This is a genomic window from Streptomyces cellostaticus (genome assembly GCF_023630175.1).
Classification (GTDB): Bacteria; Actinomycetota; Actinomycetes; order Streptomycetales; family Streptomycetaceae; genus Streptomyces; species Streptomyces cellostaticus_A.
This window is the reverse complement of record NZ_JALLIN010000021.1, coordinates 57672-115082: the sequence shown is the minus strand read 5'-3', so window position 1 is coordinate 115082 and position 57411 is coordinate 57672. Positions and strand designations below refer to the sequence as shown.

Genomic DNA, 57411 nt, shown 5'->3' with positions numbered 1-57411 from the left:
CTCGTTCGGGGTGCCGTCGTCCTGGAGGCCGCCGACGACCGTCTCGTAGGCGAGGACGGGCGTGCCGGAGCCGGCCCAGACGACCTTGCGCACGCTGTCCGCGGCCGACCTGGTGCCGCCGAGGGTCCTGGCCCGCTGCACGGCCTGCTGCTCGGCCGCGGCCTTCGACACGGCCGGGGTGAGGTCCGCGATCCTCAGTGTGGCCCGGTTGGCCTTGACGACCGACTTCGTGGCACCGGACCCGGCGGTCTCGACGACGAGGTCGCCGCCGAGGACGGGCAGTCCGGCGTAGGTGCGCTCGTAGCGGGTGTGCAGGGTCCCGTCGGCGTCCTTGACGACGTCCTTGACGACCAGCTTCTCCTTGGCGCCCAGGCCGATCGCCCTGGCCGTCGCGGCCCGCTGGGCGTCGGCGTGCCGGATCAGCTCGGCGCGCTGCGGCGGTGTGAGCCCGAGGGCCACATGGGCGGGATCGACCTTGCCCGGCCGCGGCGCGGCGGGGGCGGCGGCCGCGGCTCCGGACTGGACGGCCGCGGCGATCAGGGCGGCGACGCCCGCGAGGGCGACGGTGGCGGTGCGGTGGTGCCCGGTGTGGGAGGTGCGTCTGCGAGAGGTGCTGCTCACACTGACTCCTTCTGCATGACCGCGGGTCGCGCGGCCAGGGGAGACCGGACGGTGGGTTGGGGCGTCCGGGCAGAACAGGCTGTTACGCGGAACCACGTGCAGGTGCACGGCGGGCTCACCCGGTGCGTGCGAAGTTGTGGGTTCGCTGTGAGCCGACCGTTGTCGAGCGTGACAGGGAATCACGCCACCTGTCAGGACCACGTCACGAACTTGGCCGGAAATCGAACGTAGTTCGGATATTGGTGTTCGGTATACGAACCGTTGGCCGCGGCGCGGGACACCGTCCGTCCGCGCCCGGCCGGATCAGCCCGCCGTGCCGTCCCCGTGCCAGGTCCGCCACAGCGAGGCGTACGCCCCGTCGGCCCGCACCAGTTCCTCGTGCGTGCCCAGCTCGGTGAGCCGGCCGTCCTCCATCACGGCCACCCGGTCCGCGTCGTGCGCGGTGTGCAGGCGGTGGGCGATGGCGATGACGGTACGGGACTTGAGGACCGCGGCCAGGGCGCGTTCGGCGTGGCGGGCCGTGGTGGGGTCGAGCAGGGCCGTGGCCTCGTCGAGGATCAGGGTGTGGGGGTCGGCCAGCACCACGCGGGCCAGGGCCAGTTGCTGGGCCTGGGAACCGTCGGTGGAGTGGCCGTTCGGGCCGAGCACGGTGTCGAGCGAGGAGGGCAGGGCGCGCACCCAGTCGGCGGCGCCCACCGCCGTCAGCGCCGCCCACAGCGCGTCGTCCGTGGCGGCCGGCCCGGCGATCAGCAGGTTGTCGCGGACCGTGCCGAGGAACACGTGGTGCTCCTGCGTGACCAGGACGACCTGGCGGCGCAGCAGTTCCGGTTCCAGCGACGCGACGGGCACCCCGCCGACCGTCACCGAGCCCGCCCCGGGGGTGTCGATGCCCGCGAGGAGCCTGCTGAGGGTCGTCTTCCCGGCGCCGGACGGGCCCACCACGGCCAGCCGTTCGCCCGGACGCACGGTCAGGTCCACCCCGCGCAGCACCTCGTCGCCGCGCTCGTAGGCGTAGCGCACCCCGCGCACGTCGATCCGGTCGTCCTCCGGGGCCGGGCAGGCGCCCTGCGGACCCGTACGGGGAGCCCGTGCCAGACCCTCCACCCGGGCGAACGAGGCCCCGCTGCTCTGCAGTTCCTCGACCCGCATCAGGATCTGGTCCAGCGGCTCCGTGAACTGCCGCAGGTACAGGGCCGCCGCCACCACCGCGCCGACCCCCACCGCACCGCGCTGGTGCAGCCAGCCACCGAGCAGCAGCACGGCCACCACGGGGACGGTGTACGTCACCTCGACCGCCGGGAAGAAGACGGTCCGCAGGTGGAGGGTGTGGAAGCGGGTCCGGCGGGACCGCTCCAGCGCGTCCCGGCTCGCGGTGATCCGCCGCCCGCGCAGCCGGAACGCCTCGACCGTGCGCGCCCCCGCCGCCGTCGACGCCACGATCTCGGCCACCTCGGAGTTGGCCGCGCCCTCGGCGAGGTACCCGTCCCGGGCCCGGCGCAGATACCAGCGCAGCGCCACCCAGATGGGCGTCAGGCACACCACGCCGATCAGGCCCAGCAGCGGATCGAGCGCGAACACCGCGCCGAGCACGAACAGCGCCTGCACGGTGCTGACGAGCAGTTCCGGTCCGACGTCCCGCAGGGTGGTGCCGACCGTCGCCACATCGGCGGTGCCGCGCGCGGTCAGATCCCCGGTGCCGGCCCGCTCCACCGCGGACGAGGGCAGGGCCAGCACTCGCTCGACGTACTCCTCGCGCACCCGGGCCAGCGTCCGCTCCCCGAACCGGTGCCCCACGTACCGCGCCCAGCGCGCCAGCAGCAGCTGGGCGAGCGCGCAGAGCAGGATCAGCAGCGCCGGCCCGTCCACCGCCTCGACCCCGTGTCCGGCCCGCACCTCGTCGATGATCCGCCCGACCAGCCACGGCCCGGCCAGTCCCGCCCCGGCCGCCAGCGCGTTGAGCACCAGCGCGGCGGCGAACGCCCGCCCGTCGGCCCGTACCAGCCGTACGGTCGCCCGCCGTACCCCGGCCCGGTCCGCGACCGGAAGCAGCCCCTCGCCCGCCGTCACCGTACGGCCTCCTCGGTGTCCTTGGTGTCCTTGGTGTCCTCGGTGTCCTCGGTGGTCCCACCGTCCTCGACGTCGCGTGCCACCAGCGCCCGGTAGCCCGGCTCCTCGGCCAGCAGGCGCCGGTGCGGGCCGCTCGCCGCCACCTTGCCGTCGACCAGGAACAGCACCGTGTCGGCGCGGTCCAGCACCAGCGGCGAGGTGCTCGTCAGCACCGTCGTGCGGCCCTCGCGCGCCTCCCGCAGCCGCTCGGCGACCGTGGCCTCCGTGTGCGCGTCCAGTGCCGAGGTCGGCTCCACGGCGAGCAGCACCTCGGGGTCGGCCAGCAGCGCCCGCACCAGCCGGATCCGCTGCCGCTGGCCGCCGGAGAGGCTGCGGCCCTGACCGGCGACCGCCGAGTCCGGACCCTCCGGCAGCCCCCGTACGACGTCCTCGGCGGCGGCCGCGTACACGGCCCGGCGCAGCGCGGCCCCGCCGGCCGGCTCCGCCGCGGCCACCATCTCCCTGAGCGGCCCGGCGAACAGGTCCGCCTCGTTGTCGGCGACCAGGATCCGCGACCGCACCTCGGCCAGCGGCACCGCGTCCAGCCGCACCCCGCCCCAGGTGGCGTCGGTCGCCCCGTACCGGCCGAGACGGTCCACCACCGCCGCCGTCTCGGCGGGACGCGCGGCGGTCAGCGCGACCAGCCGGCCGGCCGGCACCCGCACCCCGGACGCCGGGTCGCGCAATTCGGCCGGCCCGTCCGGCGCGGGCAGCGAGCCCTCGTCCGGCTCCGGCTCCAGCCGCAGCAGTGCCACCACCCGGCGGGCCGCCACCACGCCCCGGTTCAACTGGTAGGTCAGCTCGATGAAGAACGCCACCGGCACGATCAGCACCGCGACATAGCCGTAGACCGACACCAGCTCACCGATGCTGATGCCACCCTCCGCCGCCTGCCGCGCCGCGAGCCAGGTGACCACCGCCAGGAACAGCGTCGGCACGCCCATGCCCAGCGCCTGCACCCAGCTCGCCACCGCCCCCACCCGGTACCCCTGGGCGCGCAGCCGCTGCGAGTCCCGGCGGAAGGCGTCGGCGAACAGCCCCTTGCCACCGAAGCCGTTGAGGACCCGCAGCCCGCCCGCGAGATCCCCGATGCGGGCCGCCAGCACGCCCTGGCGCTCCCGGTACTCGCTCTCCGCGCCCTGCAGCCGCACGGTCAGCGGCCCGGTGAGCAGCCCGATCACCGGCACCCCGAGCAGCACCACGGCGGCTATCGGCGCCGAGATGGACAGCAGCACGCCGGCCACCACCACGTAGACCACCAGCGAGCCCACCCCGGGACCGACCACGGTCAGCGCCGTCGCGATGGTCTGCACGTCACCGACTCCGATGGTGACGACCTCCCCGGCGCCCGCCCGGCGCGGCAGCGCCGCCCCCAGCCGGGCCGCGTGCTCCACGACCAGCTTCACCGTGCGGAAGTTGGCGTCCATGCGGACCCGGGTCATGGTGCGGTGCCGCATGATGCTCACCCAGGCGTTCAGCGCGCCGACCACCAGCATCACACCGGCCCACCCGGCCAGCACCCCCGTCCGGCCCGGCAGCAGACCGTCGTCCACCGCCCGTGCCATCAGATACGGCTGGGCCGCCATCAGCACCATCCAGGTGCTGCCCAGCAGTGCGCCCACCAGCGACCGTGCCTGCTGGCGCAGCACCAGCCAGCCCAGGTAGTGCCAGCCGCCGCGGACGTCGGGCGTGCCCGGATCCTCGTACGCGTCGATCAACCTGCCGCCCCCGTCCTGTCCGTCGCGCTACGCGAGACTGTCCCGCCACGCCCTGTGCAGATCCGCGAACCTGCCGGTGCCCGCGATGAGTTCGTCCGGGCTGCCGTCCTCGACGATCCGGCCGTGCTCCATCACCAGCACCCGGTCGGCGATCTCCACGGTCGACAGCCGGTGCGCGATCACCACGGCGGTACGGCCGCGCAGCACGGTGGCCATGGCCCGTTGCACGGCACGCTCACCCGGGACGTCCAGGGAACTGGTCGCCTCGTCCAGGATCAGCACCGCAGGATCGGCCAGGAGGGCGCGGGCGAACGCGACGAGCTGGCGCTGCCCCGCCGAGATGCGGCCACCGCGCTTGCGGACGTCCGTGTCGTAGCCGTCGGGCAGCGCGTCGATGAACTCGTGCGCGCCGATCGCCTTCGCGGCCCGCTCGATGTCCTCCCGCGTGGCATCGGGCCGGCCGATCGCGATGTTGTCCGCCACCGTCCCGGAGAACAGGAACGCCTCCTGCGTCACCATGACCACCCCGCTCCGCAGCTCGGCCGTGCCCAGCTCGCGCAGGTCGACGCCGTCGAGCAGCACCCGCCCGCCGGACGGGTCGTAGAACCGGGCGAGCAGCTTGGCCAGCGTCGACTTGCCGGCGCCCGTGGAGCCGACGACCGCCACGGTCTGCCCGGCCGGGAGCGTCAGGTCGAAGCGGGGCAGCACCTCCCCGCCGGTGCGGTAGGCGAAGCGGACGCCGTCGAAGACCACCTCGCGGCCCGGGAACCCATCGTCGGACGAGGGCAGTTCGCGCGGCACCGACGGCTCCGGCACCGACGGCGTCTGCGCCAGCAGCCCGGCGATCTTCTCCAGGGAGGCGGCCGCCGACTGGTAGGAGTTCAGGAACATGCCGAGCCGGTCGATCGGGTCGTACAGCCGCCGCAGGTACAGCACGGCCGCCGCCAGCACTCCCAGCTCCAGCGTGCCGGACGCCACCCGGTAGGCACCCCACAGCACGATCCCGGCGACCGCCGTGTTGGCCACCAGACGGGAGCCCACCACGTACCGGGCCATCTCCAGCAGGGTGTCGCCGTTGGTGCGCTCGTGCCGCTGGTTCAGCACGGCGAACTCGGCGTCGTTCGCGGCCTCCCGGCGGAAGGCGCGCACCGGCCGGATGCCGTTCATCGTCTCCACGAACTTCACGATCACCGCGGCGATCGCCGTGGACCGGGCCCGGTACACCCGTCCCGCGCGCCGCTGGTACCTCCGCACCAGCAGGTACAGCGGCACGAAGGAGGCCACCGCGACCGCGCCCAGGCCGAGATCCAGCCACAGCAGCATCGCCGAGATGTAGACGAAGGAGAGCACCACGGTCACCAGCTCCTGCAGCCCCTCGTCGAGGAGCTCGCGCAGCGATTCGACGTCCGTGGTGGAGCGGGAGATCAGGCGACCGCTCGTGTACCGCTCGTGGAAGTCGACGCTGAGGGCCTGCGCGTGCCGGAAGATCCGGCCCCGCAGATCCAGCAGCACGTTCTGGTTGACCCGCGCGGAGGCCTCGATGAACGCGAACTGCAGCCCGCCGGAGAGCAGCGCGCACAGCAGGTAGCCGGCGCCCACCGCGATCAGCGGCCCGTGGTCGTGGTCCCGGAACGCCGGCACGGCGTTGTCGATGGCGTACGCCACCAGCAGCGGACCGGTCTGCACGGCCGCCTGCTGGAGCAGCAGCAAAAGCGTGGTGACGGCGACCCGGGACCTCATGGGCGCGAGCAGGGAGCGCAGCAGCGCGGCCGTGGCACCGGGCGGGGTGGGCAGGGCGTCGTGGTCGAAGGGGTCCGGGCCCGAGGTGTCCCGGGACCGGGGCGGCCGGTCGCCGTCCTCCGTGGCCGGGGCGGCGGTCGTCGTACTGGTCATGCGTGGTCCTCCCGTTCCCCGGCCGCCGCCCCCGACATCAGGTGCGCGTACTCGGCGTTCGTGCGCAGCAGTTCCTGATGGGTGCCGACGGCGGCGATCCGGCCGCCCGACAGCAGGGCGACCCGGTCCGCGAGCAGCACCGTGGACGGCCGGTGGGCCACGATCAGCGCGGTGGTGTCGGCCAGCACCTGCCGCAGCGCGGCCTCCACGGCGGCCTCCGTGTGCACGTCCAGCGCGGACAGGGGGTCGTCCAGCACCAGGAACTCCGGCCGGCCGACCACCGCGCGGGCCAGGGCCAGCCGCTGGCGCTGCCCGCCGGACAGGCTCAGCCCCTGCTCGCCCACCCGGGTGCCGGTGCCCTCCGGCAGCCCGTGCGCGAAGTCGGCCCGGGCCACCGACAGCGCCCGGTCCAGATCCGCCTTCCCGGCACCGTCCGCCGCGCCCATCAGCACGTTCTCACCGACGGACGTCGAGAACAGCGTGGGTTCCTCGAAGGCCACGGCGACCCTGGCGCGCAGCTCCGCACGGGGCATGGCGGCGATGTCCACGCCGTTCAGGCTGATGCGTCCCGAGGTGACCTCGTGCAGCCGGGGGACGAGCGCGGTCAGGGTCGTCTTGCCGCTGCCGGTGGCCCCGACCAGGGCCATCGACTCGCCGGGACGGATGTGCAGGTCGACGCGGTCGAGCAGGGGCGGGGAGTCCGGGGGCGCGTCGGGGTAGCGGAACCGGACACCGTGGAAGCGCAGTCCGGGCTCGGCCCCGGCCCCGGCGCCGCCCGCGACCGTCCCGGAGCTCTCCGGCTCCTCGTCCATCACCTCGAAGTACCGTTCCGTTGCGCTCGCCGCCTCCTGGCTCATGGCCAGCAGGAAGCCGATGGAGTCCACCGGCCAGCGCAGGGCGAGCGCCGTGCTCAGGAACGCCACCAGCGTGCCCGCGGACAGCTCGCCGTCGGCCACCCGCAGAGCGCCGACCACCAGAGCGGCGCCGATCGCCGCCTCCGGGAGCGTCACGATGACGCCCCAGATGGTGGCCAGCAGCCGTGCCTTGCGCAGTTCCGTGCCGCGCAGCCGGCCCGACAGCTCGTGGAACGCCCGGGACTGGGCGCGGTGCCGGCCGAAGCCCTTGATGATGCGGATGCCGAGCACGCTCTCCTCGACGACCGTGGTCAGGTCGCCGACCTGGTCCTGGGCGCGCCGCGCCACCTCGGCGTAGCGCCGTTCGAAGACCACGCAGGTCCACAGCACCGGAACGGCGGGCCCGAGGACGACCAGGCCGAGCACCCAGTCCTGCATCAGCATGATCACCACACCGACGAGGATCGTCACACCGTTGACCAGCAGGAAGGTCAGCGGGAACGCCAGGAACATGCGCAGCAGCATCAGATCGGTCGTCGCCCGGGAGAGGAGCTGGCCGGACGCCCACCGGTCGTGGAAGGACACCGGCAGCCGTTGCAGCCGGCCGTACATGGCCGCCCGCAGCTCCGCCTCGACGTGCGACAGCGGCCGGGCCACCAGCCAGCGCCTCGTGCCGAACAGGACCGCCTCCGCGACGCCGAGCAGCAGCAGGCACAGCGCGCCCAGCCAGACGCCCGCCGGGGCCCGGTCGGCGACCGGGCCGTCGACCATCCACTTCAGCACCAGCGGGATCACCAGGCCCACGCAGGAGGCGACGATCGCGACGATCGCGGCCGTGAAGAGCCGAGCCCGCACGGGGCGCACGTACGGCCACAGGCGCAGCAGCGTACGGACGGCCGAGCGCTCGGGGCGGGCTTCTTCGGCGGTGGTTGCACGTGTCGTGGGCATCAGGAGCGAGCCTACGGATCGCCACTGACATCGCCCACCGAGTTTTGGCCGGAGCCGGCTCCGCCGCCGGAGCTGCGACCTGCGGTTGCGGGCGGCCGGACGAACGGGCGCCGCGCCGCCCGGCCAGGCACCGCCGGCCCGGCGGGCGCCGCGCCGGCCAGGCACCGCAGCGGCTCACCCCGCCCTGAGGAACAGCACCGACCGCGCGGGCACCGTGACCGCCGCGCCCGCCGGGTGGACCGTGCCGGGCGCCTCGGACTGCTCCTCGCGCGAGGTGTCGACCACCACCTCGTAGCGCTCCGCCCACGGCGGCCCCGGCAGCACGAAGGGAGTCGGCCGGTCGCCGGCGTGCAGGACCGCCAGGAAGCTGTCGTCCAGGACCGGTGCGCCCCGCTCGTCCCGTCCCGGGATGTCCCGACCGGACAGATACATGCCGAGCGTGGCGGCGGGGGCGTACCAGTCGCCCTCGGTCATCTCCTCGCCCCGCGGTGTGAACCAGGCCAGGTCGCGCAGCCCGGCCGCCGAGTGGGCGCGTCCGGAGAAGAAGGCACGGCGGCGCAGCACCGGATGCCGGTGGCGCAGGGCGATGAGCCGGGAGGTCAGCTCGAAGAGGGAGCGCCAGGACGGGTCGTCCCGCAGTGACCAGTCCAGCCAGCTGATCTCGTTGTCCTGGCAGTAGGCGTTGTTGTTGCCGCGCTGGGTGCGCCCCAGCTCGTCACCGGCGACCAGCATCGGCACGCCGGTGGACAGCAGCAGGGTCGTCATCAGGTTCCGCGACTGCCTGCGCCGCAGCGCCCGTACCCGCTCGTCGTCCGTCTCCCCCTCCGTCCCGCAGTTCCAGGAGCGGTTGTCGTCGGTGCCGTCCCGGTTGCCCTCCCCGTTGGCCGCGTTGTGCTTGCCGCCGTACGACACCAGGTCGCGCAGGGTGAAACCGTCGTGCGCGGTGACGAAGTTGACGGAGGCGTAGGGGCGCCGGCCGCCCCAGGCGTACAGGTCGCTCGAACCGGACAGGCGGTAGCCCATCTCCCGTACGTCGGGCAGCGCATGGCGCCAGAAGTCCCGCACGGTGTCCCGGTAGCGGTCGTTCCACTCGGTCCACAGCGGCGGGAAGGCGCCCACCTGGTAGCCGCCCGAACCGATGTCCCACGGCTCGGCGATCAGCTTCACGCGGCGCAGCACCGGGTCCTGGGCGATCACCGCCAGAAAGGGGGACAGCATGTCGACGTCGTGCATCGAGCGGGCGAGCGCCGCCGCGAGGTCGAAACGGAAGCCGTCCACGCCCATCTCGGTCACCCAGTAGCGCAGCGAGTCGGTGATCAGGCGCAGCACCTGGGGCTGGACCACGTGGAGGGTGTTGCCGCAGCCGGTGTAGTCGGCGTACCGGCGGGCGTCGTGCTGGAGCCGGTAGTAGCCCCGGTTGTCGATGCCCTTGAGGGAGAGCGTGGGACCCAGTTCGCCCGCCTCGGCGGTGTGGTTGTAGACCACGTCGAGGATGACCTCGATGCCGGCCGCGTGCAGCGCGCGGACCATCCGCTTGAACTCGCCGACCTGGCCGCCCGCCGTCCCCGAGGCCGCGTAGGCCGCGTGCGGGGCGAAGTAGCCGATGGAGTTGTAGCCCCAGTAGTTCCTGAGGCCCCGGCGCAGCAGATGGTCCTCGTGCGCGAAGTGGTGCACGGGGAGCAGTTCCACGGCCGTGACCCCCAGCCCGGTGAGGTGCTCGACCGCGGCCGGGTGCGCGAGCCCGGCGTAGGTGCCGCGCAGTTCCTCGGGGATGCCGGGGTGCAGCCGGGTGAAGCCGCGCACGTGCAGTTCGTAGATGACCGAGTCCGCCCACGGCGTCTTGGGCCGGCGGTCGTCGGACCAGTCGTCGTCGTCATGGACGACGACGCCCTTGGGGACGTGCGGCGCGGAGTCCCGGTCGTCCCGGACGGTGTCGGCGACATGCTGCTCCGGCCAGTCCCGGACGTGCCCGTAGACCTCCGGCGGCAGGCGGAACTCTCCGTCCACCGCGCGCGCGTACGGGTCGAGCAGCAGCTTCGCCGGGTTCCAGCGCGCGCCGGTCCAGGGGTCCCAGCGGCCCTGCACGCGGTAGCCGTAGCGCTGCCCGGGCATCACGCCGGGCACGAAGCCGTGCCAGATCTCGTGCGTCAGTTCGGTCAGCGGAACCTGGGTCTCCCGGCCCCGCTCGTCGAAGAGGCACAGCCGGACGGCCTCCGCCCCGGCCGCCCACAACGCGAAGTTGGTGCCCACGGCCCCGTCCGGGCCGGCCCGGAACCGCGCCCCCAGCGGGGTCGGCGCACCCGGCCACACGGGCGGCGCGGGCGGCACGCCGCGGCGGGCGCCGCTCACCGCGGCCGCCGGCCCTCTCCCGCCGGCCGGCTCCCCGGACCGTGCCCGCTGCTCGGCTGCGCTCGTCACCAGTCGGCCCCTCTTTCAGTGGCTCGCCCGCCGGGACGCGGCGCGCCGCGCCGAACGGCCGAGCGCGCGCGGAAGCGCACGCCCGGCCGTCCGGTGCGGCCGAGCCCCGGCGGCTCCGACGCGGGCTGGGAGGAGCCCTCCCCCGGCGGGGGAAGGCTCCCCTTCGTGCCGTCCTCCCCACTGTTCTGCCCAGCCCGGGGGTCGCACTCACGTTTCCCCGGAGCGTGCCCGCTCGTTGAGTCCCATGTGAGGCACGCACAAGGACGCGCACGGCGCGCGGGGGCCGCACTGGCCGCCGTACTGACATGGGTGGGACTGCTGGCCGGCTGCACCGCGGGCGGCTCCGGCGGTCTGGACATCGACCGGATGCTCGGCGGTCCGCCGGCCCCGAAGGACGCCATTCGGGTCACCCCGGAGGACGGCAGCACGGGCGTCCGGCCCGGGGAGCGGCTACGGGTCCGGGTGACCGACGGGCGCCTGGAGAAGGTGAGCGTCATGAGGTCCCAGGACGCACAGGACGCCCCGGTCCCCGGGCACATCACCGCCGACGGGCTGGGCTGGGAACCGGACGACGGACGGCTGGCGCTGGCCGCCAAGTACACCGTCGACGCGGTCGCCCTCGACTCCGGGGGCCACCGCTCGGCCCGGCACACCACGTTCACGACGCATGTGCCCGAGGAGCGGTTCATCGGCTACGTCACCCCCGAGAACCGGGCCACCGTCGGCATCGGGATGATCGTCTCCCTCTCCTTCAACCGGGAGATCACCGATCGCGCCGCCGTCGAGCGCGCCGTGCGCGTGACCGCGAACCCGCCGGTGGAGATCCGCCCGCACTGGTTCGGCAAGGACCGGCTCGACTTCCGTCCGGAGCGCTACTGGAAGCCCGGCACCGAGGTCACCGTCCACCTCGGGCTGAGGGACGTGGAGGGCGCGCGCGGCGTCTACGGGCTGCAGGACAAGACGTTCGCCTTCACCGTCGGCCGCGGCCAGGTCTCCCGGGTGGACGCGGCGCGGCACATGATGGAGGTGCGGCGCGACGGGCAGTTGCTGGCCACCGTGCCGATCACCGCGGGCGCCCCGAAGACCACCACGTACAACGGGAAGATGGTGGTGATGGAGATGCTCGAGGTGACCCGCATGAACAGCCGGACGGTCGGCTTCGGCGGCGAGTACGACATCCCCGACGTCCCGCACGCCATGCGGCTCACCGACTCCGGCACCTTCCTGCACGGCAACTACTGGTCCCCGGACGCCCCGGGGAGCGTGAACGTCAGCCACGGGTGCGTCGGGCTCAGGGACGTCAAGGGCGGCGGCTCGGACACGCCCGCGGGCTGGTTCTTCGACCGCAGCCTCATCGGTGACGTCGTGGAGGTCGTCAACAGCAAGGACAAAACGGTCGCTCCCGACAACGGGCTCGGTGGGTGGAACATGGCGTGGAAGCAGTGGAAAGCGGGCGGCGCCGTGAAGTGAGCCGAGCCGGCACGGGTTTCGGGTCGCACCGAGCGGTTGAAGTTGCGACGGAACGGTGACCTTCGGCCGGCTCCCCGCTCGAAATCCTGCGGTTAACATGCGCACACCAAGTGCAGTGGGGAGCGGGCCTGACCTGGTCCGGCGAGGGGAGTGCAAGGTGAACGTGCGGCCGATATCGGGGGCGTCGGCGGGGGGCCGAGGGGTGGGCCGTAAGGGGCTGGTGCTGATATCCGGCGCTCTGCTCGTGGCCGTCACCGCGTGCGGCGGGAGCGGCGAACCGGAGTCCGGGTCCGCGTCGGCGAACGCGAAGGGCCAGGACTCCGGCACCCGGCGGGGCGGGCAGTCGACCGCCGCCGTCAGCATCTCGCCCAAGTCCGGTGCCACCGGCGTCGACACCAGCGGCGCGCTCAAGGTGAGCGTCACCGGGGGCAGGCTGACCGAGGTCACCGTCAAGGACGCCAAGGGCGCGAAGGTCGACGGCGCCGTCACCGGGGACGGCGCCGCCTGGGAGCCGTCGACCCATCTCGCCGCCGGTACCCGGTACAGCGTGCACGCGGTCGCCAAGGACTCCGCGGGCCGCGAGGCCGCCGAGGACTCCAGCTTCACCACCCTCACCCCCCGCGACACCTTCGTCGGCTACTTCACCCCCGAGGACGGTTCGACCGTCGGGGTGGGCATGCCGTTCTCCCTCCGCTTCACCCGGGGCATCACCAGCCCGGCGGACGTCGAGAAGGCCATCAGCATCAAGACCGAGCCGGCCGTCGACGTCGAGGGGCACTGGTTCGGCAACGACCGCCTGGACTTCCGCCCGGAGGAGTACTGGAAGGAGGGCACCGAGGTCACCGTCGACCTCAACCTCGACGGGGTGGAGGGCCGCGACGGCGTCTACGGCAAGCAGCACAAGACCGTGAAGTTCACCATCGGCCGCAACCAGGTGTCCGTCGTGGACGCCAAGAAGCACACGATGAAGGTCACCCAGGACGGAAAGGTCGTCAAGACCCTCCCGGTGACCACCGGCAAGCCCGGCTACGAGACCTGGAACGGCCGGATGGTCATGAGCGAGAAGCTCACCGTGACCCGCATGAACGGCGAGACCGTCGGCTACGGCGGCGAGTACGACATCAAGGACGTCCCGCACGCCATCCGCCTCACCGACTCCGGCACCTTCGTGCACGGCAACTACTGGGGTGGCGGCGCCTTCGGCAACTACAACGCCAGCCACGGCTGCGTCGGCCTGCGCGACGTACGCGGTGGCTACGACCAGGGCGTGCCGGCGGCCTGGTTCTTCAACCACTCGATGATCGGCGACGTGGTCGTCGTGAAGCACTCCCACGACCGGACGGTGGCCCCGGACAACGGGCTCAACGGCTGGAACATGTCGTGGGAGGAGTGGAAGAAGTGAGCGACGGCTCCCCGTCGCGGTGAGGGTCCGGGAGCACCGGCCCGCTCCCGGTCGCGCGGTTCCCCGCGCCCTTCGCGGCACCCGGGGACCAACGGCACCGGGTCAGGTGCCGTTGGTCCCCGTGCTGTGCCTGCCCGGGGGGCGACCCCCGGACCCCCGGCCGGTTGTGACGGACGGCACCGGGCCAGGTGCCGTTGGTCCCCGTGCTGTGCCTGCCCGGGGGGCGACCCCCGGACCCCCGGCCGGTTGTGACGGACGGCACCGGGTCAGGTGCCGTTAGTCCCCGTTAACCTGCTCGGCATGACCGTGAATCTCGAAGTCGCCGAAGGTGTCGGAACCATCCGCCTGGACCGGCCGCCGATGAACGCGCTGGACGTGGCCACGCAGGACCGGCTGAAGGAGCTCGCCGAGGAGGCCACGCGCCGCGCGGACGTGCGCGCCGTGGTGATCTACGGCGGCGAGCGGGTGTTCGCGGCGGGCGCGGACATCAAGGAGATGCAGGACATGGACCACACCGCGATGGTCCTGCGCGCCCGCGCCCTGCAGGACTCCTTCACCGCCGTCGCCCGCATCCCCAAACCCGTCGTCGCGGCCATCACCGGCTACGCGCTGGGCGGTGGCTGCGAACTGGCCCTCTGCGCGGACTTCCGCATCGCCGCGGACAACGCCAAGCTCGGCCAGCCCGAGATTCTGCTCGGCCTGATCCCGGGCGCCGGCGGCACCCAGCGCCTGCCCCGGCTGGTCGGTCCCTCCAAGGCGAAGGACCTGATCTTCACCGGCCGTCAGGTGAAGGCCGACGAGGCGCTCGCCATCGGCCTGGTGGACCGGGTCGTCCCCGCCGCCGAGGTGTACGAGCAGGCGCACGCCTGGGCGGCGAGGCTCGCGCAGGGGCCCGCGATCGCCCTGCGCGCGGCCAAGGAGTCCGTCGACACCGGTCTGGAGACCGACATCGACACGGGTCTCGCCGTCGAACGCAACTGGTTCGCCGGCCTGTTCGCCACCGAGGACCGCGAGCGCGGCATGCGCAGCTTCGTGGCGGAGGGGCCTGGCAAGGCGAAGTTCCTGTGACCCTCGGAAGTATGAACTCCCTTACATACACTTGTCATTGACGCGTACTCCGGTCCGGGTCCCTCGATGGGGCGGTTCATGGGAGCCTTGACTCCACCTTGAGCCTGCCTCGTCGAGGGAGCCTGACGATTGCCCGGAAGTGAGTCGTCTCCGCAGGTCGGACCGGCTGCCGCTGATCCTGTAGTGCCTCCGGCATATGCCGGGGGGCTGGTGGCGGACGGGAGCGCGCGGGGGGCGTATTCCTCGGGAACGCCCACGGAGAGGCTTCCGGGCGGCCATCATGGGGGCATGGCGGGGCTGGAGGGCATCGGACAGCCGCGGGGACACGGCCGTGCTGCCGCGGCGCGCTGGTCGCCCGCGGTGGAGGACGAACGGGCGCTCAAGGCGCTCGAGCTGTTCGGCAATCCGACGGACGCGGAGGTACCCCTGCCGTCCCGCCCGGAGTCCGCGGCCACCGCCCGCCGGCTCGTCCAGGTCGTCGTCCTGCGGCACTGGGGGCTCACCCCCAAGATGGCCGAGGACGCGGTCCTGCTCGTCTCCGAACTCGTCGGCAACGCCGTACGGCACACCGGGGCCCGGGTCTTCGGTCTGCGGATGCGCCGGCGCCGCGGCTGGATCCGGGTGGAGGTACGGGATCCCTCCCGCGGGCTGCCCTGCCTGATGCCGGTCCAGGAGATGGACGTCAGCGGACGCGGCCTGTTCCTGGTGGACAGACTGGCCGACCGCTGGGGCGTGGACCTGCTGCCGCGTGGCAAGACCACCTGGTTCGAGATGCGCGTCGCCGAGCGCGAGACCGGCCGCTGAGGCCACCGCGGCCCTCCCCCTCCTCGCCGGGCGACCCGACCACGTCCTCCGATCGGACCAATCGGGCGTTTTCTTGCCCTTCACCCCTTAAATGGTGCGGGTGACCACGACCAACCGTCGCGCGGTGCTGCGTGCGGGCGCCGGGCTCGTCGCCGGGGGCGCGCTCGCCGCCGGTTGCGCGGGCACCCCGGCGGAACCGGGCGCGACCGCCTCCGCCGACCCGAGCCCCCGAGCCTCCGGCCACCCCGCCGCCACCCCCCGTACCGCCCCCGCCCCCCGTTCCTATCCCGGGCAGCCCGCCCAGATCACCCACGGCCCGCGCAGCCGCCCCCTGGTCGCCCTCACCTTCCACGGGCAGGGCGACCCGCGACTCGCCACGTCCCTGCTCGGCGCGGCCGAACGGCACGGTTCCCGGCTGACCGTGCTGGCCGTCGGCACCTGGCTGGACGAACACCCGGACCTCGCCCGCCGGATCCTCGACGGCGGCCACGACCTCGGCAACCACACCCAGCGGCACGTCGCCGTCAACGCCATGTCACCGGCGGCCGCCCGCAGGGAGATCACCGACTGCGCGGACCGGCTCGAGCGGCTCACCGGATCCATCGGCACCTGGTTCCGGCCCTCCCGGTCCCCGACCGCCTCCCCCGAGGTCGCCGCACTGGCCCGCGCCGCCGGCTACCCGCACGTGCTGTCGTACGAGGTCGACTCGCTCGACCACACCCGGCCCGGCGCCGACGCCGTCACCCGCAAGGTCGCCGCCGAGGTGCGACCCGGGTCGGTGGTGAGCCTGCACTTCGGCTATCCCGGCACGGTCACCGCCCTCCCCGCCGTACTCCACGAACTCGACCGCCGCGGACTGCGCGCGGTCACCACCACGGAGCTGCTCAGCTGATGCGAACCACGAAAGTTGCCCGCCTCCTGGCCGGCGGAGCCGCCCTGACCGCCCTGACCCTGCTGTCCGCGTGCGGCGGCTCCCCGCACCGCGACACCGAGGCCATCGGCAGCAGGGCGCCGGTTCCGCCCCGGGTGAGCAAGGCGCGGGTGGACGTGCTGCCGGGGATGCCGCCGGTCGAGGATCCCGGCGACCTCTACGCCGCCGACCGCCCGGGCAAACTCTCCCCGGTGGTGGAGGGCTTCCCCTCCCGGGTCTACGTCCCCAACACCAACTCCGACACCGTCACGGTCATCGACCCGAAGACGTACAAGATCATCGAGACGATCCCGGTCGGCCGCCAGCCGCAGCACGTCGTGCCCTCCTGGGACCTGAGGACGCTGTGGGTCAACAACGACCTCGGCAACTCCCTCACCCCCATCGACCCGAGCTCGGGCAGGGCCGGCAAGCCCGTCGACGTGCACGACCCGTACAACCTGTACTTCACGCCCGACGGCAGGTACGCCGTCGTCATGGCGTCCAAGGACCGCCGGCTGGTCTTCCGCGACGCGCACACCATGAAGCAGGTCAAGTCGGTCCCGGTCGACTGCGGTGGCGTCAACCACGCGGACTTCTCCATCGACGGCCGCTACTTCATCGTCTCCTGCGAGTTCAGCGGCGAACTGCTCAAGGTCGACACCGCGAGGATGGAGGTCGTCGGCCGGCAGAAGCTGGACCTGCACGGCGCCATGCCGCAGGACGTGAAGATCTCGCCCGACGGAAAGCGGTTCTACATCGCCGACATGGTGGCAGGCGGCATGTGGATCCTGGACGGCGACACCTTCGGCAAACCGGGCTTCCTCGCCACCGGCAAGGGCGCGCACGGCCTGTACGTCAGCCGAGACTCCCGGGAGATGTACGTCTCCAACCGCGGCGAAGGCTCCGTCTCCGTCTTCGACTTCACCCGGAACCGGCTCACCAAGAAGTGGCACCTGCCCGGTGGCGGCAGCCCCGACATGGGCGGTGTCTCGGCCGACGGCAAGGTGCTCTGGCTCTCCGGCCGGTACAACGCCGAGGTGTACGCCATCGACACCCGCACCGGCGCCGAACTCGCCCGCATCAAGGTCGGCAGCGGCCCGCACGGACTCGCCGTCTACCCGCAGCCGGGCCGCTACTCCCTCGGCCACACCGGCGTCTTCCGCTGAGCCGGAGCCCCTCAAGGGGCCCGCAGCAGTGCCTCCGCGCCCACCACGCGATAGCCGGCCGCCTGGAACGCCCGCATGCTGCGGGCGTTCCCCGGCGCCGCCTGCGCCCACAGCGGCTCCGCCGCCAGGTGCCGGGCCGCCGTCACCAGGGCCCGGCCCAGTCCCCGATGCCGCGCCCCCTCGTCCACCTCGACGCTCACCTCCAGGCGCCCGCCGACCCCGCGTCCCATGACCAGCACCCCGCCGTCCGCCGTCCACGCCCGCACCTCGTCGCGCCGGTGGCGGGCGTAGGCGATGCGCGGGTGGCCGGAGTCCTCGATCTCGGTCAGCGCGAGCGGCGGCGCTCCGGGCAGGGGCGATCCGAGCAGCAGCGCGTCGACCGTCTCGGCCCGGCGCCCGGTACGGGCGAGGAGGGCGGCCAGGAAGACGGGGTTCAGCGCGGCGGACAGCGGATCGCAGTCCACGGCGTCCAGTGTCTCGCGCACCCACCGGGGATCCTCGTCCGTGAAGACGACGCAGTGCGCGGTGAAGGCCAGTACCCCCGCGTCCCGCGCCGCGTGCTGCGGTACGACGGTCGTACTCCCGTCGGCCGGCGGGAACACCCCGCGCGCCACCGCGTCCAGTATCTCCCGCAGGGTGCGCAACCGACCGCTCCTTGAGTCTCCACCGACTGGAAGGCCCAGACTCGCAGACGTGATCGACGACGGCACCGGATTTCTCACCATCGGCGAGCTGGCGCGGGCCACCGGCCTCTCGGTTCGCACCATCCGCTACTGGTCCGACCAGGGCGTCCTGCCTCCTGCGGCCCGGTCGGCGGGCGGCTACCGCCTCTACGACGCCGCCTCGGCCGCCCGCCTCGACCTGATCCGCACCCTGCGCGAGCTGGGGCTCGGCCTTCAGGACGTGCACCGGGTACTGGCCGGGGAGCGGACCGTGGCCGAGGTGGCGGCCGCCCATGTGGCGGCCCTGGACGCGCAGATCCGGTCGCTGCGGGTGACCCGCGCGGTGCTGTCGTCCGTGGCGAGGCGCGGTTCGAGCGTGGAGGAGACGACCCTGATGAACAGACTGGCACGGCTGTCGGCGGCCGAGCGGAGACGGATCATGGCGGAGTTCGTGGAGGAGACGTTCCACGGGCTCGACACCGCGGACCCCGAGATCCGGGAGCGGATGCGGGACACCGCGCTGAACCTGCCGGACGACCCCACGCCGGAGCAGGTGGACGCCTGGGTGGAGCTGGCCGAGATGGTCCAGGACCCGGAGTTCCGGGCGCGGATGCGCGACGCCGCCGAGTTCAACGCCGCGGACCGGGGACAGGACACACCGGGCGGGGCGTCCATGTGGTTCTTCAGGCGGCTCGTCGAGCTGGTGGGGCGGGCGCGTGAGCGCGGTGTCGCCCCCGAGGCGCCGGAGGCCGGGCAGGTGCTGCGCGATCTGCTCGGCGACGCCGACCGGGCGGCCGTGCTCGAACGCATGCGGGCCTCCCACCATCCCCGGCTCGCCCGCTACCGGGAACTGCTCGGCCTGCTGAAGGGAGCGCCCGCCCCCGCCCACGAGGAGGACTTCGCCTGGGTGGTCGCCGCACTGGAGGCGCACACGGACCGTTAATCTGGCCAGCGTCAGCACGCCAGCACGGCATGAGCAACGCGAACGTAAGGGGCGGATCGGTGGCGGACATCGAGGAAGCACGCAAGCAGTTCCAGCGGATCGACGCGAACGGTGACGGTTACATCACCGCGGCGGAGTTCAAGTCCGCCCTCGCCCAGGGGGGTGACTGGAACGTCACCGACACGGTGGCGGAGGCCGTCATCCGGACCCGTGACCTCAACGGCGACAAGGTCCTTTCGTTCGACGAGTTCTGGACCTACCTGAACAAGTGACGTGCCGGAGGGGGGTGCCGTCCCGTCGTGGGACGCACCCCCTTCGCCATGGGCCCCACCTCCCACCTGCCCCGCGTACACCCATTCGCCGTACCGGCCGGAATAGCCCGGCGCGGTCCGGGGTTGTCGCCCAGGTCAGAAGCATGCACATGCATGGACCTGGGAGGTCTGTCATGAGGATCGGCATCATCGGCGCGGGCAACATCGGCGGGAACCTGACCCGGCGCCTCACCTCGCTCGGTCACGACGTGTCCGTGGCCAACTCCCGGGGACCGGAGACCCTGAAGGCGCTGGCCGAGGAGACCGGGGCGCGGGCGGTACGGGCGGAGGAGGCGGCCGAGGGCGCCGAGGTCGTCGTGGTCACCGTCCCCCTGAAGGCGGTCCCCGGCCTCCCCTCCGGCCTGCTGTCCGGCGCCGCCGAGGGCGTGGCCGTGATCGACACCGGCAACTACTACCCGCAGCAGCGGGACGGCCGGATCGCCGGTATCGAGGACGAGGGCCTGACCGAGAGCCGCTGGACCGAACGGCACCTCGGGCACCCCGTCGTCAAGGCGTTCAACGGCACCTACGCCCAGGACATCCTGGACCGTCCCCAGGCGGCCGGCACCCCCGGGCGGATGGCGCTTCCGGTCGCCGGTGACGACGAGGCCGCCAAGCGGATCGTCCGCGACCTCATCGACGAGCTGGGCTTCGACACGGTCGACGCGGGCGGCATCGACGACTCCTGGCGTCAGCAGCCGGACACTCCGGTCTACGGCCTGCGGGCGGGTGCCGAGGCGGTTCGCGCGGCCCTCGCGGAGGCGTCCCCGGAGCGTCCGGCGGCCTTCCGCGGCTGACCGGGCGACGGCGGCGTCAGGGCGTGGCCCACTTGCGCAGGGCGGCCTTGTCCGAGAAGGCGGCCACGTCCTTGTCGTGGGGCTCGCTGGTGTACTGGTGGAAGCGCCACCTGGCCTTGATGCGGGGGTGGCCCGCGCTCACGTAGTCGGCGATCCACAGGCCGTCACCGGCGTAGGAGGTGCGGTCCTTGTTCAGCCAGTAGTCCCGGTTGGTGTACAGCAGCACCCGGTGGTGCGGGCGCAGTTGCTTCACCGTCCGGATGAACAGGTCCTTCTCCGCGTTGCTGGCGTGACTGCCCTCGCCCGTGGTCTCCCAGTCGGCGGCGAGCAGTTCGCCCGCCTTCTCCGGGGCGTGCCGGACGAAGTACTCGGCCTGGGCGGTGATGTGTCCCGGCCACAGGAAGTGGTAGTAGCCGACGACCAGTCCCGCGGCACGGCCGTGTCTGGTCTGCGCGGAGAGCCGGGGGTTGACGTACGAACGCCCCTCCGTCGCCTTGATGAAGACGAAGGAGAGGCCGTCCGTGCCGTAGGACGAGGACTGGTACGCGCTCACGTCGATGCCGTGCAGCATGGGGGGACTCCCTGGGTGCCGTGGGGTGACAGGAGTTGACTCATGTATGCCCCGTCCGGCACGAGAGATCCGCCCCCGCGTTCCCGGCTGCCCTCGCCGGCCGCCCGGTCGGCGCCGGTCCGGGACGCACGGCTCGGGAGTGCCGGATCAGCCCCGGGTCGTCACCGAGCCCAGGACCGAGGCCGGCTTGGCGGCCCAGTCGGAGGTGATGACACTGGCGTGGTTCTCGGCCAGCAGGGCGAGCCGGGCGGCGACCTCGGCGTCCGTGGGGTTGGTCGAGGAGATCGCGGGGGACACCCCGTCGGCACCCGTGGTGATCAGGATGTAGTGGTTCGCGGAGTAGAACGAGGTGTCGTAGCCCCGGCTCACGTACGTCGCCGCGTTCCCGTCGAAGAACACGAACCAGGGCCGGATCGAGGCGTCGTACCGCCCGGTGCGCGGATCACCGTTCTCGGCGCCCAGTACCGCGGGGAACGCCTGGGCCCGGGAGATCTGCCCGGCCGCGGACAGGTTCCGCAGATGGTCGCCGTACTCCTCGTCGGTCCAGTAGTGGTCGAACGGGTTGGACTGCTCCACCGTGCCCGGGATCAGTTCGAACAGGAACTTGCCCCGCATGGCGTCCCGGGAGGGCCACGCGTTCGCCCTGGCGGCCGCGTCCAGGGTGGCGTGGGAGCCTCCCAGCAGGTCGGCCGGCCGGAACACGCTGTCGCCCAGCTTGCGTGACACCAGGGTGTCGAACTCGTCCGGGCCCATCCCGGCCCGGTCGTTGAAGCCGACCTTCATCTCCACCTTGAAGATGATCGGCGGGTGATCGGGGTGGAGCCGGTTCCAGGCCGCGATGTTGTCCAGGCAGCTGCCGAGGTCCTGGTTGCGGCTCTTGCCGTACAGCTCGTCCGGGCTCTTCGCGGCCTCGCAGTTGTTGTTGTTGCCGAGCGGGTTGCTGTGGCTGACCCGCCACCGGTGGGTCAGGCTGTCCACGTAGACGTCCAGTTCGAGCAGCGAGGCCCCCGAGTCCAGGGCCTGCGCGAAGTACGTGTACTTGCCCTTCTCGTACGCGTTGTGCGTCCCGATCGCCGTGACGTCGGAGAACCTGGGCGCCTGCGCCTCCGCGTTGCCCGCCCCCAGCGCCAGCACCGCGGCGGCCCCGGCGGTCGCCACCACCCGTCTCACTCCGCGCATCCGCCAACTCCCTTGTATCGCGGTCAAGTTGGCGGAAGCCTAGAAGCGTGCGGTTACCGCTGGGTAGCCCCTGGAGGAACATCATCGGCTCAGCAGGCCCAGGCGGGCGGCGGTGACTCCGGCCTCGAAGCGGCTGGAGGTGCCCAGTTTCTCCATGATCTGGTTCATCAGGCGGCGCAGCGTGCGGTCCGAGCAGGCCAGTCGCCGGGCGATGGTCTCGTCCCTGGCGCCGGTGGTCAGCAGTGCCGGCACCTCGCGTTCCTGGGCGGACAGTTCGCGGCCGGCGCGCCCGCGTCCGGGCGAGCGTCGGGTGTGCGGCCGGGCGAGGTCCCAGGTGTGGGTGAAGACCTTCCAGAAGCACCGCGCGACGGGCGTGCAGTGCAGGATGACGTCGCCGCCCTCCCCCTGCGGCCCCGGCCCCGTCCCGATGATGACGACCGACCGGTCCAGGATGTTCATGTGGAGAGGCGCCGTGGGGGCGACCCGCACCTCGGCCCCGGCGTCGGACAGCGCGCTCGGATAGCGGGCCGGCGCCTGCGGGCGGACGGCCTGCTGGGACGCCAGCATGCGCATCCGCACGCCGTTCGCCAGCATCTCCAGGTCCCCGGCGAGGCTGGAATCCAGAACCCGCGCGTCGGGGAAGGAGTTGCGCATCGCCAGGAACTCCTCCCGGCTGAGGGCGTCCAGTTCCCCCAGCCGCCGCCGGGTCCGCTCGCGGTCCGTGAAGTACTCGACCTCCACCGCCTCCCGGGCGTCGAACCGAGGGGCCGTCAGCAGGGACAGCACGTCGTCCAGGGCCTCGGCGTCCCGGCCGGCCGTCTCGGCCGCCTCCCGCAGCCGGCGACCCTGCTCGGAGACGATGTGCCGCAGGGCCCGGTCCGGAGTGCTCAGCCGCTCCGCGCCCGGTTCGAGCAGCCGCCGTTCGGCCAGCCACCCGGCCAACGCGGCGGAGATACCCCGGAGTTCCTCACGGCTCGGCGGTGGTGTCCCGGGCTCCCGACGCCGTGATCCGCTCGACCATGGCCAGGTAGGCGGCCCGCGCCTCGGCGGCGGCCGGCGGCCGGTCGTGCGAGGGGTTCTGCGCCGCATGCATGCGCGCACGATACGAGCCCCTCCCGGAGGAGGCCAGGGACGTGGCGCGGGCGGACGGGCCCGGCGGCCGCACTGGCCGGAAGTGGACGTGCCGGAAACGGACAGGAGCGGTCGGACCGTACGGCGGTTAGCCTCGCCGCCGCCGGCCCAACTCCTCGTGGCCCCCGGTGCGCCTCCCCGCCCCACCCCGTGCCGGGAGCTGTGGAGGAGTCGGGCCCCGGCCCCTGGATCCGGCCGGTTCCGCGCGGCGAGGCTTGACCCGGGCTTGGCATGCGCATGCTCCATACGGTGCGGGACCGCTCACCCGGATCCCCGCCCCACCCGCATCGGCCGGGAGGCGCGGCCCCACCACGCCCGCCTCCCGTTTCCTCCCACCCCACAAAGGAGACACGGTGCTTCGAAGAATCTCCCCGACCGGCCTGACCCTGACCGGTGTCACCCTGGCTGCCGCACTGGGCCTGGCGGCGCTCCCCGCGAGCGCCGCCGGGACCCACGAGGGCCCCCGCACCGCGACCGCTGCGGCGCCTCTCACCGCGGCCGCGCCGGACATCGACGTCACCAGGGTCCAGGCGCATCTGACCGAACTGAACGCCATAGCGAACCGCAACGGCGGCAACCGCAGATCGACCACGCAGGGCTACCGCGACTCGGTCGCCTACGTGAAGGGCAAGCTCCAGGCCGCCGGTTACACGGTGACCGAGCAGACCTGCACCTCCGGCTGCAGCAGCGGCGCCGGGCCCAACCTGATCGCCGAGTGGCCGCACGGCGACGCGTCGAATGTGTACATGTTCGGCTCGCACCTCGACAGCGTCTCCGCCGGACCCGGCATCAACGACAACGGCTCCGGCAGCGCCACCCTCCTCGAGGTCGCGCTGAAGCTCGCCGAGACCGACCCGTCGATGGCGGGGCGGGTGCGCTTCGGCTGGTGGACGGACGAGGAGCAGGGTCTCAACGGCTCCGACTTCTACGTCCGTTCACTGTCCTCCGCGCAGCGCTCGGCGATCAAGGCGTACTACAACTTCGACATGGTCGCCTCGCCCAACGGCGGCTACTTCATCAACCACATCACCTCGGCCGCCGCCGCTCCGATGAAGGCGTACTGGGACTCGCTGAACCTGCAGCCCGAGGAGAACACCGAGGGTGCGGGCCGCTCCGACGACTACTCCTTCGAGCGCTACGGCATCCCCACCTCCGGCTACGCCATGGGCGCCAGCGCCCGCAAGACCTCGGCGCAGGCGGCCAAGTGGGGCGGCACGGCGAACGCCGCGTACGACCGCTGCTACCACTCCTCCTGCGACACCACGAGCAACATCAACGCCACCGGGCTGAACCGCAGCGCCGACGGCGTCGCCCACACCCTGTGGACGCGGGCGGTCTCGGCCACCGTCCCGGCCGACGACTTCTCGCTCTCGGCGAGCCCCGCGACGGGCAGCACGGCCCCGGGCACCTCGCTGACCACCACCGTGTCCACCGCCACCACCAACGGCTCCGCCCAGACGGTCGGCCTGTCCGCCTCGGGCGCGCCCGCCGGGGTCACGGTCTCCTTCAGCCCGGCCTCGGTGACCTCCGGCGGCTCGTCCACGGCGACGGTCGCGGTCGGCTCCTCCGTGGCGCCGGGGACGTACGACCTCACCATCACCGGTACGGGTTCCACCACGCACACCGCGCAGTACACGCTGACCGTCACCGGCGCCGGCGGCTGCACGGCCTCGCAGGTGGTCTCCAACGGCGGCTTCGAGAGCGGCACTTCGCCGTGGACCGGGGACACCGGCGCGATCGGCGCGTTCAGCGGCCGGTCCCCGCACTCCGGCACCCGCTACGCGTGGCTGGCGGGTTACGGCCGCACGGCCACCGACACGATCAACCAGACGGTGACGATCCCGGCCGGCTGCACCAGGGCGACCCTGAAGTACTGGCTGCACATCGACACCGGCGAGTCGGGCTCCACGGTGTACGACACCTTCCAGGTCAAGGTCGACGGGACCGCGAAGCAGACGTACTCCAACGTCAACGCGGCCGCCGGGTACACCGAACGCACGGTTGACCTGAGCCAGTACACCGGCCGGCAGATCACGCTAACCTTCACGGCCTCAGAGGACGTCAGCCTCCAGACCAGCTTCGTCGTCGACGACGTCACGCTGACGACCGGCTGATCGGCCACCCGGGAGAACGGCGAGGGAGGCGGGCCCTCGGGGCGCCCGCCTCCTCCGTTACGCCCGGCCCGGGCGCACCGCGCGGGCCCGTCCGGTCAGCACTCGATGATGTTCACCGCGAGCCCGCCGCGGGCCGTCTCCTTGTACTTGACCGACATGTCCGCGCCCGTGTCCTTCATCGTCTTGATGACCTTGTCCAGGGACACCTTGTGCGAGCCGTCGCCGCGCATCGCCATCTTCGCCGCGGTGACCGCCTTCACCGCGGCCATGCCGTTGCGCTCGATGCACGGGATCTGGACCAGGCCGCCCACCGGGTCGCAGGTCAGGCCGAGGTTGTGCTCCATACCGATCTCGGCCGCGTTCTCGACCTGCTCGGGGCTGCCGCCGAGCACCTCGGCGAGGGCGCCGGCGGCCATGGAGCAGGCGGAGCCGACCTCGCCCTGGCAGCCGACCTCGGCGCCGGAGATGGAGGCGTTCTCCTTGAAGAGCATGCCGATCGCACCGGCGGCGAGCAGGAAGCGGACCACGCCGTCCTCGTCGGCGCCCGGCACGAAGTTGATGTAGTAGTGCAGGACCGCCGGGATGATGCCCGCCGCGCCGTTCGTCGGGGCGGTGACCACGCGGCCGCCGGCCGCGTTCTCCTCGTTCACCGCCATCGCGTAGAGCGTGATCCACTCCATCGCGTGTGCGAGCGGGTCGCCCTCGGCGCGAAGCTGGCGGGCCGAGACGGCCGCACGGCGGCGCACCTTCAGGCCGCCGGGCAGGATGCCCTCCCGGGTCATGCCCCGCTGGACGCACTCGCGCATGACCCGCCATATCTCCAGCAGGCCCGCCCGGATCTCGTCCTCGGTGCGCCAGGCGCGCTCGTTCTCCAGCATCAGGGAGGAGATCGACAGACCCGTCTCCCGGGTCAGGCGCAGCAGCTCGTCACCGGTGCGGAAGGGGTACTTCAGGACCGTGTCGTCCAGCACGATGCGGTCCGCGCCGACCGCGTCCTCGTCCACGACGAAGCCGCCGCCGACCGAGTAGTACGTCTTGGCGAGCAGCTCCGTGCCGGCCGCGTCGTACGCCCACACCGTCATGCCGTTGGCGTGGTAGGGCAGCGCCTCGCGGCGGTGCAGCACCAGGTCGTCGTCGAAGGAGAACGCGATCTCGTGCTCGCCGAGCAGCGAGAGGCGGCCCGACCGCCTGATCCCCTCCACCCGCTCGTCGGCCGACTCCACGTCCACCGTGCGCGGCGAGGCGCCCTCCAGACCGAGCAGCACCGCCTTCGGGGTGCCGTGGCCGTGGCCGGTCGCGCCGAGCGAGCCGTACAGCTCGCAGCGCACCGCGGCGACGGAGTCCAGCAGGTCCTCGTTGCGCAGCCTGCGGGCGAACATGCGCGCCGCGCGCATCGGGCCGACCGTGTGGGAGCTGGACGGGCCGATGCCGATCGAGAACAGGTCGAAGACCGAGATGGCCACGGAAACTCCTCAATACGGGGTGGTGCGGGTGCGGCACCGCGCACATGTTCCAGTGTGCGCGGTGCCCGGTGAAACGGACTTACTTGTTCAGACCCGGGTACAGCGGGTGCTTGTCGGCCAGGGCCTTCACCCGGGCCTTGAGACCCTCCACGTCGGCCCCCTCGAAGGGGGACGGCGCCTTGAGGGTCTCGGCGATCACGTCGGCGACCTCGGTGAAGTCGCCGGCGGTGAAGCCGCGGGTCGCCAGGGCCGGCGTACCGATGCGCAGGCCCGAGGTCACCATCGGGGGACGCGGGTCGTTCGGGACGGCGTTGCGGTTGACCGTGATGCCGACCGCGTGGAGCCGGTCCTCGGCCTGCTGCCCGTCCAGCTCGGACTCACGCAGGTCCACCAGGATCAGGTGCACGTCCGTACCGCCGGACAGCACGTTGACCCCGGCCGCGCGGGTGTCGGCGGCGGTCAGCCGCTCGGCGAGGATGCGCGCGCCTTCCACCGTACGGTGCTGGCGCTCCTTGAACTCCTCGGAGGCGGCGACCTTGAACGAGACCGCCTTGGCCGCGATCACGTGCTCCAGGGGACCGCCCTGGAAGCCCGGGAAGACGGACGAGTTCAGCTTCTTCGCGAACTCCTTCTTCGCCAGGATGATGCCGCCGCGCGGCCCGCCGAGGGTCTTGTGGGTGGTGGAGGTGACCACGTCCGCGTACGCGACCGGGTTCGGGTGCAGACCCGCCGCGACCAGGCCCGCGAAGTGCGCCATGTCGACCCACAGGTACGCCTCGACCTCGTCGGCGATCCGGCGGAACTCGGCGAAGTCGAGCTGCCGCGGGTACGCCGACCAGCCGGCGATGATCACCTTCGGGCGGTGCTCCTTGGCCAGCCGCTCGACCTCGGCCATGTCGACCAGGCCGGCCTCGTCGACGTGGTAGGCGACCACGTCGAACTGCTTGCCGGAGAAGTTCAGCCGCATCCCGTGGGTGAGGTGGCCGCCGTGCGCCAGGTCCAGGCCGAGGATGGTGTCCCCGGGCTGGGCGAGGGCGAACAGGGCCGCCTGGTTCGCGGAGGCGCCGGAGTGGGGCTGGACGTTGGCGTACTCGGCGCCGAACAGCTCCTTGATCCGGTCGATGGCGATCTGCTCGGCGACGTCCACGTGCTCGCAGCCGCCGTAGTAGCGGCGGCCCGGGTAGCCCTCCGCGTACTTGTTGGTCAGCACCGAGCCCTGGGCCTCCATCACCGCGAGCGGCGCGAAGTTCTCCGAGGCGATCATCTCCAGCGTCGACTGCTGGCGGTTCAGCTCGGCGTCGACCGCGGCGGCGATCTCCGGGTCCAGCTCGTGCAGGGACGTGTTCAGGACGGTCATGGGGCTGCGACTCCTCAGCCGGCGTTCTGGGCGGTGTACTCGTCGGAGGAGAGCAGGTCGGCCGGCTCCTCGGTGACGCGTACCTTGAACAGCCAGCCGCCCTCGAAGGGGGCCGAGTTCACCAGGGACGGATCGTTGACGACGTCCTCGTTGATCTCGGTGATCTCACCGGTGACCGGGGAGTACAGGTCCGAGACCGACTTGGTCGACTCCAGTTCGCCGCAGGTCTCGCCCGCGGACACCGTGGAACCGACCTCGGGGAGCTGGGCGTAGACCACGTCGCCGAGCGCGTTGGCCGCGAACTCGGTGATGCCGACCGTCGAGACGCCGTCCTCGGCGGCCGACAGCCACTCGTGCTCCTTGCTGTAGCGCAGCTGCTGGGGGTTGCTCATGGCCTGAATTCTCCTGTACGCGCGGGAGTGCTGATGAATGGGGGACTGCTGGACCTGCTGCTGGGCAGCGGGGATGTGCGCAGGGTCACGTCCGGTGGACGGACCGCGCCCAGTGTCTACTTCTGGCGCTTGTAGAAGGGGAGCGCCACGACCTCGTACGGCTCGTGGCTGCCCCGGATGTCCACGCCGACACCCTCGGTGCCCGGCGTCGCGTGCGCCGCGTCGACGTACGCCATCGCGATCGGCCTGCCCAGGGTGGGGGAGGGGGCCCCGGAGGTGACCTCGCCGATCACCGCGCCACCCGCGACGACGGGGTATCCGGCGCGCGGCACCCGGCGGCCCTCGGCGACCAGGCCGACGAGCACCCGCGGCGGGTTCTGCTCGGCCCCGGCGGCCGCCCCGGCCAGCGCCTCGCGGCCCACGAAGTCGCCCTCCTTCTCGAACTTCACCACTCGGCCGAGCCCGGCGTCGAAGGGCGTCAGGGAGGTGGTCAGCTCGTGTCCGTACAGCGGCATGCCCGCCTCGAGGCGCAGCGTGTCCCGGCAGGACAGGCCGCACGGCACCAGACCGGCGGCCTCGCCCGCCGCGGTCAGCGCCTGCCACAGCTCCACGGCGTGCTCCGGCTTCACGAACAGCTCGAAGCCGTCCTCGCCGGTGTAGCCCGTGCGCGCGATCAGCGCGGGGACGCCGGCCACCGTGCCGGGCAGGCCCGCGTAGTACTTCAGGCCGTCGAGGTCGGCGTCGGTCAGCGACTTCAGGATGCCGGGGGACTCGGGGCCCTGGACCGCGAGCAGCGCGTAGGCGTCCCGGTCGTCGCGCACCTCGGCGTCGAAGCCCGCGGCACGCTCGGTCAGCGCGTCCAGCACCACCTGGGCGTTGGAGGCGTTGGCGACGACCATGTACTCGTGTTCGGCCAGGCGGTAGACGATCAGGTCGTCCAGGATGCCGCCGTCGGCCCGGCAGATCATGGTGTACCGGGCGCGGCCGACACCGACGGAGGCGATGTTGCCCACCAGGGCGAAGTTCAGCAGGCCGGCCGCCTGCGGCCCGGTCACGGTGATCTCGCCCATGTGGGAGAGGTCGAAGAGACCGGCCTTGGTCCGCACGGCGAGGTGCTCGTCGCGCTCGGATCCGTAGCGCAGCGGCATGTCCCAGCCGGCGAAGTCGGTCATCGTCGCGCCGAGCGAGCGGTGCAGGGCGTCGAGCGCGGTACGGCGCGGTCCGGAGGGTTCGGTACTGCTCATCGGTCGGTCGTCTCCCAGGGCAGGTATGACAGGCGAGGAACGTTCCTCCCCATCTGTCATCGGAACCTGAGAGGTTCGCCGTGATCCTCGCGAGGAGTGGTCACGGCTTGCACCTTGGGTGGAGCCACTGTCGCAGCGGCCCGCTTTTCAGATGTGCCTCGCCCGCGCGGTAACGGGGCCTGAGAGATTCAAGGGAGGGACTTGCTCCTTCGGCGTCCCAGCGGAGCTGGCTGGGAACTCTCCCGCGCGGATTCAAGCGGCCGGTATGCAGTTGGCGCGCACATCATTGCACGCCGCGCCCCGCCCCGTCAGGGCCCGCATCCGTAACCGGGCCGTGGCGGAACGCGCATCCGACCCCTGGACCAGCGCATTACCTCCTCTTTACATTCGGTGGGCAAAGAGTGTTCCGAGTCCACAAGGGGAGGACGATGACGGTGAACAGGACCACGGCCTACGCCGCCACCACCGGTCTCGCGGTGCCGAAGCAGCCCTTTGCCCCGGCCCGCGAGCGCTGCGCCGAGCGTCCCGCCCCGGTCGTCCGCGACCTGCGCGAGCGCGCCGGGCGCAGCCCGCACGACCTGGTCTTCGGTCCTCGCGACCTGGTGGTGGTCACCGGGCTGCCCGGCAGCGGCAAGTCCACCCTGATGCACCGGGCCGTCCCCGGCCGCCGCGTCGACTCCCAGGACACCCGCGACCGCTGGGACGCCCGCGCGCCCCGCTTCCTCCCGTACGCGCTGTACCGCCCCCTGGTCCGGCTCGCCCACTACGCCGGACTGCGCCGCGCCCTCGCCACCGGCGAGGGCGTCGTCGTGCACGACTGCGGCACCCAGGCCTGGGTGCGCGGCTGGCTGGCCCGCGCGGCCCGGCGCCGCGGCGGCACCCTGCACCTGCTCCTGCTCGACGTCACCGCCGCGACCGCCCGCGCGGGCCAGCGCGAGCGCGGCCGCGGCGTCTCCCGCTACGCCTTCCGCCGCCACCGCCGTTCGGCGGCCCGGCTGCTGCGCGCCGCCGAGCGGGGAGAGCCGCCCGCCGGCTGCGGTTCGGCGGTGCTGCTGGACCGGGACGCCGCGGACGTGCTGCGCCGCATCGGCTTCGCCGGCCGATCCGGCTGAGCGCCGTCACGACCACCCGCTAGCCTTTTGGACCACAGCAGTGGTTCCCAGCAGGCGGCAGGCAGATGGACTTCTCGGCGGCGGACCTTCCCGCGGACTTCCCGGCACAGACACACCCCCACCCGCACGGCGGTTGGCCCGGCAACGAACTGGAGGAGGTGCTCTCGGCCTCCCTCGGCATACCCGGCGCGGGCGGCCGGATCGCCGAGGTGCTGGGCCGCAGCCTGCTGTGGATACCGCTGCCCAACGGCGGCGGCCCGCACAGCGGCCCGCTGGACCTGCCCACGACGGAGATCGAGGGCCAGGTGTACGTCCCGGTCTTCAGCTCCGAGGAACAGCTCCGCCTGGCCGCCGGCTCCCACATGTCGTACACCGTCGCCCCGGCGGTGGAGTTCGCCCGCGGCCTGCCCCCGCAGGCGGGCATCCTGGTGAACCCCGACGGGGTGGTCGGGCTGCCGCTGCCGCCCGAGGCGGTGGCCGAACTCTGCCGCACCGGCCACACCCCGCTCGACGGCCCCGCCACCGGCGGCCGGGTCCGTCTCTTCGAGCCCGACTGGCAGGACGACCCGGTCGACTTCCTCTCCGCCGCCTCGGCCGAGTTCGCCGGCACCGGCGTGGTGGTCACGGCCCGACGCTGCCTCGCCGCCGTCGAGACGGCGGACCCGGTGATGTTCGTGGGTGTGGAGCTCTCCCAGCGGGAGGGCGACCTGCGGGCCCTTCCCCTGGAGGCCCTCGGCCGCGCCCTGGGCAGGGCCCCGGTCGCATGGCAGGTCAGCCTCGTTCTCCTGGACGTCACGGACGACCCGGTGGCCACCTGGCTCAAATCCAACGTCCGCCCCTTCTACCAGTACGGCCACTGACCGGCCGGCCCCGGCGGCGCGGGGCGGTACCGGCGAGCGGCGGCGCCGCGGGGCACGACCGGGCACGGACCACCCGTCCCCGCGCACGAACACAGGGCCCCGGGCCATGGGGCGCTTAAGCTGTCCCTGAACACGGGGCGAGAATCGAAGGGGCGGTAGGACAGGTGAGCGCGAGCCCAAGCGGCAGCGTCGAGAACATGCTGCGCCAGGTCACCCCCGGCCGCTACGACGCCTACGAGGCACTGCTGCGGGCCCTCGCCACCCCTTCCTCCGGCCAGATCTGGATGCTGCTGTGGCACGGCCAGGCCGGCTCCGCGGACGCCCAGTACGGGAACATGGAGGTCGACGGCTCCGGCTACGCCCCCTGTGTGACCTCCGCGCAGGAACTCTCGGCGAGTGGCTGGAACCGCTCCTACGAGGTCGTCGACGCACTCGACGTGGCCCGCACCCTGTACCCCGACCACTACGGCCTCTGGCTCAACCCGCACGCCCCGGGCGGCGGCGTCGGCATCCCCTGGCTGGACCTGCGCCGCATCGCCACCGGTCTGGACCGCCAGCCCGCCGGTCCTCTGCGGCTCTCCGAACCCGGCATCGACGTCGCCCAGTTCTACGCCCTGCTCGTGCAGAACGCCCACCGCACCCCGGCCCTGCGCTCGCTGCGCCGCGCCTGGGTGCAGCCGGCGCTCGGCGCGCCGTACCTCGCCATCGGCCTGGACGTGTACGACACCTCGCCCGCCGCCGTCGACTCGGTGCGCGCGATGATGCAGCAGTCCGTCGGCGCGGTGCCGGAGGGGCTGCCGGTGTCGACGGTCGCGATGACCGACGACTACGACCCGGTGGTGCTGTGGATGCGGGCCAACGCCCGCCCGTTCTACGATCGCGACGCGCACGCGGCCGTGCCCCAGCCCCAGCCGCACGGCCCGCCGCAGCCCCAGGCGCCGGCCCCACGTTACGGCTACCCGCCGGTCCGCGGGGGCTTCTGAACAACCGGGCGACGGCGTCCGCCACTTGGACGGTGGTGGAGAAATCGTACGCGAGGTGGACTTCTCCGCGCGTAGAAGAACGGTGATTCGCCCGATTGGAGCGTAATCCCCGTTCCACCCCAAGTGTCCTCCGTCCGGTGGCCGTTACCCCGTGATCGGATAACGGAATCCCCTGGACTGCATCACGGTTGCGCATACATTCCCCGTCAGCTCTGGCGGGTGATCGCGGAGAAGCTGAAGACTCGCGATTCAGACGTGAGGTCGAACCTCGCGATCGAGGCAAGTCGACAAAGCCGCAAACCGCGGCAGGCGCAGGCCGGTCACCACCGGCGAGAGGGGTCGGGTCACTGTGACCGCACCGATCGAGACCACCGGGGCGGCAGCCGAGGCACAGCCGGAAGCTGTGCTCGAGGGTGCCGATAAGGGGCGGATCGAGGGTCGTTCCCTTGGGCAGATCGCCTGGTCGAGATTCAAGAAGGACAAGGTCGCCGTGACGGGTGGCGTCATCGTCGTCCTGCTCATCGCGCTGGCCGTCCTCTCCCGGCCCCTGCAGGCCCTGTTCGGGCTCGACCCCAACGCCTTCCACCAGGATCTGATCACCCCCGACACCTCGCTGCCCAAGGGCAGTTGGGGCGGCATGAGCGCGGACCACCCGCTCGGTGTGGACCCGAAGTTCGGCCGGGACATCGCCACCCGTGTGCTGGAGGGCTCCTGGGTGTCGCTCGTGGTCGCCTTCGGCGCCACGGTCCTGTCCAACGTGATCGGCGCCATCATGGGCGTCGTCGCCGGTTACTACGGCGGCCGGGTCGACAACATCATCAGCCGCCTGATGGACACCTTCCTCGCCTTCCCCCTCCTGCTGTTCGCCATCGCGATCTCCGCCACACTGCAGGGCGGCGCGTTCGGCCTCAACGGGCTCCCGCTCCACCTGAGCGTGCTGATCTTCGTCATCGGCTTCTTCAACTGGCCCTACCTGGGCCGGATCGTGCGCGGCCAGACCCTCGCCCTGCGTGAGCGCGAGTTCGTGGACGCCTCCCGCGGCATGGGCGCCAAGGGCCCGTACATCCTGTTCCGGGAGCTGATGCCGAACCTGGTCGGCCCGATCATCGTCTACTCGACGCTGCTCATCCCGACCAACATCCTCTTCGAGGCGTCCCTGAGCTTCCTCGGTGTCGGCATCCAGCCGCCGCAGGCCTCCTGGGGCGGCATGCTCCGCGAAGCGGTCACCTACTACCAGGTCGATCCCGAGTTCATGATCGTGCCCGGTCTCGCCATCTTCGTGACCGTCCTGGCGTTCAATCTGCTGGGCGACGGTCTCCGCGACGCTCTCGACCCGCGCAGCCGCTGAGGCCCGCGACCACCCGAGAGCCCGAAAAGTTTCCGACAATGGAGGGGAAAGCACCCATCATGCGAAGGTCAGCGCTGGCCGCTATCGCGGCCATCGGCTCCGCCAGCCTGCTCGTTGCAGGTTGCAGCAAGGCCGATGACAACAAGGACAACAACGGCTCGTCCGCCGGGGCCAACGCCGCGACCAAGGGTGTGGTCAACGCTTCCGACAAGAAGGGCGGCACGGTCACCTACGAGCTGTCCGACGTGCCGGACTCCTTCGACCCCGGCAACACGTACTACGCGTACATGTACAACCTCAGCCGGCTCTACGCGCGCCCGCTGATGACGTTCCAGCCCGGCGCCGGCGAGAAGGGCAACACCCTCGTCCCGGACCTCGCCGCGAGCAAGGGCGTCCCGAGCGACGGCGGCAAGACCTGGACGTACAAGCTGCGTTCGGGCCTGAAGTACGAGGACGGCTCGCCGATCACCTCGAAGGACGTCAAGTACGCCGTCGAGCGCTCCAACTTCGCGCGTGACGTGCTCTCCCTCGGCCCGAACTACTTCCAGCAGTTCATGGCGAAGGGCGACAAGTACAAGGGCCCCTACAAGGACAAGAGCGGCAAGGGCCTGTCCTCCATCGAGACGCCGGACGACACCACCATCGTCTTCCACCTGAACCAGGCGTTCCAGGAGTTCGACTACCTCGTCGCCGCCCCGCAGACGGCGCCGGTGCCCCAGTCCAAGGACAAGGGCGTCGACTACGTCAAGCACATCGTCTCCTCGGGCTCGTACAAGTTCCAGAGCTACGAGGACGGCAAGCAGGCCGTGCTCGTGCGCAACGAGAACTGGGACCCGAAGACGGACCCGCTGCGCAAGCAGCTCCCCGAGAAGATCGTCGTCAAGCTGAAGGTCAACCCGGAGACCATCGACCAGGACGTCATGGCCGGAGACGCCATCGACCTGGCCGGTGCCGGTGTCCAGGCCTCCACGCAGGCCAAGGTGCTCACCGACACCGCGAAGAAGGCCGGCACGGACAACACCTACGGTGGCCGTCTCGTCTACATGGCGATCAACACCAAGGTGAAGCCGTTCGACAAGGTCGAGTGCCGCAAGGCCGTGCAGTACGCGATCGACAAGGTCTCGGTGCAGACCGCCGAGGGCGGCCCGATCCGCGGCGACATCGCCTCCACCGTGCTGCCCCCGGACATCCCGGGCTACGAGAAGTCCGACGTCTACGCGACCTCCGGCAACAAGGGTGACGCGGCCAAGGCCAAGGAGCAGCTCAAGGCCTGCGGCAAGTCGTCGATCAGCACCAACATCTCGGCCCGCTCGGACCGTCCGCAGGAGATCGACGCCGCCACGGCGATCATCAACTCGCTGAAGAAGGTCGGCATCAACGCCAGCCTGAAGCAGTACCCGTCCGGCAAGTACTTCACCGACTACGCCGGTGTCCCGAAGTTCACCGAGAAGCAGAACGTCGGCCTGATCATGATGCAGTGGGGTGCCGACTGGCCCTCCGGCTACGGCTTCCTGCAGCAGATCCTGAACGGCAAGGCGATCAGCCAGTCGGGCAACACCAACCTGTCGCAGTACGACAACAAGGACGTCAACTCCCTGCTGGGCAAGGCGATCGGCACCCAGGACAACGCCGAGCGCAACAGCCTGTACACGCAGATCGACAAGAAGACCATGGACGACGCCGTCCTCGTCCCGCTGACCTACTTCAAGGTCCTGCTGGCCCGCCCGCAGAACTACACCAACCTGGTTTCCACGGCGGCCTTCAGCGGTCAGTACGACTACCTCAACATCGGCGTCGCGTCGAAGTAGCAGCCCCGGAAGGCAGGTGAAGGCATTGGTGCCCGCGGGCTTCGCGGCCCGCGGGCACCAGCGCCGGTCCCCGTGATCTCGTACATCCTCCGCCGGACGTTCGCGGCAGTGATCCTGCTGCTGGTCGTCTCCGCGGTCACCTTCGCCATCTTCTTCCTGCTGCCACGGCTTGCCGGCCAGACAGCGGACCAGTTGGCGCAGCAGTACATCGGCAAGAGCCCGTCGAAGGCGGACATCGCCGCTGTCAAGCACAACCTCGGTCTGGACCAGCCTGTCTACGTCCAGTACTGGCACTTCATCAAGGGGATCGTGGCCGGCGCCACCTACGACCTCGGCCCCACCACGGTGCACTGCGACGCACCCTGCTTCGGTTACTCCTTCAAGAACCACCAGGCGGTGTGGCCGGAGCTCACCTCCCGCATCCCGATCACCCTGTCGCTGGCCGTGGGTGCCGCCGTGCTGTGGCTGGTGTCCGGTGTCGTGGCCGGTGTCATCTCGGCGCTGAAGCCGCGTTCGTTCCTCGACCGGACCTTCATGGGCATCGCGCTCACCGGCGTCTCGCTGCCCATGTTCTTCACGGGCAACCTGGCCATCCTGCTCTTCACCTATCAGGTGCCGATCTTCGGCCGCACCTACGTCCCGCTCACCGAGAACCCTGCCGAGTGGGCCAACACCCTGTTTCCGGCCTGGTGTTCGCTCGCCCTGCTGTACTCCGCCATCTACGCGCGGCTGACCCGCTCGGGCATGCTCGAGACGATGAACGAGGACTTCATCCGCACGGCCCGGGCCAAGGGCCTGCGGGAGCGCACCGTCGTCACCCGGCACGGACTGCGCGCCGCCCTGACCCCGATCATCACGGTCTTCGGCATGGACCTCGGTCTGCTGCTCGGCGGCGCCGTGATCACGGAGTCGGTGTTCTCCCTGCCCGGCGTCGGCCAGTACGCGGTGCAGGGCATCACCGACAACGACCTGCCGAAGATCCTCGGCGTGACACTGCTCGCCGCCTTCTTCGTCGTCTTCGCAAATCTCCTGGTGGACGTGCTCTACGCCGCCGCCGACCCGCGGGTGAGGCTCTCGTGACCGAACTCTCCAAGACCGGCGCCGCCGTGGGCGAGCCCACCTCCGCGTCCCAGCCCCCCAAGGCATTCCTCGAGGTCCGCGACCTCAAGGTGCACTTCCCGACCGACGACGGCCTGGTCAAGTCCGTCGACGGGCTCAGCTTCTCGCTGGAGAAGGGCCGCACCCTCGCCGTCGTCGGTGAGTCCGGCTCCGGCAAGTCGGTCACCTCGCAGGCCATCATGGGCCTGCACCGGCTCGGCACCCGCGGCAAGAACGTGCGGATGACCGGCGAGATCTGGCTGGACGGCAAGGAACTGATCTCCGCCGCTCCGGGCGAGGTGCGCAAGCTCCGCGGCCGCGAGATGGCGATGATCTTCCAGGACCCGCTGTCCGCGATGCACCCGTACTACAAGGTCGGCGACCAGATCGTCGAGGCGTACCGGGTCCACCACGACGTCAGCAAGAAGGTCGCCCGCAAGCGGGCCATCGAGATGCTGGACCGGGTCGGCATCCCCGAGCCGGCCAAGCGCGTCGACGGCTACCCGCACGAGTTCTCCGGCGGTATGCGCCAGCGCGCCATGATCGCCATGGCCCTGGTCAACAACCCCGAGCTGCTCATCGCGGACGAGCCGACCACCGCGCTGGACGTCACCGTCCAGGCGCAGATCCTCGACCTGATCCGTGACCTGCAGAAGGAGTTCGGCTCCGCGGTCATCATGATCACCCACGACCTCGGTGTGGTCGCCGAGATCGCGGACGACGTCCTGGTGATGTACGGCGGCCGGTGCGTCGAGCGCGGCCGGGCCGACGAGGTCTTCGAGAAGCCGCAGCACCCCTACACCTGGGGCCTGCTCGGCTCGATGCCCCGCATCGACCGCGACACCTCCGAACGGCTCATCCCGGTCAAGGGCCAGCCGCCGAGCCTCATCAACGTCCCCTCGGGCTGCGCCTTCCACCCGCGCTGCCCGTACGCGGACATCCCCAAGGGGAACGTCACCCGCACGGTGCGCCCCGAGCTGGAGCAGGTGAGCACCGGGCACTGGTCCGCGTGCCACCTCCCGGCCGAGGACCGTGAGCGGATCTGGACCGAAGAGATTGCGCCGAAGCTGTGAGTGAGACCAAGAAGACGGACGAGGCCGTGATCCCGCAGCAGGCGCAGGCCCCCGCGGGTGACTCGGCGGACCGTGAGGTGCTGCTCAGGGTCGAGGGCCTGAAGAAGCACTTCCCGATCAAGAAGGGCATTCTCCAGCGCCAGGTCGGTGCGGTGAAGGCCGTCGACGGGATCGACTTCGAGGTACGCAAGGGCGAGACCCTGGGCGTGGTGGGCGAGTCGGGGTGCGGCAAGTCGACGATGGGCCGGGTCATCACCCGGCTCCAGGACCCGACCGGCGGCACGATCACCTTCGACGGCCGGGACATCACGCGGCTGCGGACCGGGCAGATGCGCCCGCTGCGCCGCGACATCCAGATGATCTTCCAGGACCCTTACGGCTCCCTGAACCCCCGCCACACCATCGGCTCGATCGTCTCCGCGCCGTTCCGGCTGCAGGGCGTGGAGCCCGAGGGCGGGGTCAAGAAGGAGGTCCAGCGGCTGCTCGAGCTGGTCGGTCTGAGCCCCGAGCACTACAACCGCTACCCGCACGAGTTCTCCGGCGGCCAGCGCCAGCGCATCGGCATCGCCCGCGCGCTCGCGCTGAAGCCGAAGCTGGTCGTGGCGGACGAGCCGGTCTCCGCGCTGGACGTGTCGATCCAGGCGCAGGTCGTGAACCTCATGGACGACCTCCAGGAGGAACTCGGCCTCACCTACGTGATCATCGCGCACGACCTGTCGGTCGTCCGGCACGTCTCGGACCGGATCGCGGTGATGTACCTCGGCAAGATCGTCGAGCTGGCCGACCGCACCTCGCTGTACGAGGCGCCGATGCACCCGTACACCAAGGCGCTGATGTCAGCGGTGCCGGTGCCGGACACCAAGCGCAGGGGCCAGAAGAGCGAGCGCATCCTGCTCCGCGGTGACGTGCCCTCGCCCATCGCGCCGCCGCCCGGCTGCCGTTTCCACACCCGCTGCTGGAAGGCGACGGACATCTGCCGGACGACCGAGCCGCAGCTCCTGGAGCTCAGGCCCGGCCAGCGGGTCGCCTGCCACCACCCGGAGGACTTCGCCGACCAGGCGCCGCAGGACACGGTCCTGCTGTCGGCGGCGAAGGAGGCGTCGGAGCTGGTGTCGACGGGCGCGGCGGCGGAGCCGGCGGCTTCCGCCCGGACGGACACCGCCGAGGAGCCCGCCACCGAGGACGACGCGCAGGCGAAGCCCGCTGCCGACACCGCGGCGGAGCCCGGGGCGGATGCCGCGGAGAAGCCCGCTGCCGAAGCGGAGGAGACGGCCGGGGCGGCCGCCGCGGACGAGCCCGCGGCCGACGCGGCGGAGAAGCCCGCTGCCGACGCCGACGTGGCCGACGAGCCCGCGTCCGACGTGACCACCGGGACCGGGGCCGACGCCGACGCCGAGCCGGACGTGGCGAAGGAGTCGGCGGCGGCGGCCGAGGCCGCCGCCGGGGCCGGTGCCACGCAGACCGGGCCCGGTGCCAGGACCTCGACGGGCAGGGCCGGGTCCGAAGCCGCCGCTTCGGCCGAGGAGCCCGCCGCCGGCACCGACTCCCAGGAGTCAACCGGCAAGTAGCACATGACGGAACCGCAAAGTCATGTACATGCCTGAGCGGGAGAGTGCAGAGTCGTCCGTGTCCGACCACTGATCGGCACGCTCGAAGGGACGACCATGGCACTCTCCCGTTCGGCACGGTTAGGGACCCTCGCCACCGCGGCGGCCTCCTTCCTCCTCATCGCGGCGTCACCGGCCCCGACCGCCGGCGCGCCCGGCATCGGCGACGCCTACTTCCCCGGGCTCGGCAACGGCGGCTACGACGCCCGCCACTACGACCTGGACGTCGCCTACGCCCCCGGCACCGGCCGCCTGGACGGCCGGACCACCCTCACGGCACGCGCCACCCAGAACCTCGCCTCCTTCGACCTCGACCTCCAGCGGCTGGAGATCACCCGGGTCGAGGTCGACGGCAGAAGGGCGCGCTTCACCCGGGACGGCGACGAGGTCACCGTCACCCCGCGCCACACCCTGCGCAAGGGACGCCGGTTCACCGTCTCCGTCACCTACGGAGGCATCCCCGAACCACTCGGCGGCCCCATCGTCTTCGGTTCCGGCTACGGCTGGATGAAGACGCCGGACGGTGTCTTCGTCGCCTGCGAACCGAACGCCGCGTCCACCTGGTTCCCGTCCAGCGACCACCCTTCCGACAAGGCCACCTACGACATCCGGATCAAGGCGCCCAAGAGGCTGACCGGTGTCTCCAACGGGCGGCTCGTCTCCACCCGCGACCGGGGCGGTTCGACGTACACGCACTGGCGGGAGAGCCGGCCGATGGCCACGTACCTCGCGACCGCCACCATCGGCAGGTTCGACGTGCGGACCGGCCGCACCCCGGGCGGCATCCCCATCTACGTCGCCGTCGACCCCGCGCTGAAGAACGGCAACAACGTCGACGTCTACGCCGTCACCGCCGCCGCCACCGACTACTGGTCCGAGGTCTTCGGCCCGTACCCCTTCGAGGAGACCGGCGCCATCGTGGACGACATGCCCGAGGCCGGGTTCTCGCTCGAGGTGCAGAGCAAGCCCGCCTACTCGGCCGTGCGCAGCGAGTCGACCATCGTGCACGAACTGGCCCACCAGTGGTTCGGCGACTCGGTCAGCGTGGCGCGGTGGAAGGACATCTGGCTCAACGAGGGCTTCGCCACCTACGCCCAGTGGCTGTGGGCGGAGCACCAGGGCACCCGCTCGGCCCACGACTCCTTCCGCGCCGCCTACGACGCCCGCCCCGCCGACTCCGCCTTCTGGCAGATCAAGGTGGCCGACCCGCAGCGGGACACCATGTTCGCCTCCGCCGTCTACCAGCGCGGCGCGATGACCCTGCAGATGCTCCGCGAGCGGATCGGTGACCGGGCGTTCTTCGCATTGCTGCCCACCTGGACCCGGCTGCACCGGTACGGCAACGCGGAGACGGCCGACTTCGTCCGCCTGGCGGAGCGGATCAGCGGGCAGAAGCTGGACGATCTGTTCGGCCCCTGGCTGTATACGACAGGCAGGCCTATCATCTGACCTGCACTTGTAAGGCGTACGCTCTCTGTCGGGTAAGAATGTCAGGGTGCAGCTCCAGCAACTCTTCAGTCCCTCCGTCCAGCACACGCTCGATGTCATCGGCATCTTCGTGTTCGCGATCTCCGGCGCTCTGCTGGCCGTCCGGAAGAACTTCGACATCTTCGGGATGGCCGTACTCGCCGAGGTCACGGCGCTGGGCGGGGGGCTGTTCCGCGACGTGGTGATCGGGGCCGTGCCCCCGGCCGCCTTCACGGACCTCGGGTACTTCCTCACCCCGCTGCTCGCCACGCTCGTGGTCTTCTTCCTGCATCCGCACGTGGAGCGCATCCAGACCGGGGTCCTGGTCTTCGACGCGGCGGGCCTCGGCCTCTTCTGCGTCAGCGGCACGACCAAGGCGTACTCCTACGGCCTCAACCTGACCGCGTCGGCGACCCTGGGCCTCGCCACGGCGGTCGGCGGCGGTGTGCTGAGGGACGTGCTCGCCAACGAGGTCCCCTCGCTGCTGCGCTGGGACCGCGACCTGTACGCGGTCCCGGCGATCGTCGGCGCCACCATGGTGGTCCTCTGCATCCGCTACGACGTGCTGACCCCGCTCACCGGCGGGCTCGCGGTCGTCACCGCGTTCGTCCTGCGGCTGCTCGCCATGAGGTTCCACTGGCGAGCGCCGCGTGCCTGGAACCGGCGGTCGACGGTGACCGAGGAGTAGTCCCGACGGCCCCGTTCTGGGCGCCGGTGCCGTTCGCGGCGCCGCCCGGGGGTGCCCCGCGGGTCCCGGCGAGCGAGCCGTCCCCGCCCCGCGCGCGGTTCTGGCCCATCTGCAGGGTCAGCCAGCGGAACACCCCGGGGACCTGCGGACGCCACAGCGCCATGGTGTGACCGCCCGCGCTGCGCGGCAGGAACACCACGTGCACGGTCGTCGGCGCCCTGGCGACCGACCGGAGCGCCGTGCCCGCCTGGTAGCCGTCGCCGGACTCGCCGGAGAGGTAGAGGGCGATCCGGGGCGGCTCGGCCGCGTTCCGCAGCAGCAGGTAGGGGTTGTTCCGGGCGCGCAGGGCGGGGCTCTGGGCGGCCAGCGAGTTCCGCTCGCCGATCGGGTCGTTGTAGCCGGACAGGCCCACGGCGGCCCGGTAGCGGTCGGGGTGCGCCACGGCCAGCTTCACCGCGCAGTGCGCGCCGGCCGAGTAGCCGGCCACCGCCCAGCCCGAGGGCGCCGGCTGGGCGCGGAAGTTGTCCAGCACCATCCTCGGCACGTCGACGCTGAGCCAGCTGTCGGCGTTGACCTGCCCGGGGACGTTGGCGCAGCCCGGGTCGACGCCGGCCAGCAGGTTGGTGCGCGGCGCGACCAGGATGAAGGGCGCCACCCGGCCGTCGCGCATCAGCGGCAGCACCTGCTCGTGCGCCCCGAGCGCGCCGAACCAGGCCTTCGCAGAGCCGGGATAGCCCGGCAGCAGCTCCACGACCGGGAACCTGCGGTGGCGGTAGGCGGGATCGCCGTACTGGGGCGGCAGCCAGACGTAGACCTCGGCGTTCACGCCCGAGACCCGCCCGCGGAGCTGGGTGACGCGCACCTCGCCGGCCGTCCGCGCCCCGGTGCCGTCGGCCGGCCCGAAGACCTGGGCGACCCTGGGCAGCCGTTCCAGGGCGATCCCGCCGGTGCCGTCCCGGCCGAGGTCGGCGGCCCGCTGGACGTGGTCCCCGGTGCCGACGAGGTCGGCCCAGTTGTCGTACAGGCCGTTGCGGTCGTTGACCAGTACGAAGACCAGCGCGACGGCCGTGCCCTGGGCGAACAGCAGCATCAGCACCCTCGCCGCGGCACGCAGCGGCTCGGGCCCGGGCGTCCTCGACCACAGCAGGAGCGGCAGTACGAGGGCGGCCAGGGACAGCGCGACGACCGCGTAGAGGAACGGAGTCCCGGTGAGGCTCATGTCCCCATAGAGGGTGATCACCGTCCGGGGGTTGTGGACGTGTCCGGACACTTACCTGGAAATTGCCGGAATCTCACCCAGGGGGCCCTCCGGCCGGGGCCGGGTGGGCGGATCACCGGCGCTCGGCGCTCATCAAAAGCTACCGCTTAGTAATTTCCTGTTGTACCGTTCACCCATGCCAGAAGCAGCTTCCGCCCCCTTCCTGTCGCGGGCCGTGATCGGCGACAGCGAGTTCGACCGTGACACGGCGGTCACCCGGCGCGAGACCGGCGTCTACGACATCGACCTCTCGGCCGGCTGGACCATCCTCAACGCCGTCAACGGCGGCTATCTGCTGGCCGTCCTCGGCAGGGCCCTCGCGGACACCCTCCCGCACCCGGACCCCTTCACCGTCTCCGCGCACTACCTGACCGCGTCCCAGCCGGGCCCGGCGGTGGTCCGCACGCAGACCGTCCGCACCGGCCGCACCCTCTCCACGGGCCAGGCCTCGCTCCTCCAGTACGACGACGAGGGGAACGAGGTCGAGCGGATCCGCGTCCTCGCCTCCTACGGCGACCTCGCCGGCCTGCCCGACGACGTCCGCACGACGGCAGCCCCGCCGGCGATCCCGCCGATGGACCAGTGCTTCGGCCCGGAGGACGGCCCCGCGCCGGTCGAGGGCAGCTCGGCCATCGTCGACCGGCTGATGCTCAAGCTGGACCCCGCCACCCTCGGCTGGGCCCTGGGCGCGCCCTCCGGCAAGGGCGAGATGCGGGCCTGGTTCGGACTGGCCGACGGCCGCGACGCCGACCCGCTCTCGCTCCTCCTCGCGGTGGACGCGCTGCCGCCCACCGCCTTCGAGATCGGCCTCAAGGGCTGGGTGCCCACGGTGGAACTCACCGCCCACGTCCGGCACCGCCCGGCCCCCGGACCGCTGCGCGTGTCGATCACCACCCGCAACCTGGCCGGCGGCTTCCTGGAGGAGGACGCCGAGGTCTGGGACAGCGCGGACCGGCTGGTCGCCCAGTCCCGGCAGCTCGCCCGGGTCAGGCTCGGCTGAGCGGGGTGCGGCCCAGCCAGGCCGCGAGCCGCTCGTAGGCACCGGCGCCCTCGGGGGCGCCGGTACGCGCGGCGAACGGGGTGGCGGCGTCCCGGGGCCTGGAGTCGGGCAGCACCCGGCGGGCGTTGGCGAGCGAGAACTCGGCCAGCTCCGGGTCGAGTTCCCGCGGACCGCCCAGGGACTCGGCGAGGTCCCAGGTATGGGTCACGATCTCCATCACATAGCCCGACAGCGCCGCGTGGCCCGGGACCTCGCCCCACGGCACGCGCACCGTCGACACCATCCGCTCGTCGCTCTCCCAGGCCCTGAGCACCCGGGCCCTGGCCTCGTCGTAGGCCGCCGCCCAGCCGTCGTCCGCGACGCCGTCCGTGGACGGGTCGACGGCGAGCCCGTCACCGCCCTCGCCGACCACCGCGATCCGCCGGGTGCCGCCGACGACATGGCCGAGCAGGTCACGGACGTCGAACTCGGAACACGGTGTCGGCCGGGTGAGGTCCTCGGGGCGCACGGCCCTGATCAGGTCGGCCGCCTGCCCGGTGGCCCGGACGTAGTAGGGGCGCGGGTCGGTGAACTCGTTCGTCATGACATGCCTCTCCGTCGAGTCGGTACGCCGAGCATCCCCCGATAACCTGACATCCGCCGTCAACATTTGCGCGCGCCCGGACGGGACGGGATTCTGGGCGCGTGAAGTCCGACCGGCTGCTGTCGATCCTGCTGCTCCTGCAGACCCGCGGGCGTGTTCCGGCGCGCGAACTGGCCGGCCGGCTGGAGGTGTCGGTCCGCACCATCTACCGGGACGTCGAGGCCCTGTCGGCGTCCGGGGTGCCGGTGTACGCCGAACGCGGCCGGCACGGCGGCATCGAACTCCTCGCCGGCTTCCGCACCGACGTCACGGGCCTGACCGCCGACGAGTCCCGGGCGCTGTTCATCCTGGCCGCCCAGGGCGCGCACGCGGCGCTCGGCCTGGACACCGCCCTCGGCTCCGCCCTGCGCAAGGTGATGGCCGCCCTGCCGGCCCCGCACCGGCCCGCCGCCGAGGTCACCAGCCGCCGCATCCTGGTCGACGCCACCCGCTGGCTCGGCGGTCCCCAGCAGGCCGCTGACCTGGAGGCGCTGCAGGACGCGGTCTTCTCCGACCGGCGGCTGCGGCTGCGCTACCGGCACAGCGGGGACCGGGAGCCCTCCACCTACACCGTGGACCCGTACGGTCTGGTCGCCAAGGCCGGGGTCTGGTACCTGGTCGCGGACCGCCGGGGCGTGCCCCGGCTGTTCCGGGCCGACCGGGTGCGCTCGGCCCGGCCGCTGGACGACCCCGTGCGGCGGCGGCCCGGTGTCGAACTCGCCGACGCCTGGGAGGTGCTGCGCCGGCAGGTGGAGGAGCGGCCGGGGGACGGCGTCGACGTCACCGTGCGCGTGCGGCGCGAACGCCTCGACATGTTCCGGCGCATGGCCGCCGCGCAACTGACCGACGTCCCCGACGACGACGGGGTGAGCGACTGGGTCACCGCCCGGCTGTCGTACCCGGTGCTGCGCGCGGTGCGCCAACTACTGGGGTTCTCCGACCAGGTGGAGGTCCTCGGGCCGCCCGAGGCGCGCGCGGAACTGCTGCGGGCGGTCCGCTCCGTCACGGCCCTGTACCGGGAGACCGGCCCGCAGGGTGGCTGAAGTACCCGGTGAACGGCGGCATCCGCGGAGCCGTCCCTCGCGGAGCCGTCCCTCGCGGAGCCGTCCCTCGCGGAGCCGTCCCTCGTGCGGTGCGCCCGCCTCGTCCGGCCGCCCTGACGGAGGGGCGGGAGCGGCGGGCCGGGCACCGCCGGAGCGGACGGGGCGCGTCAGTCCAGCCAGTGGTGGCGTCCGACGCTGATCAGCCGGAGCTGCCGCCGGGCGAGCCGGGTGACGCGCTCCCGCTCCTCCTCCGGCGCTTCCAGGGACTCCAGGAAGAGGGAGGCGGTCATCAGCATCTGGTCGACGTAGAGGTGCGCGAGCATCCGCAGGTCGTCGTCGTTCCAGCCGCGCGCCTCCGGGTCGCCCGCCAGCTCGGCCTTCACCTCCTCGGCGAAGCGGGCCAGTTCGTCGCGGATGGCCTCGCGGACCGGCTGGACCCCGCCATGTCGCTCACGGGCGATGAAACGGACGTGCGCGGGGTACGCGTCGACGTGGCGGGCGATCAGCTCGACGGCGCGCGTGATGCGTTCCGCGCTGTCGCCGGCCGCGGACACCGTCGTCCGCACCATCGGATGCAGGCTGCCCAGCGCCTCGTCGACCAGGGCCACACCGAGGTCGGCGGTGGAGCGGAAGTGCCGGTAGAAGGCGGTCGGAGCGACCCCGACGGCGCGGGTGACCTCGCGCAGGCCGAGGCTGCTCAGACTCTGCTCCTCCAGCAGCACGAGCGCCGCGTCCAGAAACGCCTGCCGCGTCTTCTGCTTCTGGGCCTGCCGGATACCGAGGGTGTGACTCATGTCATCCAGTTAACAACTGTTCTCTGGAATTGGGAAGCCGCGAGAAGCGCTAGACTCGAAGTCAGTGAACAACTGTTACTACAACTGTTCACCGAAAATTCACAAGCGAACAACACGAGGTATCTCGGAGGGGGATCTCGTCCCATGCTGTTCCTCGTCGCCGCACTCATGCTGCTCGGTGTCGTGCTGGGCACCGTCGCCCACGCGCCGCTGACCGTCACCGCCGCCGCGGCCGCCGTCATCGCCGTCTGGCTCGGCGTCTTCGCGATCCGCGAACGCCACGGCCGCCGCCACACCTCGGCCAACTGACCGTCCGCACCGACCTCCAGGAGCTGAGCACCATGCAACTCACCGCACCGGCCTCGGGCCGCACGGAGAACCGCCCGCGCACGCGGGACGCCGACGGGATGGCCGTGGCGTCCTTCATCCTCGGCCTCCTCGGCCTGCTCGTCCTCAACATCTTCCTCGGCCCGGTCGCCATCGTCCTGGCCGCCGTCGCGCTCTGGCGCGGCACGTCCCGCCGCGGCCGTGCCTGGCTGGGCCTGACCCTGGGCGTCGCCGACCTGGCCGTCCTGGGCCTCGCGATGGACCTGTCCCACACGGTGTCCTGGAGCCTGTGAGGCGACCGGCGTGCCGCCATCGCCGCCGGCGCGTCGCCGCGGGGCCCGGCCCCGTCCCCACGCCCCGATCGAGGTGCGCCCGGGGGGAGCCGGGGGCGCCGTGAGGGCGCCGTAGAATCGGCGTCACCATGGCTTACCTCGACCACGCCGCGACGACCCCGATGCTCCCGGAGGCGGCAGAGGAACTGACCGCCCGGCTGAGCATCACGGGCAACGCCTCCTCCCTCCACGCATCCGGCCGCAGGGCCCGCCGTACCGTCGAGGAGTCCCGCGAGAGCCTGGCGGAGGCGCTGGGAGCCCGCCCCAGCGAGGTGGTGTTCACCTCGGGCGGCACCGAGGCCGACAACCTCGCGGTGAAGGGCCTGTACTGGGCCCGCAGAGCCGCCGACCCGGCCCGCACCCGGGTCCTCGCCAGCCCCGTCGAGCACCACGCCGTCCTCGACGCCGTGCACTGGCTCGGTGAGCACGAGGGTGCCACCGTCGAGTATCTTCCCGTCGACTCCCACGGCCGCGTCCACGCCGACGCGTTGCGCGACGCCATCGCCCGCGACCCCGGCAGCGTCGCCCTGGCCACCGTGATGTGGGCCAACAACGAGATCGGCACCGTCATGCCGGTCCGTGAACTGGCCGACGCCGCCGCCGAGTTCGACGTCCCCCTGCACGCCGACGCGGTCCAGGCCTTCGGGCAGGTCCCGGTCGGTTTCGCCGCCTCCGGCCTCGCCGCGCTCACCGTGTCGGGACACAAGATCGGCGGCCCGTACGGCATCGGCGCGCTGCTGCTCGGCCGGGAGTACACCCCCGTGCCCGTCCTGCACGGCGGCGGCCAGGAGCGCCATGTCCGCTCCGGAACCCTTGACGTGCCCGCCGTGGCCTCCTTCGCGGTGGCCGGCCGGCTCGCCGCCGGGCGGCGCGAGTGGTTCGCCCGGGAGGTCGGGGCCCTTCGGGATCAGTTGGTGGAGGCGGTCCGTACGGCCGTGCCGGACGCGATCCTCGGTGGCGACCCCGCCCCCGGTGGCCGGCTTCCGGCCAACGCCCACTTCAGCTTCCCCGGCTGCGAGGGCGACTCCCTGCTGCTCCTGCTGGACGCCCAGGGCATCGAGTGCTCCACCGGCTCGGCCTGCACCGCGGGCGTCGCCCAGCCCAGCCATGTGCTGCTCGCCACCGGCACCGACCCCGACCTGGCCCGCGGCACCCTGCGCTTCTCCCTGGGCCACACCTCGACGCCGGAGGACGTGGAGGCGCTCGCCAAGGCCATCGGCCCCGCGGTGGAGCGCGCGCGGGCGGCCGGGCTGAGCTGAGGGCCGGGTGTGACACCCGGGGACGCGCCACCCGGCCCGGCGCACGCCCGGCGCACGTGAAAGACCTACGAAACGGGTTCCCTTCGCCGGTATTGCCCGGATCAGGTGGCTGGGGGTCGCCTTCCGGTCCAGTCCTTGCGACCTTCCGGCCTCTCAGTCCTAGCGCCGACGTCGGCACCCGCGGAAGCCTCGTGCCTCTCGCGGAAGTCGGCTACGCCGCTGTAACTCCCTCACTCGTCCCGTAGGCCTGCCCCCAGGATAGAACTTCTCGTATCGGTCAAAAAGGGGCAGAATCTAGATTTTTTCCAGGCCCCGGCTCGCCTGCCGCACCAGCCCCATGTAGCGCTTCCAGTCCCAGTGCCGCCCCGGATCCGTGTGATCCGTCCCCGGCACCTGGGAGTGCCCGATGACGTGCTCCCGGTCGACGGGCATCCCGTAGCGCGCGCAGATCGCGGCCGTCAGCCGCGCCGAAGCGGCGTACATAGCGTCCGTGAACGACGAGGCGTCCTCCACGAAGCCCTCGTGCTCGATGCCGACACTGCGCTCGTTGTACTCCCGGTTGCCGGCGTGGAACGCCACGTCCAGCTCCCTTATGAGCTGGGTGACCCGGCCGTCCCGGCGCACGATGTAGTGCGCCGCGGCGCCGTGCGCCGGGTCCTGGAAGGCCCGCACGGCGCTCTGGTGGCCGCCCTGGGTGACATGGACGACGACGCGGTCGACGGGGTAGTCGTCCGGGCGGTCCGCCCGGCGGTAGTTCGCCGGGTCCGCCGCCGTCCAGCGCGCGCCGCGGAAGTCCACCGCCCCGGCCACCCGCGGCTTCTCCACCCCGGGCAGCCGCCACCAGAGGTGGGACAGCTCCTCCCGGGCCAGCGCGGCCGTGCCCACGGCGGCCGCCAGCCCGCCGATGAGCAGCGCCCGCCGCCCCGGCTGCCGGTCCGTGTCGGTCATGGCCACCCCCGCCTCGAGTCTGCCCCGTCCGCCGTGATCGTCAACGGACGCACGGCGGCCGGGGTTCCCGCGGCCCCGTACCCTGGAAGGGTTATGACTGAGACCCCGCAGCGCCCCCTCCGCGTCCTCGCCGCCATGTCCGGCGGCGTCGACTCCGCCGTCGCCGCCGCGCGCGCCGTGGAAGCCGGGCACGACGTCACCGGCGTCCACCTCGCGCTCTCCGCGAACCCGCAGTCCTTCCGCACCGGCGCGCGGGGCTGCTGCACCATCGAGGACTCGCGTGACGCCCGCCGCGCCGCCGACGTCATCGGCATCCCGTTCTACGTCTGGGACCTCGCCGACCGCTTCCGCGAGGACGTCGTCGAGGACTTCGTCGCCGAGTACGAGGCCGGCCGCACCCCCAACCCCTGCCTGCGCTGCAACGAGAAGATCAAGTTCGCCGCGCTGCTCGACAAGGCCCTCGCCCTCGGCTTCGACGCCGTCTGCACCGGTCACTACGCCCAGGTGATCACGCGCGAGGACGGCTCCCGCGAGCTGCACCGGGCGTCCGACACGGCCAAGGACCAGAGTTACGTCCTCGGAGTGCTGGACGAGCGACAGCTCGCCCACGCGCTGTTCCCGCTCGGCGACACGGTCACCACCAAGGACGAGATCCGCGCCGAGGCCGAGCGCCGGGGCCTCGCCGTCGCCAAGAAGCCGGACTCGCACGACATCTGCTTCATCGCCGACGGCGACACCCAGGGCTTCCTTGCCGACCGGCTCGGCAGGGCCGAGGGCGACATCGTCGACGAGTCCGGCGCGGTCGTCGGGTCCCACGAGGGCGCCTACGGCTTCACCATCGGCCAGCGCAAGGGCCTGCGGATCGGTACCCCGGCCCCCGACGGCAAGCCGCGCTACGTCCTCGACATCTCCCCGGTGAACAACACCGTGACCGTCGGCCCGGCCGCCGCCCTGGACGTCACCGCCCTGACTGCGGTCAGGCCGCGCTGGTGCGGTACCGCCCCGGCCGGCCCGGGCACCTACACCGCCCAGCTCCGGGCCCACGGCGGCGAGAGCGAGGTGCGGGCGGAACTCGCCGGCGGCACGCTCGAGGTCTCGTTCACCGAGCCGGTCAGGGGCGTCGCCCCCGGCCAGGCGATCGTGCTGTACGACGGCACCCGCGTGGTCGGCTCGGCGACGATCGCGACCACGGTGCGGGCCGAGGCCCCCGTGGCCTGAGAGCCGCTGAGGGACCGACGGCCCGGGCCTACTCCCAGTCCCAGGTCACGCCCACGTGCCCGGGGCGGATCTCGGGCTCCACGATGTGCACCGTGGCGTGCGCGTTCAGTGTGAGGTCGCCCCGGAACTCGGGCGGCGCCTGCACCGTGGGCCGCCCGAACCGGCGGCACCGCACCGGCAGCGCCGCCCGGTCGAAGGCGACCTGCAGCACGTAGGCGCCGCCCGCGTAGCTGAAACCCCGGTAGTACTCCTGGCTGGGCTCGCCGGTGCCGTCCTCGAAGCGGTACCGCAGCACCGCCGTCTCGCCCGCCGCGAGCCGCGCGTCGAACAGCAGCTCCACGGCCACCATGCCCGCCTCCTGCGCGCGGCGCACCCGTCCGACCCGGCAGTTCTCCAGGCCCACCACGCGCATCCGCCCGGTGTCGCAGCCGGTCTCGCCGCAGTGGATGGCGACGTAGCGGTCCGTGCCGTCCCGGTGCGCCCGCACCACGTGCTCGGCCTCGCGGCTGGCCAGCCGGCGCTCGGCATCGATCCGCACCCGCTCGTACTGCAGCACGGTGTGCAGCCCGCCGTCGCTCGGTGCCTCCAGCTCGGCGAGCAGCCGCTCCAGCGCCGAGTCCGGGCCGACCAGCATCCTGAACGGCCGTGCCACCGGCGGGTCGGCCGGCGCGCGCGGTCCGAGGAGCCGGGTCAGGGCGTGCTCCGGCAGCTCCAGCACCTCCTCCAGCGCGGTCACCGCCCGCAGCGACTCGGGCCGCTCGGGCCGGCGGACGCCGCGCTGCCAGTAACTCAGGCTGGTGACACCCACGCTGACGCCGCGTTGCTCCAGTCGGTGCCGCACCCGGTGCAGTGCCAGCCCGCGGGCCGTCAGCGCCGTCCGCAGGGCCAGCGCGAAGGGGCCCGTGCGCAGCGCCTCGGTGAGCCGTGCCTCCGCGTCCGGTCCGCCGGGCCGTGCTTTCACCAAGGGAGCCTCCCTACGCTCCGCCGTGAACATTCACTTCCCGGACCGCGGGCGGGCCGAGGGCGCCGTGATGCTACCAGCGGTAAGCGGCGCGGTGTTCACAGCCGTACGCGGTTCGTTCACACCGGGGCCCGGGCGGGGACGCCGGGCGTTGACCATGCGCCGTCACTCACCGATGCTCGTCCACAGGCGTCCGGGCGCGCTCCTTCCGCCCGGTCACCACCCTCTCGGCAGGGAGAAACCGCAGGTCTCCCACCGATCCCCGCCCACGCGGCAGAAGCGGCCCGGCCGCGCGGGGCGTTCCGAGGGGTGCCTGCCGGCGACGACCCCACACGCCGCCGGCGCGCACCCGGGGTGGGTCCGGGGACGGCCGCCACGGGGCCCGGACCCACCCCAGGAGACGGAGTCCGGACGGCCTCGGCAGGGGGCCGGAACCGGGGGCCTTCCCGCGGGAAGCCGTCCCCGCCCCGGCGGAACGGCTCCGGGAGGGCCCGTGCGGCCCCTCCCGGCGCACCTCGGCGGGCGGACCGGGGAGGCCATGGCGGGTGCCGGGGAGGGCCCCGGCGCGATCCGGCCCGCAGGGGAGGGCTCCAGGCCGTCCGGGCCGGTGCCGGGGGGACGGGGTCCGGGCAGTGGCCCCGGGGGGCGGGGGCTGGTCCGGGCAGTGGCCCCGGGGGGCGGGGGCTGGTCCGGGCGGCGGTCCGGGGGCGGGGACGGGTCCGGAGCACCGCCCCACCGGGCCGGACCCGTTTCCCGTCCGCACGGGCCGGCCGGTGAGGAACCCGCTCAGCCGCTGAAGAACTCCGCCAGGACCGGCGCCAGTACCTCCGGTTCCACGGCGTGGGTCTGGCCCTCGAGGGCGCGGTACGTGCCCCGGGGCACGGTCCGGGCGACCGCCTCGGCCGCCTCGCGCATCCACCCGGGGCTCGCGCCGCCCGCGACCGACAGGAGCGGCACGGAGACCGCGGCCAGCCGCTCCCCGGGCAGCACTCCGTCGCCCAGGACCGCGTCGTCGTACGCCAGACTGGGCGCGACGGACTCCATGCCGGCCCACATCGGTGACTCGCGCGCGCTGCGGATCGTCTCCTCGCCGAGGCCCGTCAGCCGCAGGAACAGCTCCACCGCGTCCCCGCGGCGGCCCTCGGAGAGCGCCGCGCGCAGACGCTCGGTGTACGCCCGCTTGCCGGCGCCGCCGTCCAGGAAGTCGGCGAACGGCACCTCGTACACGGCGGCCTGACGGACCGGCAGGCCGCTCGCCGTCGCCTCGATCACCAGCGCGCCGCCCGAGGAGACCCCGAACAGACCCGCCGCGCCGCCCACCGCGTCGATCAGCGCGGCCAGGTCCTCGACCTCGCGCTCCACCGCGTACGGCGCCGTGTCACCGCTCTCACCGCGGCCCCGGCGGTCGTAGACGACGGCCGTGCAGTGGTCCGCGAGCCGGTGCGCCAGGGGCGCCACGGTGCCACCGGTGGACATCGCGCCGCTCACCAGGATCACCGTCGGCCCCCGGCCGATCACTCGGTACGCGAGGGAGGTGCCGTCGCGGGAAGTCGTCTTCTTGTCCATGCCCGTGCAGACTGCCGCACGGGCAGGGACTCACCGGTCACGACACGTCGGTGTCGTGAAGAGTCACGTTTCTTCGACTTCCTCCACTTCGTAGAAGCACAGATGGTCCTTGATCGCGGCCACGTCCGGTTTCGGGTCCGGGTACGCCCAGACCAGGTCGGGCGCGTCCGGCAGCGACCAGTAGGAGGCGGTGCCCTTGAAGGGGCAGACGGTGTGGGTGCCGGACGGCGTCAGCAGTTCGAGCCGGACGTCCTCGGCGGGGATGTAGTACCGCACCGGACAGCCCGTCTCGCGCAGCAGCAGGGGCCGGTCGGTCTCCGCCAGCACCTGGCCGCCGTGCACCGCGCGCACGCGCCGCGCACCCTGTTCGATGGTGATCGTGTGTCCTCGGGTCATACCGGGACAGCGCCCGGGGGCCCGGACTTCTTCCCGCGTACGGTGGAGGCCATGAACGTCTGCGTCTTCCTCTCCGCCGCCGACCTCGACGAGCGCTACACCCGGCCCGCCCGCGAGTTCGCGGAACGGCTCGGCAAGGCCGGTCACACCCTGGTCTGGGGCGGCTCCGACGTCGGCCTGATGAAGGTCGTCGCCGACGGCGTGCAGGAGGCGGGCGGCAGGCTGCTGGGCGTCTCCGTGGACTTCCTCGTGGCGAAGGCGCGCCCCGGCGCCGACGAGATGGTGATCGCCGCCGACCTCGCCGAGCGCAAGAGGCTGCTGCTGGAGAAGGCCGACGCGGTGGTGATCATGGTGGGTGGCACGGGGACGCTGGACGAGGCCACCGAGATCCTCGAGCTGAAGAAGCACGGCCGCACCGACAAGCCGGTGGTGCTGCTGAACACCGCCGGTTTCTACGACGGCCTCCGGCAGCAGTTCCGCCGCATGGACGAGGAGGGCTTCCTGCCCCGTCCGCTCGCCGAGCTGATGTTCTTCGCCGAGGAGCCCGCGGACGCCCTGGCCCACCTCGAGCGGTCACCCGCCGCCTGCTGATGCGAGCATGGCGGACATGGCTACTCATGTGATCACCGGGGCCGGTTCCGGCATCGGCGCGGCCGTCGCCCGCCGTCTGCACGCGCGCGGGGACGACGTCGTCCTGCACGCGCGCGACGCGGGCCGCGCCAAGGAACTGGCGGCCGAGTTCCCCGGGGCGCGCACGCTGGTGGGCGACCTCGCCGACCCCGACAAGCTCTCCTGGGCCTTCTCCCACCAGACGCTGCCGGAACGGGTCGACTCGCTCCTGCACGTCGCCGGAGTCGTGGACCTCGGCGAGGTCGGTGAGCTGACCCCCAAGTCCTGGCGCCACCAGCTCAACGTCAACCTGATCGCCCCCGCCGAGCTGACCCGGCACTTCCTGCCCCAGCTCCGCGCCGCCCGCGGCCACGTGATCTTCGTCAACTCCGGCGCCGGCCTGAACGCCCACGCCGGCTGGTCCGCGTACGCCGCCTCCAAGCACGGCCTGAAGGCGCTGGCGGACTCCCTGCGCCAGGAGGAGCACGGCAACGGTGTGCGCGTCACCTCCGTCTACCCCGGGCGTACGGCCAGCCCCATGCAGGCCAAGGTCCACCACCAGGAGGGCAAGGAGTACGACGCCGCACGGTGGATCGACCCCGAGTCGGTGGCGACCACCATCCTGACCGCCCTGGACCTGCCGCGGGACGCGGAGATCAACGACCTGACGGTGCGTCCGGGCCGCTGACCGCCGGCCACCCGGGGCGTGACGCCGACCAGTGCCGCGCCGGCCCGGGTTCGCGCCGTCGCGGCGCCCGGCGGGCACGCTCGCCGCACCCGCCGGAAGCCCGGGACCCAGTACGGGGGCTTCCGGCGGGCACGCCGGGAGCACCCACCGCACGCCGCTCCTCGACGGGCGGACCCCGACCGGCGCGGCACCAAGGACCGTCCCGCGATCCCCGGCGGGCGCACGACGCCGGCCACGGCACCTCGCCGCGTCCTCGGACGGCCCGAACACGCCCGGTACGAGGACGGCCCTCCGCCCTGCGACGCACCGCGTCCGCCGCCGTGCACCGACCCATGGGAGATCACGGGACAGCCCTTAGGCTTCACTCCGTGGACGAGAACATTCGCTTCGGTGGGGCCACCGGGATCGGCTCGATGCCCGGCAGCGACGCCCGGGAGGCAGCCAGGACCGTCACCGGCAGCTTCGAGGACTTTCCGTTCCTGCCCGAGCTGCCCGCGCGCGGGCCCGGCGCGGACATGATCGGGCGCACCGCCGGCATGCTGGTCGAGCTGTACGCGCGCGTGGAGCCCAGCGGCTGGCGGCTCGGCGACCGGCCGGGCCGGGACACCAGCCGGGCCCGGTCATGGCTCGGGGAGGACCTCGACGCGCTGGAGGAGTTCACCCAGGGCCACCGGGGCGACCTCAAGGTGCAGGCCGTCGGGCCGTGGACCCTGGCCGCCGCCCTGGAACTGCGGAACGGGGAGGCCGCGCTGTCGGACCCGGGCGCCTGCCGCGACCTCGCCGCCTCGCTGGCGGAGGGGCTGCGGCTGCACCTCGCCGAGGTGCGGCGCCGCGTCCCCGGCGCCCGGCTCGTGCTCCAGCTCGACGAGCCCTCGCTCACCGCCGTGCTGAGCGGCCGGGTGCGGACCGCCAGCGGCTACCGCACCCACCGGGCCGTGGACCGGCAGGTCGTCGAGGCCACGCTGCGGGACGTGATCGCGGCGCACGGCGACGGCCCGGTCGCCGTCCACTCCTGCGCCCCCGACGTGCCGTTCGCCCTGCTGCGCCGGGCCGGTGCCGACGCCGTCTCCTTCGACGCCTCGCTCCTCACCGAACGTGACGACGACGCCGTGGGTGAGGCCGTGGAGGCCGGCATCCGCCTGTTCGCCGGTGTCGTGGCGGGCACGGACGGCCCGTTGTCGGACCCTGCCGGTAGCGTCATGGGTGTCAGGACGCTGTGGCGCAGGCTGGGGCTGCGCCCCGGGCTGCTCACGGAAGCGGTCACGGTCACCCCGGCATGCGGTCTCGCGGGCGCTTCTCCCGCGTACGCACGCCAGGTGCTCGCCCACTGCGTCCGGGCGGCGAGATCCCTCGCGGACAACCCAGAGTAACGGGAGGACGACACGGTGGCCGGCGACAAGCAGCAGGCGGAGACGGCGGTGCCCGCCGAGGCACGGGAGAAGCACGCGCAGCTCGCCGAGCAGATCGAGGAGCACCGCTTCCGGTACTACGTGAAGGACGCCCCGGTCGTCAGCGACGCCGAGTTCGACCGGCTCCTGAGGAGCCTGGAGGCGCTGGAGGAACGGTACCCGGAGCTGCGCACGCCGGACTCGCCGACCCAGAAGGTCGCCGGGTCCTACGCGACGGAGTTCACCGCGGTCGAGCACCGCGAGCGGATGCTGTCCCTGGACAACACCTTCAACGACGACGAGCTCGCCGCCTGGGCCGACCGCGTCGCCAGGGAACTGGGCGAGCAGGAGTACCACTTCCTGTGCGAGCTGAAGGTCGACGGCCTCGCCGTGAACCTCACCTACGAGAACGGCCGCCTCACGCGCGCGGCGACCCGCGGCGACGGCCGCACCGGCGAGGACATCACGCCCAACGTCCGCACGATCGCGGACGTCCCGGACCGCCTGAAGGGGGACGACGTCCCCGCCCTGGTCGAGATCCGCGGCGAGGTCTACTTCCCGATGGAGAAGTTCCTCGCACTCAACGAGCGCCTGGTCGCGGCCGGGGACAAGCCCTTCGCCAACCCCCGCAACGCCGCCGCCGGCTCACTGCGCCAGAAGGATCCGCGCGTCACCGCCACCCGCCCGCTGCGCATGGTCGTGCACGGCATCGGCGCCCTGGAGGGCTTCACGGGCATGACCCGTCTCTCCCAGGCCTACGACCTGCTGAAGACCTGGGGGCTGCCCACGTCCCGGCACAACCGCGTGGTCGACGACCTCGACGGTGTACGGGAGTTCATCGCCCACTACGGCGAGAACCGGCACTCCGTGGAACACGAGATCGACGGTGTCGTCGTCAAGCTGGACGAACTGCGCCTCCAGGGGCGCCTCGGCTCCACGGCGCGGGCGCCGCGCTGGGCGATCGCCTACAAGTACGCCCCGGAAGAGGTCAACACCAAGCTCATCGACATCAAGGTGGGCGTCGGCCGCACCGGCCGTGTGACGCCGTACGCCCAGGTCGAGCCGGTCACGGTCGCGGGCAGCGAGGTCGAGTTCGCCACCCTGCACAACCAGGAGGTCGTCAAGGCCAAGGGCGTGCTCATCGGCGACACCGTCGTCCTGCGCAAGGCCGGTGACGTCATCCCCGAGATCCTCGGCCCGGTGGCCGATCTGCGGGACGGCGGCGAGCGGGAGTTCGTGATGCCGGCCGAGTGCCCCGAGTGCGGCACCCCGCTGCGGCCCATGAAGGAGGGCGACATCGACCTGCGCTGTCCCAACGCCCGTACCTGCCCGGCCCAGTTGCGCGGGCGGGTGTCCTATCTCGCCGGCCGCGAGTGCCTGGACATCGAGCACTTCGGCGACGTGGCCGCCGCGGCG

Annotated in this window: 52 protein-coding genes and 2 riboswitches (2 of these 54 running past the window's edge); of the genes, 30 read left to right on the top strand and 22 right to left on the bottom strand. The window is 72.4% G+C overall.

The window, feature by feature from the left end:
- The 6 genes from MXD57_RS15690 to glgX form a co-directional block, all read right to left on the bottom strand.
- Positions 1-621, bottom strand: the 5' end (the start) of a protein-coding gene (locus tag MXD57_RS15690; protein ID WP_250402048.1) for a M4 family metallopeptidase. 1410 nt of this gene lie to the left of the window's left edge; only the first 621 of its 2031 coding nucleotides appear in the window; it begins with the start codon at positions 619-621; its stop codon lies off the left edge, out of view.
- A gap of 303 nt (positions 622-924) precedes the next feature.
- On the bottom strand, positions 925-2688 hold the full coding sequence (locus tag MXD57_RS15685; protein WP_250402047.1) for an ABC transporter ATP-binding protein: 1764 nt from the start codon (positions 2686-2688) through the stop codon (positions 925-927).
- Entirely contained in the window at positions 2685-4445 is a 1761-nt protein-coding gene (locus MXD57_RS15680; protein ID WP_250402046.1) for an ABC transporter transmembrane domain-containing protein, read from the bottom strand. Before MXD57_RS15680 ends, MXD57_RS15685 begins: the two co-directional genes overlap by 4 nt.
- Before the next feature lie 27 nt (positions 4446-4472).
- On the bottom strand, positions 4473-6338 hold the full coding sequence (locus MXD57_RS15675) for an ABC transporter ATP-binding protein (RefSeq protein ID WP_250402045.1): 1866 nt from the start codon (positions 6336-6338) through the stop codon (positions 4473-4475).
- Positions 6335-8140: an ABC transporter ATP-binding protein gene (locus MXD57_RS15670; RefSeq protein ID WP_250402044.1), complete on the bottom strand. Its 1806-nt coding sequence runs from the start codon at positions 8138-8140 to the stop codon at positions 6335-6337. Before MXD57_RS15670 ends, MXD57_RS15675 begins: the two co-directional genes overlap by 4 nt.
- Positions 8141-8314: 174 nt before the next feature.
- Complete coding sequence (gene glgX, locus MXD57_RS15665; RefSeq protein WP_250402043.1) at positions 8315-10558, bottom strand: glycogen debranching protein GlgX; 2244 nt, start codon at positions 10556-10558, stop codon at positions 8315-8317.
- A 246-nt stretch (positions 10559-10804) separates the two neighbouring features.
- Between glgX and MXD57_RS15660 the strand changes: the two genes are divergently transcribed.
- The 6 genes from MXD57_RS15660 (at position 10805) to MXD57_RS15635 (ending at position 17378) form a co-directional block, all read left to right on the top strand.
- A complete protein-coding gene (locus MXD57_RS15660) occupies positions 10805-12028 on the top strand; it encodes a L,D-transpeptidase (protein ID WP_250402042.1) in 1224 nt (407 codons plus the stop codon).
- Positions 12029-12185: 157 nt separating this feature from the next.
- Positions 12186-13430, top strand: coding sequence for a L,D-transpeptidase (locus MXD57_RS15655; RefSeq protein WP_250402041.1), 1245 nt, complete (start codon positions 12186-12188; stop codon positions 13428-13430).
- Positions 13431-13730: 300 nt separating this feature from the next.
- Positions 13731-14498, top strand: a complete 768-nt coding sequence (locus MXD57_RS15650; protein WP_250402040.1) for an enoyl-CoA hydratase/isomerase family protein — start codon at positions 13731-13733, stop codon at positions 14496-14498.
- 288 nt (positions 14499-14786) lie between these two features.
- The gene (locus MXD57_RS15645) at positions 14787-15302 is read left to right on the top strand and encodes an ATP-binding protein (protein WP_250402039.1); all 516 of its coding nucleotides are present in this window, start codon (positions 14787-14789) and stop codon (positions 15300-15302) included.
- Between the two features lie 100 nt (positions 15303-15402).
- Entirely contained in the window at positions 15403-16194 is a 792-nt protein-coding gene (locus MXD57_RS15640; protein WP_374114700.1) for a polysaccharide deacetylase family protein, read from the top strand.
- Positions 16194-17378: a YVTN family beta-propeller repeat protein gene (locus MXD57_RS15635; protein ID WP_250402037.1), complete on the top strand. Its 1185-nt coding sequence runs from the start codon at positions 16194-16196 to the stop codon at positions 17376-17378. The genes MXD57_RS15640 and MXD57_RS15635 overlap by 1 nt, the downstream gene beginning before the upstream one ends.
- 11 nt (positions 17379-17389) lie before the next feature.
- Here MXD57_RS15635 and MXD57_RS15630 read toward each other — a convergent pair whose 3' ends face one another.
- Positions 17390-18022 carry a GNAT family N-acetyltransferase gene (locus MXD57_RS15630; RefSeq protein ID WP_250402036.1) on the bottom strand — a complete coding sequence of 211 codons (633 nt, stop codon included), beginning with the start codon at positions 18020-18022 and terminating at the stop codon, positions 17390-17392.
- A gap of 49 nt (positions 18023-18071) precedes the next feature.
- On the opposite strand from MXD57_RS15630, the gene MXD57_RS15625 reads away from it, so the two are divergent.
- From MXD57_RS15625 to MXD57_RS15615, 3 genes are all read left to right on the top strand, one after another.
- The gene (locus MXD57_RS15625; RefSeq protein ID WP_250402035.1) at positions 18072-18983 is read left to right on the top strand and encodes a MerR family transcriptional regulator; all 912 of its coding nucleotides are present in this window, start codon (positions 18072-18074) and stop codon (positions 18981-18983) included.
- A 59-nt stretch (positions 18984-19042) separates the two neighbouring features.
- Positions 19043-19255, top strand: a complete 213-nt coding sequence (locus MXD57_RS15620; protein WP_250402056.1) for an EF-hand domain-containing protein — start codon at positions 19043-19045, stop codon at positions 19253-19255.
- A 149-nt stretch (positions 19256-19404) separates the two neighbouring features.
- The gene (locus MXD57_RS15615; RefSeq protein WP_284505612.1) at positions 19405-20091 is read left to right on the top strand and encodes an NADPH-dependent F420 reductase; all 687 of its coding nucleotides are present in this window, start codon (positions 19405-19407) and stop codon (positions 20089-20091) included.
- A 16-nt stretch (positions 20092-20107) separates the two neighbouring features.
- On the opposite strand, the gene MXD57_RS15610 is transcribed toward MXD57_RS15615, so the two are convergent.
- From MXD57_RS15610 to MXD57_RS31535, 4 genes are all read right to left on the bottom strand, one after another.
- Positions 20108-20662, bottom strand: coding sequence for a glycoside hydrolase family 25 protein (locus MXD57_RS15610; protein ID WP_250402033.1), 555 nt, complete (start codon positions 20660-20662; stop codon positions 20108-20110).
- A gap of 147 nt (positions 20663-20809) precedes the next feature.
- Positions 20810-21841 carry a phosphatidylinositol-specific phospholipase C domain-containing protein gene (locus MXD57_RS15605; protein WP_250402032.1) on the bottom strand — a complete coding sequence of 344 codons (1032 nt, stop codon included), beginning with the start codon at positions 21839-21841 and terminating at the stop codon, positions 20810-20812.
- A gap of 81 nt (positions 21842-21922) precedes the next feature.
- Complete coding sequence (locus tag MXD57_RS15600) at positions 21923-22783, bottom strand: helix-turn-helix transcriptional regulator (RefSeq protein ID WP_250402031.1); 861 nt, start codon at positions 22781-22783, stop codon at positions 21923-21925.
- A gap of 25 nt (positions 22784-22808) precedes the next feature.
- Complete coding sequence (locus tag MXD57_RS31535) at positions 22809-22934, bottom strand: hypothetical protein (RefSeq protein ID WP_284505610.1); 126 nt, start codon at positions 22932-22934, stop codon at positions 22809-22811.
- Between the two features lie 391 nt (positions 22935-23325).
- Here MXD57_RS31535 and MXD57_RS15595 point away from each other — a divergent pair, with 391 nt between their 5' ends.
- Positions 23326-25086 (top strand): M28 family peptidase, encoded by a 1761-nt coding sequence (locus tag MXD57_RS15595; RefSeq protein ID WP_250402030.1) that lies wholly within the window; start codon positions 23326-23328, stop codon positions 25084-25086.
- Positions 25087-25181: 95 nt separating this feature from the next.
- Here the strand turns inward: MXD57_RS15595 and MXD57_RS15590 are convergent, their stop codons facing one another.
- The 4 genes from MXD57_RS15590 to gcvT all read right to left on the bottom strand — a co-directional run bounded on the left by MXD57_RS15590 (position 25182) and on the right by gcvT (position 29542).
- The gene (locus MXD57_RS15590) at positions 25182-26549 is read right to left on the bottom strand and encodes an L-serine ammonia-lyase (RefSeq protein ID WP_250402029.1); all 1368 of its coding nucleotides are present in this window, start codon (positions 26547-26549) and stop codon (positions 25182-25184) included.
- Positions 26550-26628: 79 nt separating this feature from the next.
- The gene (gene glyA / locus MXD57_RS15585) at positions 26629-27906 is read right to left on the bottom strand and encodes a serine hydroxymethyltransferase (protein ID WP_250402028.1); all 1278 of its coding nucleotides are present in this window, start codon (positions 27904-27906) and stop codon (positions 26629-26631) included.
- 14 nt (positions 27907-27920) lie between these two features.
- The gene (gene gcvH, locus MXD57_RS15580) at positions 27921-28298 is read right to left on the bottom strand and encodes a glycine cleavage system protein GcvH (protein ID WP_250402027.1); all 378 of its coding nucleotides are present in this window, start codon (positions 28296-28298) and stop codon (positions 27921-27923) included.
- Positions 28299-28414: 116 nt separating this feature from the next.
- Complete coding sequence (gene gcvT / locus MXD57_RS15575) at positions 28415-29542, bottom strand: glycine cleavage system aminomethyltransferase GcvT (protein WP_250402026.1); 1128 nt, start codon at positions 29540-29542, stop codon at positions 28415-28417.
- Between the two features lie 43 nt (positions 29543-29585).
- Positions 29586-29699: riboswitch (glycine riboswitch) on the bottom strand.
- Positions 29700-29797, bottom strand: a riboswitch (glycine riboswitch).
- Positions 29798-29976: 179 nt separating this feature from the next.
- Here gcvT and MXD57_RS15570 point away from each other — a divergent pair.
- The 10 genes from MXD57_RS15570 (at position 29977) to MXD57_RS15525 (ending at position 41586) form a co-directional block, all read left to right on the top strand.
- Entirely contained in the window at positions 29977-30654 is a 678-nt protein-coding gene (locus MXD57_RS15570; RefSeq protein WP_250402055.1) for an AAA family ATPase, read from the top strand.
- A 65-nt stretch (positions 30655-30719) separates the two neighbouring features.
- Complete coding sequence (locus tag MXD57_RS15565; RefSeq protein WP_250402025.1) at positions 30720-31514, top strand: enhanced serine sensitivity protein SseB; 795 nt, start codon at positions 30720-30722, stop codon at positions 31512-31514.
- Between the two features lie 197 nt (positions 31515-31711).
- Complete coding sequence (locus MXD57_RS15560) at positions 31712-32497, top strand: enhanced serine sensitivity protein SseB C-terminal domain-containing protein (protein ID WP_284505627.1); 786 nt, start codon at positions 31712-31714, stop codon at positions 32495-32497.
- Positions 32498-32846: 349 nt separating this feature from the next.
- Complete coding sequence (locus MXD57_RS15555; RefSeq protein ID WP_250402023.1) at positions 32847-33845, top strand: ABC transporter permease; 999 nt, start codon at positions 32847-32849, stop codon at positions 33843-33845.
- 59 nt (positions 33846-33904) lie between these two features.
- Positions 33905-35653, top strand: coding sequence for an ABC transporter substrate-binding protein (locus MXD57_RS15550; RefSeq protein WP_441350704.1), 1749 nt, complete (start codon positions 33905-33907; stop codon positions 35651-35653).
- A 72-nt stretch (positions 35654-35725) separates the two neighbouring features.
- Positions 35726-36733 (top strand): ABC transporter permease, encoded by a 1008-nt coding sequence (locus MXD57_RS15545; RefSeq protein ID WP_250402021.1) that lies wholly within the window; start codon positions 35726-35728, stop codon positions 36731-36733.
- The gene (locus MXD57_RS15540; protein ID WP_250402020.1) at positions 36730-37824 is read left to right on the top strand and encodes an ABC transporter ATP-binding protein; all 1095 of its coding nucleotides are present in this window, start codon (positions 36730-36732) and stop codon (positions 37822-37824) included. Before MXD57_RS15545 ends, MXD57_RS15540 begins: the two co-directional genes overlap by 4 nt.
- Entirely contained in the window at positions 37821-39392 is a 1572-nt protein-coding gene (locus MXD57_RS15535; RefSeq protein ID WP_374114699.1) for an ABC transporter ATP-binding protein, read from the top strand. Before MXD57_RS15540 ends, MXD57_RS15535 begins: the two co-directional genes overlap by 4 nt.
- A gap of 96 nt (positions 39393-39488) precedes the next feature.
- On the top strand, positions 39489-40880 hold the full coding sequence (locus MXD57_RS15530; protein ID WP_250402019.1) for a M1 family metallopeptidase: 1392 nt from the start codon (positions 39489-39491) through the stop codon (positions 40878-40880).
- A gap of 46 nt (positions 40881-40926) precedes the next feature.
- A complete protein-coding gene (locus MXD57_RS15525; protein ID WP_250402018.1) occupies positions 40927-41586 on the top strand; it encodes a trimeric intracellular cation channel family protein in 660 nt (219 codons plus the stop codon).
- Here the strand turns inward: MXD57_RS15525 and MXD57_RS15520 are convergent.
- Positions 41495-42805, bottom strand: coding sequence for an alpha/beta hydrolase (locus MXD57_RS15520; protein WP_250402017.1), 1311 nt, complete (start codon positions 42803-42805; stop codon positions 41495-41497). The two genes, MXD57_RS15525 and MXD57_RS15520, sit on opposite strands and share 92 nt — an antisense overlap.
- Positions 42806-42980: 175 nt before the next feature.
- Between MXD57_RS15520 and MXD57_RS15515 the strand changes: the two genes are divergently transcribed.
- Complete coding sequence (locus tag MXD57_RS15515; RefSeq protein WP_250402016.1) at positions 42981-43844, top strand: thioesterase family protein; 864 nt, start codon at positions 42981-42983, stop codon at positions 43842-43844.
- Here the strand turns inward: MXD57_RS15515 and MXD57_RS15510 are convergent.
- A complete protein-coding gene (locus tag MXD57_RS15510) occupies positions 43831-44427 on the bottom strand; it encodes a TIGR03086 family metal-binding protein (protein WP_250402015.1) in 597 nt (198 codons plus the stop codon). The two genes, MXD57_RS15515 and MXD57_RS15510, sit on opposite strands and share 14 nt — an antisense overlap.
- A 101-nt stretch (positions 44428-44528) precedes the next feature.
- On the opposite strand from MXD57_RS15510, the gene MXD57_RS15505 reads away from it, so the two are divergent.
- A complete protein-coding gene (locus MXD57_RS15505) occupies positions 44529-45509 on the top strand; it encodes a helix-turn-helix transcriptional regulator (RefSeq protein ID WP_250402014.1) in 981 nt (326 codons plus the stop codon).
- Between the two features lie 167 nt (positions 45510-45676).
- Here MXD57_RS15505 and MXD57_RS15500 read toward each other — a convergent pair whose 3' ends face one another.
- Positions 45677-46303 (bottom strand): TetR family transcriptional regulator, encoded by a 627-nt coding sequence (locus MXD57_RS15500; protein ID WP_250402013.1) that lies wholly within the window; start codon positions 46301-46303, stop codon positions 45677-45679.
- 144 nt (positions 46304-46447) lie between these two features.
- On the opposite strand from MXD57_RS15500, the gene MXD57_RS15495 reads away from it, so the two are divergent.
- The 3 genes from MXD57_RS15495 to MXD57_RS15485 all read left to right on the top strand — a co-directional run bounded on the left by MXD57_RS15495 (position 46448) and on the right by MXD57_RS15485 (position 48221).
- A complete protein-coding gene (locus MXD57_RS15495; RefSeq protein ID WP_250402012.1) occupies positions 46448-46612 on the top strand; it encodes a hypothetical protein in 165 nt (54 codons plus the stop codon).
- Positions 46613-46644: 32 nt separating this feature from the next.
- Positions 46645-46923, top strand: a complete 279-nt coding sequence (locus MXD57_RS15490) for a DUF4190 domain-containing protein (RefSeq protein ID WP_250402011.1) — start codon at positions 46645-46647, stop codon at positions 46921-46923.
- A gap of 128 nt (positions 46924-47051) precedes the next feature.
- A complete protein-coding gene (locus tag MXD57_RS15485; protein WP_250402010.1) occupies positions 47052-48221 on the top strand; it encodes a cysteine desulfurase family protein in 1170 nt (389 codons plus the stop codon).
- A 294-nt stretch (positions 48222-48515) separates the two neighbouring features.
- Here the strand turns inward: MXD57_RS15485 and MXD57_RS15480 are convergent, their stop codons facing one another.
- Positions 48516-49169, bottom strand: a complete 654-nt coding sequence (locus tag MXD57_RS15480; protein ID WP_250402009.1) for an N-acetylmuramoyl-L-alanine amidase — start codon at positions 49167-49169, stop codon at positions 48516-48518.
- A gap of 93 nt (positions 49170-49262) precedes the next feature.
- On the opposite strand from MXD57_RS15480, the gene mnmA reads away from it, so the two are divergent.
- The gene (gene mnmA, locus MXD57_RS15475) at positions 49263-50387 is read left to right on the top strand and encodes a tRNA 2-thiouridine(34) synthase MnmA (protein ID WP_250402008.1); all 1125 of its coding nucleotides are present in this window, start codon (positions 49263-49265) and stop codon (positions 50385-50387) included.
- Positions 50388-50415: 28 nt separating this feature from the next.
- On the opposite strand, the gene MXD57_RS15470 is transcribed toward mnmA, so the two are convergent.
- The 3 genes from MXD57_RS15470 to MXD57_RS15460 all read right to left on the bottom strand — a co-directional run bounded on the left by MXD57_RS15470 (position 50416) and on the right by MXD57_RS15460 (position 53310).
- Positions 50416-51351 (bottom strand): hypothetical protein, encoded by a 936-nt coding sequence (locus tag MXD57_RS15470; protein WP_250402007.1) that lies wholly within the window; start codon positions 51349-51351, stop codon positions 50416-50418.
- A 783-nt stretch (positions 51352-52134) separates the two neighbouring features.
- Positions 52135-52914 carry an alpha/beta fold hydrolase gene (locus tag MXD57_RS15465; RefSeq protein WP_250402006.1) on the bottom strand — a complete coding sequence of 260 codons (780 nt, stop codon included), beginning with the start codon at positions 52912-52914 and terminating at the stop codon, positions 52135-52137.
- Positions 52915-52977: 63 nt separating this feature from the next.
- The gene (locus MXD57_RS15460; protein ID WP_250402005.1) at positions 52978-53310 is read right to left on the bottom strand and encodes a DUF427 domain-containing protein; all 333 of its coding nucleotides are present in this window, start codon (positions 53308-53310) and stop codon (positions 52978-52980) included.
- 51 nt (positions 53311-53361) lie between these two features.
- On the opposite strand from MXD57_RS15460, the gene MXD57_RS15455 reads away from it, so the two are divergent.
- The 4 genes from MXD57_RS15455 to ligA all read left to right on the top strand — a co-directional run.
- Positions 53362-53901 (top strand): TIGR00730 family Rossman fold protein, encoded by a 540-nt coding sequence (locus MXD57_RS15455; protein WP_250402004.1) that lies wholly within the window; start codon positions 53362-53364, stop codon positions 53899-53901.
- A 7-nt stretch (positions 53902-53908) separates the two neighbouring features.
- Positions 53909-54607, top strand: coding sequence for an SDR family oxidoreductase (locus tag MXD57_RS15450; RefSeq protein WP_250402003.1), 699 nt, complete (start codon positions 53909-53911; stop codon positions 54605-54607).
- 332 nt (positions 54608-54939) lie between these two features.
- Complete coding sequence (locus MXD57_RS15445) at positions 54940-55977, top strand: methionine synthase (protein ID WP_374114698.1); 1038 nt, start codon at positions 54940-54942, stop codon at positions 55975-55977.
- 15 nt (positions 55978-55992) lie between these two features.
- Positions 55993-57411, top strand: the 5' portion of a protein-coding gene (ligA, locus tag MXD57_RS15440; protein WP_250402002.1) for an NAD-dependent DNA ligase LigA. It continues 777 nt past the right edge of the window; the window shows 1419 of its 2196 coding nt (coding positions 1-1419); it begins with the start codon at positions 55993-55995; its stop codon lies beyond the right edge, outside the window.

Bases quoted from the DNA above. Each gene is read 5' to 3' on its own strand.
- MXD57_RS15675 (WP_250402045.1), bottom strand. From the start codon at position 6,338: ATGACCAGTACGACGACCGCCGCCCCGGCCACGGAGGACGGCGACCGG.
- MXD57_RS15670 (WP_250402044.1), bottom strand. From the start codon at position 8,140: ATGCCCACGACACGTGCAACCACCGCCGAAGAAGCCCGCCCCGAGCGC.
- MXD57_RS15650 (WP_250402040.1), top strand. From the start codon at position 13,731: ATGACCGTGAATCTCGAAGTCGCCGAAGGTGTCGGAACCATCCGCCTG.
- MXD57_RS15645 (WP_250402039.1), top strand. From the start codon at position 14,787: ATGGCGGGGCTGGAGGGCATCGGACAGCCGCGGGGACACGGCCGTGCT.
- MXD57_RS15635 (WP_250402037.1), top strand. From the start codon at position 16,194: ATGCGAACCACGAAAGTTGCCCGCCTCCTGGCCGGCGGAGCCGCCCTG.
- MXD57_RS15615 (WP_284505612.1), top strand. From the start codon at position 19,405: ATGCATGGACCTGGGAGGTCTGTCATGAGGATCGGCATCATCGGCGCG.
- MXD57_RS15610 (WP_250402033.1), bottom strand. From the start codon at position 20,662: ATGCTGCACGGCATCGACGTGAGCGCGTACCAGTCCTCGTCCTACGGC.
- MXD57_RS15605 (WP_250402032.1), bottom strand. From the start codon at position 21,841: ATGCGCGGAGTGAGACGGGTGGTGGCGACCGCCGGGGCCGCCGCGGTG.
- MXD57_RS31535 (WP_284505610.1), bottom strand. From the start codon at position 22,934: ATGCATGCGGCGCAGAACCCCTCGCACGACCGGCCGCCGGCCGCCGCC.
- glyA (WP_250402028.1), bottom strand. From the start codon at position 27,906: ATGACCGTCCTGAACACGTCCCTGCACGAGCTGGACCCGGAGATCGCC.
- gcvH (WP_250402027.1), bottom strand. From the start codon at position 28,298: ATGAGCAACCCCCAGCAGCTGCGCTACAGCAAGGAGCACGAGTGGCTG.
- gcvT (WP_250402026.1), bottom strand. From the start codon at position 29,542: ATGAGCAGTACCGAACCCTCCGGACCGCGCCGTACCGCGCTCGACGCC.
- MXD57_RS15565 (WP_250402025.1), top strand. From the start codon at position 30,720: ATGGACTTCTCGGCGGCGGACCTTCCCGCGGACTTCCCGGCACAGACA.
- MXD57_RS15560 (WP_284505627.1), top strand. From the start codon at position 31,712: ATGCTGCGCCAGGTCACCCCCGGCCGCTACGACGCCTACGAGGCACTG.
- MXD57_RS15550 (WP_441350704.1), top strand. From the start codon at position 33,905: ATGCGAAGGTCAGCGCTGGCCGCTATCGCGGCCATCGGCTCCGCCAGC.
- MXD57_RS15530 (WP_250402019.1), top strand. From the start codon at position 39,489: ATGGCACTCTCCCGTTCGGCACGGTTAGGGACCCTCGCCACCGCGGCG.
- MXD57_RS15520 (WP_250402017.1), bottom strand. From the start codon at position 42,805: ATGAGCCTCACCGGGACTCCGTTCCTCTACGCGGTCGTCGCGCTGTCC.
- MXD57_RS15515 (WP_250402016.1), top strand. From the start codon at position 42,981: ATGCCAGAAGCAGCTTCCGCCCCCTTCCTGTCGCGGGCCGTGATCGGC.
- MXD57_RS15510 (WP_250402015.1), bottom strand. From the start codon at position 44,427: ATGACGAACGAGTTCACCGACCCGCGCCCCTACTACGTCCGGGCCACC.
- MXD57_RS15500 (WP_250402013.1), bottom strand. From the start codon at position 46,303: ATGAGTCACACCCTCGGTATCCGGCAGGCCCAGAAGCAGAAGACGCGG.
- MXD57_RS15495 (WP_250402012.1), top strand. From the start codon at position 46,448: ATGCTGTTCCTCGTCGCCGCACTCATGCTGCTCGGTGTCGTGCTGGGC.
- MXD57_RS15490 (WP_250402011.1), top strand. From the start codon at position 46,645: ATGCAACTCACCGCACCGGCCTCGGGCCGCACGGAGAACCGCCCGCGC.
- MXD57_RS15485 (WP_250402010.1), top strand. From the start codon at position 47,052: ATGGCTTACCTCGACCACGCCGCGACGACCCCGATGCTCCCGGAGGCG.
- MXD57_RS15480 (WP_250402009.1), bottom strand. From the start codon at position 49,169: ATGACCGACACGGACCGGCAGCCGGGGCGGCGGGCGCTGCTCATCGGC.
- mnmA (WP_250402008.1), top strand. From the start codon at position 49,263: ATGACTGAGACCCCGCAGCGCCCCCTCCGCGTCCTCGCCGCCATGTCC.
- MXD57_RS15465 (WP_250402006.1), bottom strand. From the start codon at position 52,914: ATGGACAAGAAGACGACTTCCCGCGACGGCACCTCCCTCGCGTACCGA.
- MXD57_RS15460 (WP_250402005.1), bottom strand. From the start codon at position 53,310: ATGACCCGAGGACACACGATCACCATCGAACAGGGTGCGCGGCGCGTG.
- MXD57_RS15455 (WP_250402004.1), top strand. From the start codon at position 53,362: ATGAACGTCTGCGTCTTCCTCTCCGCCGCCGACCTCGACGAGCGCTAC.
- MXD57_RS15450 (WP_250402003.1), top strand. From the start codon at position 53,909: ATGGCGGACATGGCTACTCATGTGATCACCGGGGCCGGTTCCGGCATC.
- MXD57_RS15445 (WP_374114698.1), top strand. From the start codon at position 54,940: ATGGGAGATCACGGGACAGCCCTTAGGCTTCACTCCGTGGACGAGAAC.